The organism is Devosia sp. Root436 (assembly GCF_001426345.1).
Classification (GTDB): domain Bacteria; phylum Pseudomonadota; class Alphaproteobacteria; order Rhizobiales; family Devosiaceae; genus Devosia.
Window position 1 is genome coordinate 738,470 of the sequence record NZ_LMEM01000009.1, and the last position, 51,609, is coordinate 790,078.

The window sequence follows — 51,609 nt, forward strand, 5'->3', positions numbered from 1 at the left end:
ACCCACATTGAAGCCCTTGTTCCGCATGGCTTCGAGCACATAGCGGTCGCCGACCTGGGTGCGCTCGAGCGTGAGACCCAGCGAGGTCAGGTAGCGTTCAAGGCCCAGATTGGACATGACGGTGGCGACGATGCCGCCGCCGACCAGCATTTCACGCTCCAACCAGCTCTGGGCGATCACGGCCAGGAACTGGTCGCCATCGACCACATCGCCTTTCTCGTCGACGATGATGACGCGGTCGGCGTCCCCGTCGAGGGCGATGCCGATATCGGCGCGCACTTCCTTGACCTTGGCCGCCACGGCCTCGGGCGCGGTGGAGCCGACCTTGTCATTGATGTTGAAGCCATCGGGCCTGTCGCCGATGGTGAAGACTTCGGCGCCGAGTTCCCACAGCGCCACGGGAGCCACCTTATAGGCCGCGCCATTGGCGCAATCGAGCACCACGCGCAGGCCGGCGAGGTCGGTGCCGCGCGGCAGGGTGCGCTTGGCATATTCGATGTAGCGGGTGCGGGCTTCCTCGTCGCGGTGGGCCCGGCCGATATCGCGGCCATGCGCCAGCAGCGAAGTCATGTCGCTGTCGATCAGCCGTTCGATTTCCAGTTCGAGCTCGTCGCTGAGCTTGTAGCCGTCGGGACGGAACAGCTTGATGCCATTGTCGTCATAGGGATTGTGTGAAGCCGAGATCATCACGCCCAGATCGGCGCGCAGCGACCGCGTCAGCATGGCGACGGCGGGGGTCGGCATCGGGCCGAGGAAATACACATCCATCCCCACCGCGGTAAAGCCGGCGCCCAGCGCGCTTTCGATCATGTAGCCGGAGCGGCGCGTATCCTTGCCGATCACCACGCGATTGCGGTGATCGCCGCGAACGAAGGTGTGGCCGGCCGCCATGCCGACACGCAGCGCCAGCTCAGGCGTCAGCTTGGCGCCATTGGCGAGGCCGCGAATTCCGTCCGTACCGAAATACTTGCGAGCCATGGCGTATGCTTCCCCCGATCCGGCGATTCCGGTTGCGTCCGATAATACCACTTTGGGGCGAAATAGCCGATATTACCGCCAAGTAAAAGGGCCGCCTTGCGGCGGCCCCCCAGAAGTCGTTGTGCCCTTAGCTGTTGGGCTGCGGCTCCAGACCGGGCTCGGGCGGCGCGTCGGGGCGCTTCTTGCCCGCCTTGCCGGCCGACGGCACGCCGCTGGCCTTGGTCGTGGGGCCGCTGTCGTCGGGCCGCGTCGGCTGTACGCCATCCATCAGGGCGCGCAATTCATCGCCGGTCAGCGTCTCGTATTCGAGCAGCGCCTGGGCGATCGCCTCCCACTGGTCGTGATAGGTGGTGAGAATGTCCTTGGCCGAAGCCTCGCCATCCTCGATCAGCTTGCGCACTTCCTGGTCGATGATCCGGGCCGTATCGTCCGACATATGCTGGCTCTGCGTCACCGAATGGCCGAGGAACACCTCCTGGTCATTGCTCTTGTAGCGCACGCGGCCGAGCTTCTCGCTCATGCCCCATTCCATGACCATCGAGCGGGCGAGGCTTGTCGCCATCTGGATATCGCCCGAAGCGCCGCTGGTGACTTTTTCAGGCCCGAACTTGATGATCTCCGCCTCACGGCCGCCGAACAGCATGGTCAGGCGCGCCAGGGCCTTTTCGCGGGAGAACGAATAGGTGTCGCTCTCGGGCAGGGTCATCACCATGCCCAAAGCCCGGCCGCGCGGAATGATCGTTGCCTTGTGAATGGGGTCGATGCCCGCAACCTTGAGCGCGATGATGGCGTGGCCGGCCTCGTGATAGGCGGTCAGCTTCTTCTCGTCCTCGGACATGGCCATGGTGCGGCGCTCGGCGCCCATCATGATCTTGTCCTTGGCGTCTTCGAATTCGGCATGGGTGACGAAGCGCTTGTTGCGCCGCGCCGCCATCAGCGCCGCCTCGTTGACGAGGTTCATCAGGTCGGCGCCGGAGAAGCCGGGCGTACCGCGGGCAAGAACCTTGAGGTCCACATCGGGGGCCAGCGGCACCTTGCGGACATGGACCTTGAGCACCTTTTCGCGGCCCGAGACATCGGGATTGGGAACGACAACTTGCCGGTCGAAGCGACCGGGCCGCAGCAAAGCCGGGTCGAGCACGTCGGGACGGTTGGTGGCGGCGATGAGGATGATGCCTTCATTGGCTTCAAAGCCGTCCATCTCGACCAGCAACTGGTTGAGCGTCTGTTCGCGTTCGTCGTTACCGCCACCGAGACCGGCGCCACGCTGGCGACCGACGGCGTCGATTTCGTCGATGAAGATGATGCAAGGCGCATTCTTCTTGGCCTGCTCGAACATGTCGCGCACGCGGGACGCGCCGACACCGACGAACATTTCAACGAAGTCCGAACCCGAAATGGTGAAGAAGGGCACATTGGCTTCGCCGGCCACCGAACGGGCCAGCAAGGTCTTGCCGGTACCCGGAGGGCCGACCAGCAGCACGCCGCGCGGAATACGGCCGCCCAGGCGCTGGAACTTGCCCGGATCGCGCAGGAATTCGACGATTTCCTCGAGGTCCTGCTTGGCTTCGTCCACGCCGGCCACGTCCTCGAACGTCACCTTGCCATGGGTTTCGGTGAGCAGCTTGGCGCGCGACTTGCCGAAGCCCATCGCGCCGCCACGGCCACCGCCCTGCATCTGGCGGATAAAGAAGAACCATACCCCGATGATGACGATGAAGGGCAGCCAGGACGACAGCAGGATCGACCAGAACGGGCTCGATTCCGGCGCGCGGGCCGTGATCGACACGCCCTTGTCTTCCAGGCGGCTGATGACGTCGGCGCCGGCGGGCAACACGGTTTCGAACCGCGTGCCGTCACGCAGGCTGCCCGACACGACATCGTCGGTAATGGTGACGCTGGTGACGCTGCCGGCTTCGACATCGGTGACGAACTGGCTGTAGCTCTTGTCGGCAACCGACGTCGAGCGGGTCGAGGATTGAAAGACCTGGAACAGGCCCATCAGCATAAAGAGTATGACCAGCCAGATGGCGAAGTTGCGGAAATTTCCGTTCATCAATCCTGTCCCGGAGAAGCCGGCGCGAAGATGGCGCGGCGCGTGTGCCGAATGTATGTCCGGCATTGGGGCGTTACAAGGGCAAGACCTGCGGTCCTTTGGGTGCCCCGTCCAGTCATAATGTCGCGACTGGGTTAATACGCGGTGGGGATTGAATGGTTTCATGGACGTGCCGAAGCGCCGCCTGGATCGCGGTTGTCATGGATGGACGGACCCCGAGACGGCTGACGCCCCTGAGTAATTTAAGAGTGAGACGGAAGCCGTCTCGGGGCGCCGGTTTTTGGAGCAATAGACGGTGATCGCGCGTCCCAAACGCTCGAAGGGAGCGGCCGCTACTCGAACCTGCGCGGCAGCGAAGCCGGCCCGGCGCGATGGATAAGTCGGTGCTTGGTGAATACCCCGATCCACCGTGGGGCACGGCCTCAATCGATCAGCAACTGCACCGTGATGCGCTCGTCGAAACTCCAGCCGCCCAGCGACAGCACGCCGCCCGCCGCATTGCGGACGATGGGGGCGGTACGGATGGCCTCGGGCGGAGCGGTGATCTTGAAGCCGAGGAATTCCTCGAGGCGGTGGCGCGGCAGGTAATCGGCGACGCTGGCGGTCAGATCGGCCTCGGACGAGGCGTTGATGATGCGGAAGCGCTCGTCCCAGACCAGTTCGCCATGCGGGGCCAGCAGGGCATCGGGCGGCAGCGCTCGGCCCGGCTCGCGCGCCACAACGACAGAACCGTCCTTGACGCGGATGACGCAGCCCAGGACCGTGGCGGCCTTGGCAAGCCCGGCTGCAGCAATGGTCTGCCGCAGGCGCTCGACCTGGCCCAAGGCGCGCGGCTTCTGCCGGCCGCCGACAATATTGAGCACGCGACCCAGAAGGCGCGTGGAAATGGCTGGGCTGAGGCCGATAAACGGCATGAGCTCGATCCGCGCCGCGCCGAAGCCGTCGAGCCGCACGATTTCGGTGAAGCAACCATCGGCCATCTGGGCGATGGCGGCGTCGGCTTCGGCCATGCGACCGGCAAACAGCGCCAGCGCCCCCGCGTCGAGACCCAAAGCCGCCAGGTCAGGCATGGCCTGGCGCCAGCGCACACGCTCGTAATGCGGATCGGCATTGGACGGGTCTTGCGCGGGCGTGAGCCCTGCCCCATCGACCACGGCGCGCAGGGCGGCCGGATCGACGTCGAGCAACGGGCGATGCACGCGCACGCCTTCGATTTCGGCCATGGCGGTCATGCCCTTGAGCCCCTCGATGCCGCTGCCATGGGCCATGCGCATCAGCACCGTCTCGGCCTGGTCCTGCCGGTGATGGGCGGTGAGCAGCACGCTGGCGCCATCCGCCTGCATGGCGGCGCCCATCAGGCGATAGCGCGCCATGCGGGCGGCTTCCTGCACCCCGGTTGCAGGCTTGGACCCGGTCCAGGCCAGGCCGCGCGCCGCAAGGCCCAGCCGCTCGGCGGCCTGCAGCACCATGGCGACTTCGCCTGCCGCTTCGGTCCGCAGGCCATGATCGACTGAATAGACGAAAAGCCGTGGCGCATCCGCGAGGCCCGCAGCCCAACGCTGGGCCAGCACCATCAAGGCCAGGCTATCGGCCCCGCCCGATACGGCAAGGCCAATGGCCTTTTCGCCGGCCACCGCCGCGAACAGGGTCGTGAGCCCTGCCGCGTCGTCGATGTCGGAGGTCATGCGGGCGGGCATTCGGCCCTGGATTTCTCCTCGCCCAGCCGCGTGACGAAGGCCGGCGCCAGCGTGGTATAGCGCTTGTCGATCTCGGCAAAGGTGCGGCAGGCGGTTTCCCGCTCGCCGGCCCCCGACAGCGACATGCCCAGCTTAAGCAGCAGGTCGGGCGCGCGCGGGCTGTCCGGCGCCTTCTGGAAGGCGGCGAGCAGCACTTCGGCCGCCTCGTCATAGGCGCCGCGCTGAATCAGCACATCGCCGAGGAAATTGGCGGCATCGGTGGCCTGGGCGCTATCGGGATAGAGCGACAGGAACTGGCTGAACTGGTCTTCGGCAAAGGCATAGTCGCCCTTGGTGAAGGCGTCATAGCCGGCGGCGAACTGGGCGTCGGCATCGGCATTGCCCGACTTGGCGGCCGCCGGATCGAAATTCAGATTCATCGGCTGGCCGGTGGTGAGGTCGACGCCGCCGGCAGCGCCGGTGCCGACCAGGGGATCGGCGGAGTCTCCGAGGTCATCCATCGGCGCGCTCCCATCGTCGAATGTGGGATCGAACTCGGCCTCGCCCGGCAAGGGCTGCACGCCCTGCTCGGGAATATCGGTGAGTGGAACGCCATTGGCATCCACGGGAACACCATTGGCATCAGCAGGCACGGCATTGGGGTCCTGCGGCAGTGCCTCGGGCTGCGTCACGCCGCCCGCTTGGCCTGCCGCCTCAGGTTTTGGGCCGGCACCGCCTTCCAGCGCCTGGAAGCGGAATTCATTGTCTTCCTGCATGCGATTGAGGATTTCCTGCAGCTGCGTGAGCTGGAAGGTCAGGCCCTCGATCTGCCCGTTCTGCAGGCGCAACTGCTCTTCGAGCTGCTGGATACGCACCAGGAGCTGCGCCGTATCCTGCGACTGGGCGACATGGATGCGCGGCGGTTCGGCATTGGTGAGCGTCAGCCCGCCCAGCTCGGCCGGCGGCAGGGGCGTCACCTGCGCGGCCATGCCCGGAACAGTGATGCCGAGGGCGAGCGCCAGCGTGCAAAGCGCGGTGCGTCCCCTCTTGAGATAGACCGATAGCTTCAAACGACACCTCCAACGCGCTGGATCTGAGGCACCAACATGGTGCCGATGGCGCTGCCGATAAAGGGCAAATTTGGTCAAAAGAAAGCGCCCGGGCCAAATACATGACGCCGGGCGCTATTGCCTCCAGTTTGCACTGGATTGCCTCGGCCTTGCGGCCGGTATTCTTACTGGACGACCGTGACCGCGCGGCGGTTCTGGCTCCAGCAGGAAATGTCGTTGCAGATCGCCACCGGGCGTTCCTTGCCGAAGGACTGGCTGGTGATGCGCTGGCCGTTGACGCCGCGCGAGACCAGGTAATTCACCACCACCGAGGCGCGGCGGGCGCCCAGGGCGATATTGTATTCGCGGGTACCGCGCTCGTCGGCATGGCCTTCGATCATGATGCGGTAGTTCTGGTACTGGTTGAGCCAGGCGGCCTGCTTATCGAGGGTGGCCGAGGCCTCGGCGGTGAGGCTGCTCGAATCGGTCTCGAAGAACACGCGGTCACCGACCGAAACGAGGAATTCCTGCTGGCTGCCCGGCGCGCCGCCGCCCGGCCCCAGATTGCCGACACCGGTCGGCATGGTGTTGGGCGTCCGCGAACAGGCCGCAATGACCGCTACGAAAAGCAGCATCGCGACGGCGCGCAATGCGGTGTTGAGGGGTGCGGTGATGACCACGGGAGGCTCCTGAAAAGGCAACAATCTTAAGTACGGCATTTACCGCGCTTAATCTTAAGGCCGGGTTTTCCAGCGTGGTTAATCTTGTCCTATTCGGGCGTGAATGTGGCGGGAATCCTGGCTTTTTTGTGATGATGCAGGATTGTCACAGGGCCGGTGCGTGATCACGTTAAGGTTAAGTGGAACCTCTTCACCTCTCCCTTCGGGGGAGAGGTCGACTTGCAAAGCAAGGCGGGTGAGGGGGCCTTCCCCGAACACCGCACCCAGTAAAGGCCCCCTCACCCGGCGCTGCGCCGACCTCTCCCCCAAGGGAGAGGTGAAGAAAGAGCCCCCTACCCCCGCAACCCCGACCAGGCCGGATCGGACGCGTAGCTTTCCGTCGGGATCGTGAGAAGGTTGCGGCCCCAGATGTCGACGCTCATCAGCTTGGGGCCGTCATTGCCGCCCGGATCCTGGAAGAACATGATGACGCGGCCATTGGGTGCCCAGGTGGGGCCTTCGGCGTGGAAGCTCGAATAGAGCATGCGCTCGCCCGAGCCATCCGGGTTCATGATGCCGATATTGAACTGGCCGCCCGATTGGCGGGTGAAGGCGATCAGATCGCCCTTGGGCGACCAGACCGGGGTGGAATAGAGGCCCTGGCCGAAGCTGATGCGCTGGGCGTTACCGCCGCCCGAGCCCATCATGTAGATCTGCGGCGAGCCGCCACGATCGCTTTCAAAGACGATGCGGCTCCCATCCGGCGAATAGGACGGGCCGGTATCGATGGCCGCGCCGGAGGTGAGCTGCTGCGGCGTGCCGCCGCCGGTGCCCACCGCATAGATATTGGTGGCGCCGCCCTGTTCCACCGAGAAGACCACGGTACCGCCATCGGGCGAAAAGCGCGGGGCGAAGGTCATGGCGCCGACATTGGCCAGCCGCTGCTGGCGGCCGGTCGAGAGTTGCAGCAGGTAGACCTGCGGATTGCCGTCGGCGAAGTTCATATAGGTCACCATGTCGCCATTGGGGGCGAAGCGCGGCGTCATCGCCATGGTCGATCCATCGGTCAGATACTGCACATTGGCGCCATCCTGATCCATGATGGCGAGGCGCCGCACGCGATTGGCCTTGGGGCCGCTTTCGGCGGTGTAGATGACGCGGGTATCGAAATAGCCGGTGCTGCCGGCCAGCGATTCATAGATCGCGTCCGAGATGATGTGGCCGACGCGGCGCGCCGAATTGGGATCGGTATTGTAGCTCTTGCCGACGACCTGGGCGGCCTGCTGGGTATCCCAGACGCGTACCGAGGACGAGATTTGCCCGCCGCGCTCCACCCCGCCCATGACCAGCGCATCGACATTGGCGGTGCGCCAGGTGTTGAAATCGGGCGTGTTGTTGACATCGCCCACCTGCACCGGCAGCGAGGCCGGGTCGAGCGGCAGGAACAGGCCCGACCGGCGCAGGTTGTTGCGCACGATATCGGCGATTTCCTTGCCGAAGGCCGGGTCGGACGAGGCGAAATCGGGAATGGCGATCGGCAGCGGCTGGAAATTGGCGCCTTCCACCACGATACGCAACTGCGCCATCGCCATCGAGGAGCCGGCCAGCAGGGCCCCGCCAGCCAGGCCGAGCTTGAGCGCGTTGCGCCGGGTCAAAAGGGTCATATCAGGTCTCCATTCTCCGCCATCGGCAGGCATTCTGCCCGCCAGACGTGCCAAATCCAAAAATCACGGCCGCAGTTCCACGTCGATCTGCCGCCATTCGTCATACGCATCCGCCGAGAGGCGGTAGGGCCCGCAATTCGTCACCGCGCGCTGCGCCGCACGGGCAATGGCGCCGCCGGCCGGCGAGGCATCGGCCGAGATGATGGCCGGAATGCCATTGACCGTGCCGTCCGGGTTGAGGCTCACCATCAGCCGCACATTGAGGCCGCTGTTGATGTCGCTGGGCAAAAGGTTCCAGCATTGCTTGATCTGGCCCACCAGTCCGTCGATCTCCGACCGGCTGAGCCGCGCCGAGGTGCCGTCCGTGTCGCCCAAGGTCGGCGTGCCGCCCTGCCCGGTCGTGCCGCCGGTGGTGTTGTCGTTGTTGATGATGGCGGAAATATCGTCGGCCAGCGACGCATCGAGCTGCGGCGTCGGCTGCTGTTGCTGGGCCTGCTGGACGGCAGCCTGGCGCTTGCGCTCCTCTTCCTCGCGCTTCTTGCGCTCGGCCTCGGCCGCAGCGAACTGCTGGCGCTTCTGTTCGAGATTGGCCGGACGGCTTGCCGGCACCGGCGCCGCCACCTGCGGGGTGGGCGGCTCGGGCTCGGGTTCCGGCTCGGGCTCAGCTTCGGGGACCGGCTCCGGGATCGGCTCGGGCGTCGGGGTCGGCGCCGGAACGGGCGCCGGCGTGGGCCGCGTGGCGGGCACCGGGGGGGCGACCGGTTCGGGTGTCGGCTCGGGTTCGGGAGCGGGTTCAGGCTCCGGCGCCGGAACAGGCTCGGGTTCCGGCTCGGGCGTGGGTTCCGGGGTGGTTTCGGGGGCCGGCGCGGTATTGGTCACCGGGGCCGGCGTCGGAATATCGGCCGGCGAGGGCGTCACCTGGTCTTCTTCGGTATTGCCGGTGGGCTGGGCCAGTTCGGCTTGCCTGTCGTCTTCGACGATGGAAGGCGTATCGGTCTCGACGATTTCGCTATCGAGCTGGCCGGCGCGGATATTGGAAAATTCCTCGATCGGCACCAGGTCGACCGAGATCGACTCCACCGCCGGCGTCAGCGGCTCGGCAAACCCCAGATTGATGAGGCCGATAGTCAGCACAGCGATGTGGGCGACGATCGAAACCGCAAGGCCGGTACGCACTGGACTAGCCCGGCTCTTTCTCGGTGATGAGGCCGATCTTGGTGAAGCCGGCCGCCGAGAGAATGCCCATGACCCGCATCACCGAGCCGTAATTGGCGGTGGTGTCGCCGCGCAGGAAGATGCGGTCCTCGGTGCCATTGGTGGCGAGCGCCGATACGGCCGGGACAAGTTCGGCTTCGGCCACGACATCCTCGCCGACATAGATCGTGCCGTCCGGCGTCACCGCCACGGTGATCGGCTGGGTCTGGCTCGGCATTTCGTTGGCTGCGGTCTGCGGCAGGTCGATGGGCACGCCGGCCGTCATCATCGGCGCGGCCACCATGAAGATGATGAGCAGCACCAGCATGACGTCCACCATCGGCGTCACGTTGATCTCGCTCATGATCGCCTTCTTCTGGCGGCGCCGACGGCGCCCGCCGCCGCCACCGCCTGCCGTGGCACCCATGCCCATGTCAGCGGCTCCTTGCTTCGAGCTGGCGGCTGAGAATGGTGGAGAATTCGTCGGCAAAGCCTTCCAGCCGCCCGATCATCTTGCCGGCATCGGAGCTCAGCTTGTTATAGGCGATAACCGCCGGAATGGCGGCAACCAGGCCGATGGCCGTGGCGAACAGGGCCTCGGCGATGGGGCCCGCGACCACGGCAAGGTTGGTGCTCGAGGAAGCGGCAATGGCGGTAAAGGCATTCATGATGCCCCAGACGGTGCCGAAAAGGCCGATGAAGGGGCCGGCCGAACCGATGGTGGCGAGAAAGCCGAGGCGCTTTTCCAGATGCTCGCTTTCGCGGGCAATGGCCACATCGAGCACTTTGTCGAGCCGCTGCTGCATGCCCACGAAGCTGGCGGCGTTCTGCTCGTGGCTGCGCTTCCACTCCTTCATGGCGGCGACGAACACCGCCCCGAGCCCGCCCGAAGTCTTTTCGGACTGCTGCTGATAGAGCTCCTCCAGCGACTGGCCGGACCAGAATACGCGCTCGAAGCGGTTCATCTCCGCTTGGGTGCGGCGATAGGTGATGGTCTTGTCGATGATGATGGCCCAGCACCAGATCGAGGCCCCGAGCAGGCCGAGCATCACTGCCTTGACGATCCAGTCGGCAGCCCAGAACAGCCCCCAGATGGAGAAATCGGTGTGCGGAGCAACCGCTCCCACAGCGTCCATGGCTTCCATGTCGTGATCCCTTTTGGCCCGGTTCGCTTGACCGACCCTCAAGCATCAGGCGATGGGGTCGAAATCTGTCAAAATTAAGAGAAATGCCCGGCAAACCGGCCCTTTGCGAGCCGGCTCCCGGACACGTGTCCGCTTTGCCGCAATTATGGTCAAGAAGAAGTTAAGAAAGAGAGTCGGGGCAACAAGCTGTGAAGGAACGTCAGCCCCTGGAGCCCGTTGATCGGCAGGCGCCGATCCCGGCGCGTTCCACAGGAGGAAGCTCATGACGATTCGTATCGCGTCCCTGGCCGCCATCACGTCGGTAGCAATGCTGCTGGCTGCCCCGGCCTATGCCGAAATGCTCAACATGACGGCCGAACTCACCGGCGCCGCCGAGGTTCCTGCCAATGATTCCGCCGGCACGGGCACGCTTGAAGCCACCTATGACACCGAAACCATGATGTTCACCTGGGCGGTCAACTATGAGGGGCTGACCGGCGATGCCACCGCCGCGCATTTCCACGGCCCGGCCGCTGCCGACGCCACTGCCGGCCCCGTAGTCCCGATCGATGGCGATCTCGCCAGCCCGATCGAGGGCTCGGCCACCCTGACCGAGGAGCAGGCAACCCAGTTGCAGGACGGGCTGTGGTATTTCAACGTCCACACCGCCAAATATCCCGATGGCGAAATCCGGGGCCAGGTGACGGCTGCGGCGATGTAACGAAAAAGGGGACCGGTCAGTCGGTCCCCTTTTTAGCGGCAAGCGCCCTGATGGCGGCAGGCATTCGCGCCGGGCCGCCACTGGTCCTGATGGCCACGACGACCACGCCGGCCCGCGTCAGCACCGCGCCATCACGCAGAATGGCCTGCGCCAGCGTCAGCCGCGCGCCGCTGACTGCGGCGATTTCGGTCGTCACGGTGAGCAGGTCATCGATATGGGCGGCACCATCGAAGGCGATATCCATCGAGCGGACGGCAAAGGCCAGGCCCTGCGCGGCCAGTTCGGAATGGTGGATGCCCTCGTCGCGCAGGAATTCGGTGCGGCCGCGCTCGAAGAATTTGAGATAGGCGGCGTGATAGACATTGCCCGAAAAATCGGTGTCTTCGTAATAGATGCGGACGGGGAAACTGTGAGCCCGGCTCATACAAACAGCCCTCCCCAAGGCTTGAAATGTTGCCACCATTCTACTGGTGTCATTATCCTTACCGGGACATTCAGCAGCCGCTCACGATGCCGAACGATCGTCCTGCGGTCCGCGGTACAGAAGGTGTCGCAGCCTAGACCGACAGCGTTTCCGATAAGTTCACGGTCTGGCATGTCCTGTAGGGCTGACAGGAATGGAGCGTCCACAGAGCGGCGGCCTAGATCATTTGCGTGAGCATAACTTTCGTTGTGAGTAAGAAGCAGATCTCTGGCGTAGTCGAGTAGGTCAGCTCGCAAATTAGCATCCGGCGTATTGGCGATCTCGTCTAGCGCCCTCGGTGAGGTGGTAACGACCCAATTCGCACGGGCCCCAACTTGCATAAGATGCATTAGCGCCTCGACGTCATGTGCACGAGTCTCAGCAACATCCTCCGGGATAGCTTCACCTTCGAAGACGCAGTTGCCATACTTCACAAGAAGGTTCACCACGCTCGTATCGAGGAAGATGCGAAGTGGCACGGAATCCCACGGGTATCGCGCGCAGTCTTCCGAGTGCTCCCCCTCCGCACGGTACATCAACCATCGACCCCGCGCCGCGTCCCAGTGTTCGAGCGTACGACGTGCGATTTTATGAGCCATGGTTGCCTACCCCGCCGGCAATGGGATCGCCCGGGTCATTCCACCGCCTCGCCTTCGTGGAACACGACATGCTCGGGCGCGCCGGACAAAGCCCGCAACCGCGCCGGCAGCCAGGGCGGCAGCAGGCACGCCTCTTTCAGCGCCGGTCCCTCAAGCGGCAGCCAGGAAAATTGCAGCAGGTGCCCTTCATCCTCGCGCACGAGGAAAGGCTGCTGGCCGCCGGGCCGCACAGTTTCGGGCAGGTCGATGGCATAGATGAAACCGAGCTCGTGATAGCGGTCGCCCTCGCGGCCATAAAAGCTCTCCGAGGTAAAAAGCAGCGAGCCGACCTCGATCGGCATGACCAGTTCCTCGGCCATTTCACGCACCAGCGCGACATTGCTGGGCTCGCCCATCTCGACGCGGCCGCCCGGCAGCATGCAGTAGCTGTCATCGTCCTCGCGGCAGACCAGCACATGCCCGTCGCGGATGGCGACGCCGGCCACCCGATAGTTGAAGCAGGTGCCCCCGACCGGAAAGCTCAGCAGGATTCGCGCACTCATTCCGCCTCCGGCTCCTCGAACAGGCTCGCCTGCAGGCCGACAAAGCCCTGCGGCACGACTTTGCCCAGATGCTGGAAGGCGGTGCCGGTGAGCATGCGGCCGCGCGGGGTGCGCTGGATGAACCCCTGCTGGATCAGATAGGGCTCGACGATTTCTTCGATGGCGTCGCGCGGCTCACTCAGCGCCGCGGCAATGGTCTCGATGCCCACCGGGCCGCCATTGTAGAAATCGGCGATGGTGGTGAGATAGCGCCGGTCGAGCTGGTCGAGCCCGCGCGCATCGACATCGAGCCGCAGCAGCGCCTTGTCGGCAATGGCGCGGGTGATCTCGCCCGAGCCGTCGACCAGCGCGAAATCGGTGACCCGGCGCAAAAGCCGCCCGGCAATGCGCGGCGTGCCGCGGGAACGGCGGGCGATTTCCATCGCCCCGTCGGGTGCCATCGGCATGCCGAGCAGCCGCGCGCCGCGCTGCACGATCTGCACCAGTTCCTCGGGCGTATAGAAATTGAGCCGCACCGGAATGCCGAAGCGGTCACGCAGCGGCGTGGTGAGGAGGCCCGCACGGGTGGTCGCGCCGACCAGCGTGAACTTGGCCAGGTCGATGCGCACCGAACGGGCGGCCGGGCCCTCGCCGATGATGAGATCGAGCTGGAAATCCTCCATCGCCGGATAGAGCACTTCCTCGATCGCCGGATTGAGCCGGTGGATTTCATCGATGAACAGCACGTCGCGCTCTTCGAGATTGGTCAGCAGCGCCGCCAGATCGCCCGCCTTGGCGATGACCGGACCGGACGTGGCGCGGAAGCCGACGCCCAGCTCGCGAGAAATGATCTGCGCCAGAGTGGTCTTGCCCAGCCCCGGCGGACCCACGAACAGCACATGATCGAGCGCCGTGCCGCGCTTCTTGGCCGCCTCGATGAAGACTTCAAGATTGGCCCGCGCCGCAGCCTGGCCGACAAATTCGGAAAAGCCCGAGGGACGCAGGGACACGTCGAGCGGATCGTCACGGCCGGCGGCAGGAGAGGTAAGGTCGGTCACGCAAGCAATTCCATTCCGGGTAGGCGTTTGGCGGCATTGCGATCGAAGGTAGCCGTCTTGGACGCACCGGCATCCTCTGCCAGCGCTGCGATGATGGCATCCGAAATGTCGGCGTTGGCTTCGCGAGCAACCAGTACAGCGTTTTCTATGAGGTCACTGCGTTCGACCACGATATTTTCACTATCGAACAACCAGTCCATCGCGCCGTGAATGGCCTCGCTCGCATAGCCGTAGCTCTTGTCCAGAACCCAGGCAAACTCTGCAACAACCACCGAACTGACGAAAGCAGGATCGTCAGCGGACCGCTGTGCCATGAAGCGCGCAGCAGCATCCAGTTGAGCCGGGTTGTCGCGAACCAGCAAGCGCACCAGAACGTTGGTATCGACACCAATCATTATCCGTTGGACCGCTGCAGGCGCTCGTCCACCGCTCGGCCAATATCCTCGTTCATCTCTTCGATAGTCACGTGCCGACCGTTGGGAGGCGAACCAAGTGCGCCTGCAAAATCTTCCAGCCGCCTGGTCTTTGCCCGCACTGTCAAAACGCCATTATCGAGTCGCCACCTCAACGCCGTGCCGTCCTTGATACCCATCGCGTCCCGCACTTCCTTAGGGATGGTGGTTTGGCCCTTGCTGGTAACGGCAGACGAAGCCTCCAGGCGAAAAACCTTATTCATTGCCAAGCTCCATTTTCCTTACTTTCCAATTATAGTAAGGAATCGTTACACAAACAAGGCGCTACACGCTCAACTCCCGCAGCCCCAGCCGGATCAGTTTTTCCGTGGCAATCCCGTCGCCCTCGCGCGCCACGATGCGGGCCAGTGCCGCAGACGCCTGCGCCGAGGAATAACCCAGATTGGTCAGCGCCGAGACGGCATCGGTGATTGCCGACGGCGCCACGCCTTCGCCGAGCGCGGCCTGCAGACCCAACGTGCCGGCGTCGATGCCCGGGCCGGTGGGCGCCTTGCCCTTGAGTTCGGTGACGAGCCGCACGGCGAGCTTGGGGCCGACGCCGTTGGCGCGGCCGATCATCGCCTTGTCCTGCAAAGCCACGGCGCTGGAGAGTTCGGCGGGTGACAGCACGGAGAGAATGGACAGCGCCACGCGGGCGCCGACGCCCTGCACGGTCATCAGCAGGTTGAACCAGCCCTTTTCGCCTTCGCTGGAAAAGCCATAGAGGCGGATCATGTCCTCGCGCACGATGGTCTCGATGAAGACCACCGCCGCCTCGCCGACGCGCGGCAGGGCCTGCAAGGTGCGGCTGGAACAGAAGGCTTCGTAGCAGACGCCGCCGCAATCGATCAGCACGAAATCGTCGCCGAAGCTGTCCACCAGCCCCTTGAGCTTGCCGATCATACCAGCGCCCTCAGCCGCTGGCTCGAAACCCGGTGATGGGCATGGCAGATGGCGATGGCCAGTGCATCGGCGGCGTCTGCGCCCTTGAAATCGGCCGCGGGCAGCAATGTCTTGACCATGAGCTGGATCTGTCCCTTGTCGGCATGGCCGGTGCCGACCACCGATTTCTTGACCAGGTTGGCGGCATATTCGGCGACCGGCAGGCCACGCGCCGCCGGCGTCAACAGGGCCACGCCACGCGCCTGCCCCAGGATCAGCGCCGAGCGCGCCCCGGCATTGACGAAGGTTTCTTCCACCGCAGCCTCCTCGGGCGCGAACCGATCGAGCACCTCGCCCAGCCCTGTGAACAACAAGGCAAGACGTTCGGCCAGCGAACCATCGACATCAGGCGTCACCGTGCCCGATGCCACGAAGGTCAGCCGGTTGCCCTGTGTCTCGATGACGCCCCAGCCGCAGCGGCGCAGGCCGGGATCGATTCCGATGATTCGGGTAGCAGCACTCATGCGCTCATCCTTAATGATGCGCCGCCAGCCTACCAAGCCCAATGTGAACAAAAAGGCAACATAGCCGGTGGAAAACCGGGGATCGATAAAATCCTAGCCATCGCGCAAACACCATCTTCAAGCCGCGTCCCTAGTTTGATCAGCGGGAATGCAGGGGCAAAGCATGACGGAACTTGTTCGGAACCTTCCGAAGCGGGCGTGGCTGCGCATCTATCGCGTCACCGGGGCGATAACGCTCATCTCCGTGGCGCTGTCGGTGATCTTTACCAACATGATCATGGAAATCTTCTCGGCCGGGGTAAACGTGCAGGGGCTGGTCGTCTCCATCGTCATGCCGCTGGCGCTGGGCGGGCCGATGACCTGGTTCCTGGTGCTCAGGCATGAGCAATTGCGTCATGCCAACGATCAGCTCGAGCATATGGCGAGCACCGACTGGCTGACCGCCTGCCTCAACCGCGGGGCCTTTACCGGCGCGGTCAGCCGCCATCTCGATCGCCGCGCGCCGACGGAACGTGGCGGCGCCTTGCTGATCGTGGATGCCGACGACTTCAAGAGCGTCAACGACCGGTTCGGCCATGAAGCGGGGGACGATGCCCTGCAACTGATCGCCAGCGCCATCCGCCAGGCAGTGCGCAGCACCGATCTGGTCGGGCGGCTGGGCGGCGAAGAGTTCGGCGTTTTCCTGACCGATTCCGACACCGCCACCGCCGACCATGTGGCCGAGCGCATCCGGCGCTCGGTATCGGCCATCGCCTTCGCTCCCGGGGGCTCGCCTTGCCCGCTCTCGGTCAGCATCGGCGGCGCCACCTTTGCCACGCACGCTCCCTTCGGCGACCTCTATCGCCTTGCCGACCAGCACCTTTACGAAGCCAAGAATACCGGCCGCGACCGCGTCGCCATGATGCAGGCGGCCTGACATGGAGACGCCTGCCGCCTGACCGACCTGTCGCTACGCCACCCCCCGCCTGCCTGCCCCTGGCATGGCAGGCGGATTTGCCGTTTCAAAGCCGAGAGAACCGCTCGATGATGCCCTCCAAGACTTTGACTGCCCTGCAAAGCTGGTCCAGCGTCGGCCGTTGGACCCTGTTCGGCACAATGGCCTGCGTGGTGGTTTCTGTCGTGTTCAATGCCGTGATGTTCGGTGACCTCGGGGCAACGGCTTTGCAGCGCTCCATTGTCAGTGCCATCGTCCTGCCCATCCTGCTGGGCCTGCCGCTGTTCTTCTACATGAGCCTGCGGGTGCGGGGCCTGGCCATAACCAACCGGCGCCTGGGCCTTGTCGCCCGTACCGACAGCCTCACCGCCTGCCTCAATCGCGGCGCCTTTACCGGCAAGGTCGGCACGCTGCTGACCCAGCGTGCCCATGGCAGCAGCGGCGCGCTGCTGATGATCGACGCCGACAATTTCAAGGCGATCAACGACCTGTTCGGCCATGACGCGGGCGACGAAGCGCTGACCATCATCGCGCGTTCCATCCGCACCATATTGCGGGCCGGCGACCTGGTGGGCCGCATGGGCGGCGAGGAATTCGGCGTCTACCTGCCCGATGTCGACCAGCACAGCGCCGAAGCCGTCGCCGAGCGCATCCGCCGCTCGGTCAACCTGGCGGTCTTCGCCCCCGACGGCAAGCAGCGTTCACTGTCGGTCAGCATCGGTGGCGTGGCCTTCGAGGGACCGGCGAGCTTTTCCGACCTGTTCCGCATTGCCGACCAGCGCCTCTACGGCGCCAAGCAGACCGGCCGCAACCGCGTCGCCGTGGTGCATGTGGCCGATCATCCGTTCATCGACCTGAAACGTACGGCGTAACGCCCTATCGTTTGCGCTCCGCAGGGGTTAGTGTCGCGCCTCGGGCGAAACAGGATGAGCCATGGCAGACACGCATCGCAAGGCCAAGGCGCGCGTCGCCGCGCAGGAATACGCCCCCAGGCCGGAAGGCTCGTCGCTGACCTACGGGCTGATCGGGGTGGCGACATTCGGCCTGGCGCTGATCGGCTTCGGCATGTTCTACAACGCCAATGTCTTCGCCTATCCGGTGCTGATCGCGGCTTTGCTCGTGACGGTCTTTCTCGGCAGCGTCGTATTGCGCAAGCACCGCAAGCGGCTCCATACGGATGCCTACAAGGAAGAATATTCGCGGCAGGACAATACGCCGCCCGAATAGGCCCCTTTTGACGGAGTCATGGCTCATTCGTCCTTGAGGGGCGGAGTTTGCCTTGGGCTCCTCCCCTGAACATGGTGCGTGTGACACCCCCACCCTCATTCCCTCCCCACAAGGGGGAGGGAAGCCTGTCCCGCATGTGTGGAACGATTGGAACACAAACCGCAGCCCTATCGCCTCCCTCCCCATGATGGGGAGGGATTGAGGGTGGGGTGACGGGAGCCACAGAAGCCTGGAGGGGCACTGACGCAGTGGACGGACGATAGAGACTACGCGTCGAGCTTGGCCGCGTCTTCGTCGCTCATCTCGAAGTTGGAATAGACGTTCTGCACGTCGTCATCTTCTTCGAGCGTCGAAATCAGCTTCATCAGCGTCGCGCCTTTTTCGGCGTCGATCGGCGTATTGGTCTGCGGCTTCCAGATCGCCTTGACCGATTCGGCCTCGCCGAGCGTCTTTTCCAGCGCCGCGGCGACTTCCACCATCGCTTCGAACGTGGTGGTGATGTAGTGGCCCTCTTCGTCGCTCTCGACGTCGTCGGCGCCGGCCTCGATAGCCGCTTCCATCACCTTGTCTTCCGAGCCTGCCTTGGCCGGGTAGGTGATTTCGCCGACCTTGTCGAACATGAAGCCGACCGAATTGGTTTCACCCATCGCGCCGCCATTCTTGGAGAAATACGAGCGAATATTGGATGCGGTGCGGTTGCGATTATCGGTCAGCGCCTCGACGATGATGGCGACGCCGCCGGGGCCATAGCCCTCGTAGCGGATTTCGTCATAGTTCTCGCCGTCGGAGCCCATGGCCTTCTTGATGGCCCGCTCGATATTGTCGCGGGGCATCGACTGGGCGCGGGCATTGACCACCGCCAGCCGCAGGCGCGCATTGAAGGCCGGGTCGGGCATGCCCAGCTTGGCCGCGACGGTGATTTCGCGCGCCAGCTTGGAGAAAATCTTGGAGCGCACCGCGTCGGACTTGCCTTTGCGGTGCATGATGTTTTTGGCATGTGAATGGCCGGCCATCGGTCACTCCCCTCGAATAAGAATGCTGGATTGGTGGCGCGTTATAGGCAAGCACGCGCCAATTGTGAAGCGGGGCTAGAACTCGGGCTCCGCCTGGGCCAGCGTGCCGCCGATCCGCACGGGCAACACTTTGACCGCCAGCCCGGTGCGCGGATCGGTTTCGACGGCCACGCCGCACAGCGTCGCCTCGCCCTCGGCGGGCGTGAAGCGTCCGTTGGGAATACCGGTGAGGAAGCGGTTGAGCGGTTCGTCGCTTTCGGTGCCGATGATGGAATCGAAATCCCCGCACATGCCCGCATCGGCCATCAGCGCCGTGCCGCCGCGCAGCACACGATGATCGGCGGTGGGAATGTGAGTATGCGTGCCCACGACCAAGCTCACCCTGCCATCGAGGAACACGCCCATGGCCTGGATTTCCGAAGTCGCTTCGGTGTGGAAATCGACAATGATGGCATCGGCCTGTTCGCCCAGTGGACAGGCCGCCACTGCCGCCTCGACCGCCCGGAACGGGTCATCGACGGGCGGCATGAACACCCGCCCCAGCGCGTTAACCACCAGCACGCGATGGCCATTGCGACCCTCGACGAACATGGCGCCGCGCCCCGGCGTGCCCGGCGGCATGTTGACGGGGCGGATCAGCGTGGTCTCGCGCTCGATATAGGTCAGCGCCTCGCGCTGGTCGAAAGCGTGGTCGCCCAGCGTCACCACATCGGCGCCGGCATTGCGCAACGCATTGAAATGCGCTTCGGTCAGGCCCTTGCCGTGGCTGGCATTCTCGCCATTGACCACGACGAAATCGAAGCGATAGCGCTCAATGAGGCCGGGAAGGCGCTCGGTAACGGCCTCGCGCCCGGCGCGGCCCATGACATCGCCCAGAAACAGAAACCTCATGCCATAGCGCCGAAGTGGCGCACACCGGCTTCGGTGACCACGGCATCGAGCGGCACATCATGGGGCTCGCGCGGAATGCGGTCCAGCTCCTGGGCAGCGAAGGCCAGCCCGATCAGCTTGGGCTTCTTGGTCATCGCCGCCAGCGTCCGGTCATAGTAGCCGCCGCCATAGCCCAGGCGCGTGCCGCGGCCATCGAAGGCCAGCAGCGGCATGATGACGATATCGGGCTCGGCCTTGGGCGCCAGCTCGGACGGCGCCAGCGTGCCGAAGCCCGATTCATAGAGCGAAGCACCCTGCTCCCAGATGCGCAGGTCGAGCGGCTGTTCGGGGCCGAGCACCACCGGCAGCACCACGGTCTGGTTGCTGTCCATCAGCTTGACCAGGATAGGCTGGCAATCGAGCTCGTCGCGGATGCGCCAATAGGCGGCAACCACGTCGCTTGCCGCCAGCGTAATACCGTCGAAGAAATGCTGGGCGGCGGCCTTGGCCGCATCGGCGCGCTCGCTGTGATCGAGCAGGGCCCGGGCCGCTCGCGCCCTGATCCGCAGCGCCGCCTTGGCTTCCTCGATCATCTCGTCAACCATGGGCGCGTGCAACCTGCTTGGACAATAAGGTGCCACCCTGGCCGTGGGATATACGATCCCGGGAACCTACTTTACGCAGGTGGGCGCCGTTTGTCTGAGCCCAGGAGCCCAGTCAGGGACAGCTCCCTTAGGATCGATAAGGCCCCGGGGATATTGGTATCCATCACGCACCGGGCAGCAGCCAAGATATAGGCGCTTTGCCGCGCGGTGCAAAGGGTGAGTTAGAGGAGATCGAACCAGTCCTGCAGGCCATGCAGCACGCGAAGCACCACAGGGCATGAGACGGACCATGCCGCCAGCAGCAGGTCGTTCTGGCGCAAGATACGGCATGGCCGCCAGGCGGTCGAACATATCGAGAAGTTTCAAAGTATATCTCATGGCGTGTTGGTCGCCAAAGTTGAGAATCCCCTCCTCCGCGATATGCTGCACATCGTCGGCAGCAGTCTCAACCGTAGTCCACGCCATGGCTAAGCCGACTTGCGCGCTGCCACGGCAGCCCTGGCACGAGACATAACGCGGTCCAGCAATTGCTCACGAGTCATCTCGACCCTTCCGCTGGCCAGCGCCTCGTCCACCATTTGCTGCAGCTTCTCGCGCGCTTCCGCCCGCTCCTGATCGCGCCGCACCAGATCGCGCACATAGTCGCTGGCATTGCCGTAGCGGCCGGTCTGCACCTGGTCTTCCACCCATTGTTTCATCTTGTCGGGCAGGGAAACATTCATCGTGGCCATGGCAGGTCTCCTTCGTCTCCAATCTAGGACTTTTGGCAATCTTTGCCAAGATGACACTTGTTTCGGCCACGGGCGATTACCAATATCCTGTAGCTTGGGAGACTACCGATGTTCGCGCATATTCTCATCGTTATCATTGTCGCCATTGCCATCACCGCATTGGCGGAGCGGCGCAATGTGCAGCCGGCGCTGCTGGTGGCCATAGTGGGGCTGGCGGCCTCGTTCATTCCAGGCCTGCCGCGGCTGGAACTGGAGCCCGAGATCATCCTCGGCCTCGTGCTGCCGCCCATGCTGTTCTCGGCGGCCAGCGACTTTTCCTTTTCCAGCTTCGCCCAGCGCCTGGGCTCCATCGTCAATCTGGGCGTCTTCATGGTGTTCGGCACCACGGCGCTGGTCGGCATCGTCGCCGTTGCCGTAGTGCCCGAACTCGGCCCCGCCGCCGCCATCGTGCTCGGCGCGGTGCTGGCGCCGCCCGATGCGGTGACCGCCATCACCATCGGCCGCAAGGCCGGGCTGCCGGTGGCGCTGATGACCGTGCTCAAGGGCGAAAGCCTGATCAACGACGCTGCGGCGTTGACCCTGTTTGCCGTGGCGGTCGCTGCGGCGGCGGGCACCCAGGCCTTCATTGACAGCACGCCGCTCTATTTCCTCTACGCCGCCGTGGTCGGCATCATTCTCGGCATTCTGATCGGCAATCTGGCGCAACTGGCGCGGCGCAAGCTGGCCAATCCGTCGCTGGCAACGGTGGTCTCGATCATCGTGCCCTTCGCCGCCTACCTGCTGGCCGAGGAAGTCCACGCCTCGGGCGTGCTCGCCGTTGTCGCCGCCGGCTTTGCGCTGGGGCACCATTCGGCCGAGTCAGGCTATGAGGAGCGTATTCAGGAGCGTCAGTTCTGGCGCACCATCGATACCCTGCTCGAGACTTTCGTCTTCGCCTATATCGGCCTGCAACTGCGCTTCGTCATCACCGAGGCGGTCGAGGCCGGCTATGACCTGCTGCAACTGGCAGGCGGCGCCGTGGCCATCTTCGTGACGACGGTGGCCATCCGCTTTGCCTGGGTCTTCGGCACCGCGGCGATTGCGCGCCGCCGCCGCGCCGCAGCCGCCCGCCGCCCCGCCAGGATTCCACGGCCCGGCCGCCGCGAGCGGCCGCCGTCTCCCCCGCCCCTGACCTGGAAGGAAAACATCGTCCTCTCCTGGACCGGCATGCGCGGCGTGGTCACGCTGGCCGCCGCGGCCGGTGTGCCCCTGGTCACGGCGACCGGCGAAGACTTCCAGGGCCGCGAAGCCATCCTGGCGCTGGCCTTCCTCGTCACCATTGCCACATTGTTGATCCAGGGGCTCACCCTGCCATGGCTGATCAAGCGGCTCGACCTCAATAATCCGGACGATGCCCGTCATCTCGCCGACCAGCATGCGCGAGCCGTCGGCATCGCCGAACAGGCCACCAAGGACGCCCTCGCCGAATACCGCAAGACGCATATTTCCCCGTCGTCGCGCCGCCTGGCCGACATGATGGCAAAACGGGTCGCCCAGGAGGCCACCGCCACCCCGGCCGAGCCGCTCTTCGACCAGACCGAAGCACTGGTGCTGGGCAATATTCTGCTCGAGGCGCGACGCAGGCAGCTCATCGCCGCCCGCGATGCCCGCCAGCTCGATGATACCGTGCTGCGGGACATGCTGGAGCAGATGGACCTCGAACAGGCCTTCATGGACAGCCTGGGCAAGGGTGCCTAGGCTATAATATGAATTGACAAGTCATATTTGATGGCGATAGCTGTGCGCCAAGCCGGAGCGAGGGCTGCGGCGCCACTTTGCCTGGGGTAACTCCATGTCCATCAAATCACTTGTCGCCGCCCTTGCCGGCGCGATGCTGCTTATCGCTCCGGCGCTGGCAGTCGAAATCACCCACGATCTCGGCACTACCGAGGTTCCCGATGCACCACAGCGCATCGTCGTGCTCGAATACAGCTTCGTCGACACACTGGCTGCGGTCGGCGTCTCGCCGGTCGGCATCGCCGACGACGAGAAGCGCGATTCCATCGTGCCGATCTACACCAATATCATCGGCGATGACTGGACCTCGGTCGGCACCCGCAAGTCGCCGAGCCTGGAAGTCATCGCTTCGCTGCAGCCGGACCTGATCATCGCCGATACCAGCCGCCATGAGGCCATCTATGGCGCCCTCAGCGAAATCGCCCCCACCATCTCCTTCGACAGCCTGACCGGCACCTATGAAGTGGCCATAGAGGCCGCCCGGACCATTGCCCACGCCATCGGCAAGGATGCCGAAATGGAAGCGCGCCTCGCCGAACACACGGCGACGATGGAAGGCTTCAAGGCCCAGATCGGCGACGTGACCGGCTGGTCGGCCCAGTTCATCGTCGACAATGGCGAAGGCATCTTCCTGCATTCCCCAGTGAGCTATAATGGCTCGCTGCTCGCCTGGTTCGGCTTTACGAGCAACATGCCCAGCCCCGACGGCCACACCTATGAGGAAGCCATCGTCAACACCTCGCTGGAACAGCTCTCCGAGATCGATCCGCAGATCATCATCCGCGGCAAGTATACCGATCCGGGCCTCACCGACTCCTGGGTCGGCCAGCCGCTCTATGACAGCGTCGCGGCGGTCAAGTCCGGCAATGTCTATGACGTCAACGCCCATGAATGGTCGCGCCTGCGCGGCGTGCTGGCATCCGAAGTCAGCGGCGCCAACCTGGTCGATATCGTCAAGCAGTTGAAGCAGTAGAGCAAGGCGGCAAAAAGTGGGAACCGGTTCTTTGGGTCGCCCAAATCACGTGAGGCTCTAGCCTTGCCTCTCGCCTTTCGATACGCGCTCCTTGCGGCAGCGGTGCTCCTTGCAGCACTGCTGTCGCTGGCCATTGGGCAGCGAACCGATGTCGGCCTGAGCAATGTGCTGCAACTGCTGTTCATCGATGACGGCAGCCTCGCCCGCTCGGCAGTGGTGGACCTGCGGCTGCCGCGCACGCTGATCGCCGGCCTGATCGGCATCAATCTGGGTCTGGCGGGCCTGGCTTTGCAGGCCGTGACGCGCAATCCGCTGGCCTCCGAATCCGTCCTCGGCATCAACCAGGGCGCCGCTCTGGGTGTGGCGATCGGCCTCGTCGTGCCCTCGCTGCTGGTGGTCAATCTCGATGTCATGGCGATCATCGGCGCGGTCGTGGCCGGCATCGTCACTTTCGCCATCGCCGGAGGCCTGGGCGGGCGGCTCGATTCCATGCGGCTGATCCTGGCCGGCGTCACCGTCGGCGCCTTCAGCTTCGCCTTTGTCCGTTTCACCTTCACGCTGGAAGACAACCTCTCCCGGCTGGTCCTGAGCTGGACCTCGGCCGATATTTCCTCGTCGCGCTTCGACCAGGCCTTGCCGCTGGTCTTCTGGGCCTCGGGCGGCCTGCTCGTCAGCATGCTGATGGCGCACAGCTTCAATATTCTCGCCCTCGGCGATGGGGCCAGCCAGGGGCTGGGCGTCGACCCGCGCCGCGCCCGCTTTACCGGCGCCATGCTGGCCGCGGTGTTGACCGGCGCCAGCGTTGCCGTCGCCGGGCCGGTGATGTTTGTCGGCCTCGTCATCCCCCATCTCTGCCGGCTGTGGTTCGGCCCCAATCATCGCGTGCTGGTGCCGGCCGTGGCGCTCGGCGGCGCCGGCCTGGTGCTGTTTGCCGACGTGGTCTCCAAGCTGGTGCGCTTTCCCTATGAAACCCCGCTCGGCGTCGTCTGCGCACTGATCGGGGCGCCCTATTTCCTCTATGCGACGCTGCGCGCCAGGACCATGGCATGACCGAGATCGGCCTGCCCCGCTCCACCACCAGCCGCGCCGTCACCCTGATCGTGGCGCTGGTCGTTCTCGTCATAGCCGCCGCGCTCTGGGGCATCAGCGTCGGCGCCGTGGCCATTCCGGTCGATGTGATCGTCAACACCCTGTTCAACCTCGATGGTGAGCAGCAGACCTACATCATCATAAAATCACGGCTGCCGCGCATGGTGCTGGCTTTGCTGGCGGGCGGGGCGCTGGCTCTGTCGGGCGCCATCATCCAGGCGGTGATCCGCAATCCGCTGGCCAGCCCCAATATTATCGGCATCAATTCCGGCGCCGCCCTGTTCGCCCTGGGCATGGTGCTGGTCTTTCCGGCCATTCCGGTGGCCTGGATGCCGCTGGCCGCCTGTATCGGCGGGCTCCTTGCCGCCAGCTTCGTCATGCTGGTGGCCCATTATCGCAATCTTTCGGCCGTACATCTGGCGCTGATCGGCGTCGCCGTGGGCTTCGTCTTCCAGGCCGGCGTCGACTACCTGCTCATCACCTCCAGCGACAGCGAAAGCTCGGCGCCGATGATCTGGCTCACCGGCTCGCTGTGGGGCCGCACCTGGGGCCATGTCGCCATCAGCTGGATCCCGCTGCTGGCGCTGAGCGCCGTGGCTTTGCTGCTGTCCTATCGGCTCGACCTGATCGCGCTGGGCGAAGGCACCGCCACCGGACTCGGGCTCAATGTGCCGCGCCAACGGCTGATCCTGCTGTTTGTCGCCACCATGCTGGCCAGTGTTGCCGTCGCCGTGGTCGGCGTCATGGGTTTTATCGGGCTGATGGCGCCCCATATCGCCCGCCGGCTGGTCGGCGGCTCGCACCGGCTGATGCTGCCGGTCTCGGCCTTGGTCGGCATGCTGCTGGTGGTGCTGGCCGACAGCATCGGCCGCGCCATCGCTCCGCCGATCGAGATTTCGGCCGGCATCCTCGCCGCGCTGATCGGTGCGCCGTTCTTCGTCTACATCATGCTCACCACTGCGTCGGAGACTTAAGTCATGAGCATCACGCTCGCTGGCGTCACCGCCGGCTATGGCCGCGACCGCGCCATTGTCGCCGATATCGACCTCACCATCCGCACCGGCGAGGTGACCGTACTCATCGGCCCCAATGGCTGCGGCAAGTCCACCCTGCTCAAGACCATTGGCCGGCTGCTGAAGCCGCGCAGCGGCGCGATCCATGTCGATGACCTCGACGTGCTGCGCAACGATCCCAAGCGCGTCGCCCGCACCATCGCCTACCTGCCGCAAAGCCCGGTCGTGCCGACGGCCATCACGGTGGAACAGCTTGTCGGCTATGGCCGCGCCCCCCACCAGTCGCTGCTCGGCCTGCGCTCGCCGCGCGACATCGAGTTGGTCGACCAGGCTATAGCGACCACCGGCCTCGACGACCTGCGCGCCCGGCCGGTCGCGGAACTCTCCGGCGGCCAGCGCCAGCGCGCCTTCATCGCCATGGCCCTGGCGCAGGACACGCCCTATGTGATGCTGGACGAGCCCACCACCTTCCTCGACATCCGCCATCAGGTCGAGACGCTCGACCTCATCCGCCAGTTGCACGATGCCGGCCGCACCAGCATCGTGGTGCTGCACGACATCGCCCAGGCGGCCAGATACGGGGATCGCCTGGTGGTGATGCACGAGGGAAAGATCGTCGCCGAAGGCAGGCCGGCCGATGTGGTGACGCCGGACCTGCTGCGCGAGGTCTATGGCCTGGAATGCGCGGTCTATCCCGACCCGGTATCGGGAACGCCGGTGGTCACGCCGCGCTAAGACCCTTCCTTACCTCTCCCTTTGGGGGAGAGGTCGACCCTCTTGGGTCGGGTGAGGGGGCCTTTTCTTGATACGGTGCAAGGGGAAGGCCCCCTCACCCGGCTTGCGGCCGACCTCTCCCCCAAAGGGAGAGGTGAAAGGCCTACCCCGGCAATATCGCCGCTTCGTCCAGCACCCCGACCACGCTTTCCAGCGCCTTGGCGGCGTCGCTCAGCTTGCTGGCGAATTTGCCTTCCAGCGCCTCGATCTCGCTGGCGACTTCCTGGCCGGCGCGGGTCAGCACCAGCACTTCGGTTTCCAGCGCCTTGATCCGGCGCTCGGCTTCGGCCAGTTCGTCGACCACGGCAATGCCGGCCATGACCGTGAGCCTGTTATCGCCGATTTCGCCCACCGCCCCCTTGAGCGCTTCGACATGGCTGTTGAACCGCTCCGCCAGCCCGATCAGGTGCTCCTGCTGGCCCTCTTCGCAGGCCATGCGGTATTTGCGGCCATTGATATCGACATTGACTTCGGGCACCGGGTCTACTCCGCCTTGGCCAGCACTTGGCGCACCGTTTCCATCGCATCGACCAGCCGGCGCGACACATCATGCGCGCTGTCGTCGAGCCGCTTGGCGCGAGCCGCCGCCTTGTCGAGTTCGGTGGCGAGCCGCGCCCGCTCATGCACCAGCCGCTGCGTATCGACCTCGATGCGGTTATGCTGGCGCAACCGCGTGCCCAGGTTGCGCACCGATTGGTCCAGCCGCGCCATCGCACGGTCGAACCGCGCATTGGCCGCGGTCAACCCGTCTTCAAGTTCCGTGTCACTCATTGCTGCTACGGTCCTCTGCGTCAGGCGATTCCGGCCCGCCCAGCGTGCCCCAGCCCTCGCCGCAATGCAACCTTCCAGCCGCCAAAGCTGGTGGCGCTGTCATTGACACGATAGGCGAACCTGTTATGCCCTAGACCCGCCTTTGGGAGGAGGCTTTCGGCGCCTCTTCTCCCCAGAATTCCAGCCCTGATGAAAGCGCGAGCCCGATGACGAACACCGCCCAGCAGAACGATTTGGCCAATGCGATCCGGTCCCTCTCCATGGACGCGGTCGAGAAAGCCAATTCCGGCCATCCGGGCCTGCCCATGGGTTGCGCCGATATCGCCACGGTGCTGTTCACCAAGGTCATGAAATTCGACCCCGCTGACAGCAAATGGGCCGATCGCGACCGTTTCGTGCTGTCGGCCGGCCACGGCTCCATGCTGCTCTATTCGGCGCTCTATCTCCTCGGCTACGAGGATATGACGATCGAGCAGATCAAGAACTTCCGCCAGCTCAACTCCAAGACCGCCGGCCACCCCGAATATCACTTCGCCCAGGGCATAGAGACCACCACCGGCCCGCTGGGCCAGGGCATCGGCAATGCCGTCGGCATGGCCGTGGCCGAAGCCAAGCTGGCCGCCGAATTCGGTTCCGACCTCGTCGATCACCACACCTGGTGCCTGGCTGGTGATGGATGCCTGATGGAAGGCATTTCCCAGGAAGCCATTTCGCTGGCCGGCCACCTCAAGCTCAACAAGCTGACCATCATCTGGGACAATAATTCCATCACCATCGACGGCGCCGTCTCCAACGCCGACTCGACCGACCAGATCGCCCGCTTCAAGGCGGTGCAGTGGAACACGATCGAGATCGACGGCCACGACCAGGAGGCCGTCGAAAAGGCGCTGCTGGCCGCCAAGAAGAGCGACAAGCCGACCCTGATCGCCGCCAAGACCACCATCGGCTTCGGTGCGCCCAAGAAGGCCGGCACCGAGAAGGTGCATGGCTCCCCCCTCGGCGCCGAGGAACTGGCCGGCGCCAAGAAGGCACTCGGCATCACCTATCCCGCCTTTGAAATTCCCTCGGAAATCCTGTCGACCTGGCGTGCCGCCGGCACCCGCAGCCAGAATATCCGCGGCGAGTGGCAGTCGCGCCTCGCCGCCTCGTCCCACAAGGCCGAATTCGAGCGCCGCATGAATGGCGACCTGCCCAATGGCTTCCTCGAAGCCATGGACGCCTACAAGCGCAAGCTCAGCGAGGACAAGCCCAAGGTCGCCACCCGCAAGTCCGGCCAGATGGCGCTGGAAGTCATCAATGCCGTAGTGCCCGAGACGCAGGGGGGCTCGGCCGACCTCACCGGCTCGAACCTGACCAATACCAAGGAAACCCTGCCCTTCCAGGCCGACAATTATTCGGGCCGCTACATGATGTACGGCATCCGCGAGCATGTCATGGCCGCCGCCATGAACGGCATCGCCCTGCATGGGGGCCTCATCCCCTATGGCGGCACCTTCATGTGCTTCACCGACTATGCACGCCCCGCCATCCGCCTTTCGGCGCTGATGGGCCAGCGCGTCATCTATGTGATGACCCATGACTCGATCGGCCTCGGCGAAGACGGCCCGACCCACCAGCCGGTGGAGCATCTGGCCGCGCTCCGCGCCATCCCGAACCTTTTGGTCTTCCGCCCGGCCGATGCGGTGGAAACCGCCGAATGCTGGCAGCTGGCCATGGAAAGCACGACGGCCCCCTCGATCCTGGCGCTCAGCCGCCAGAACCTGCCCACGGTTCGCACCGAATATACGATGGAAAACAAGTCGGCCAAGGGCGCCTATACCCTGGCCGGCGATCGCGACGCCGATGCGGTGATCTTCGCCACCGGCTCGGAAGTCGCCATCGCCCTCGACGGCATGAAGGCCCTGGCGGAAAAGGGCGTCTCGGCCCGCGTGGTTTCGGTTCCGTCCATGGAACTGTTCGCCAAACAGTCCGACGCCTACCGCGCCGAGATCATCGGCAAGGCCAAGGCCCGCGTCGCGGTGGAAGCCGGCATCGAAATGAGCTGGAACAAGCTGCTGGGCGACAAGGGCCGCTTCGTCGGCATGCACGGCTTCGGCGCCTCGGGCAAGATCGAAGACCTCTATGAATACTTTGGCATTACGCCTAAGGCCATTGTTGAAGCGGTGACCGCACAGTTGTAAGAGGGCGCTGCCCTCCCTTTTCCAACTCCCTCCCTAGGAGCGTCTAACATGGCAATTCGCGTCGCCATCAATGGTTTTGGCCGCATCGGCCGCAATGTCCTGCGCGCCATCATCGAATCGGGCCGCACCGATATCGAAGTCGTGGCCATCAACGATCTCGGCCCGGTCGAGACCAATGCCCACCTGCTGCGCTATGACAGCGTGCATGGCCGCTTCCCCCATGTGGTGACGGTCAAGGGCGACACCATCGACGCCGGCCGCGGCCCCATCAAGGTAACGGCGATCCGCAATCCCGAAGAGCTGCCCCACGCGGCGCTCAAGGTCGATATCGCGCTCGAATGCACCGGCATCTTCACCTCCAAGGAAAAGGCCAGCGCCCATCTCAAGGCCGGCGCCAAGAAGGTGGTGATTTCCGCCCCCGGCGACGGCGCCGACAAGACCATCGTCTACGGCATCAACCATGCCAGCCTCACCAAGGACGACGTGGTGATCTCCAACGGCTCCTGCACCACCAATTGCCTGGCGCCGATGGCCATGATCATGAATGAGCTGGTGGGCATCGAGAAGGGGATGATGACCACCATCCATTCCTATACCGGTGACCAGCCCACGCTCGACACCATGCACAAGGATCTCTATCGCGGCCGCGCCGCTGCCCTCAGCCAGATTCCCACCTCGACCGGCGCTGCCAAGGCCATCGGCCTGGTGCTGCCCGAGCTCAAGGGCAAGCTGGATGGTATCTCGGTCCGCGTGCCGACCCCCAACGTGTCGCTGGTCGATCTCAAGTTCCTGGCCGGCCGCGAAGTCACGGCCCAGGAGGTCAACGACGCCCTGATCGCCGCCGCCGACGGCAGGCTCAAGGGCGTAATGACCTATACGCACGACCCGCTGGTTTCGAGCGACCTCAACCACGATCCCCATTCCTGCACGATCCTGCTCGACCAGACCAAGGTCATCGGCGGCAATTTCGTGAACATCATGGGCTGGTACGACAACGAGTGGGGCTTCTCCAACCGCATGGCCGACACCACCGCGGCCCTGGGCAAGACGCTCTGAAGCCACTCCGCCGGATTGAAGGCCCCCTCGCTCCGCGTCGGGGCCTTTTGCTTTCGAGGCAACGGCCTGAGCGCATGCTTGCCAGATGGCCAAAGCAGCCGTTATTTCTTCGTCCAAACACGCGGCGCGCAGGGCGTACTCGGCCATGAGTCTCGATCGGACCATCCGCTGGCGCGGGCTCGACCCCGTCAGCATCGAACATTGCCACGTCATCTCGACGCCGCGCGATACCCGCATCCGCGGCACCATCATCACGCCCGATTATGGCCTGTTCTACCGCATCAAGCTCGATGACCGCGAACATGTACGCACCGTTCGGCTCGAACGCACCGACGGCAAGGTGCTGGAACTGTTTTCCGATGGCGCCGGGGACTGGTCCGACGATCGCGCCGAGCCGCTGCCGGCCCTGCGCCATTGCCTCGATATCGACATCTGGCCGACCCCGCTCACCAATTCGCTGCCGCTCTGGCGCTGCCAATGGGTCATCGACCAGCCGCAGCGCTTCGCCATGGCCTGGATCGACGGCGACGCCATGACCGTGCGCCGCGACGAACAGATTTACACCCGGCTCGACGACACCCATTTCCGCTTCCAGAACGCCGACGGCTTCGATCGCGTGATCGAAGTCGATGCCGATCTTCTGGTGGTCGATTATCCCGGACTCTTCACCCGCCGGGGCTGAGCCGCCGTGCAGATTTTTGTCGGCTACGCTTCCCCCCTCCGCGCCGCTCTGCTACGCCACGGCGACCACCTAGACCCAGGAGACAGCGGCCATGAGCGCGACCTTCAAGACCCTCGACGAGCTTGACCTCAAGAACAAGCGCGTGCTGCTGCGGGCCGATCTCAATGTGCCGGTCGCCGATGGCAAGGTCACCGATGCCACCCGCATCGAGCGCCTGGTTCCCACCATCCGCGAAATCGTCAAGCATGACGGCAAGGCCATCCTGCTCAGCCATTTCGGCCGCCCCAAGGGCAAGGTCGATCCGCAATTCTCGCTTGAACAGGTCTGCGAGGCCGTGGCCAATGAAACCGGCCATCCCGTCGGCTTCGTCGCCACCGACTGGACCGATGTATCCGGCGCGCAGGCCGCCATCGAGTCGGCGCCGCCGGGCTCGGTGCTGGTCCTCGAAAACACCCGCTTCCATCCAGGCGAGGAAGCCAACAATCCCGAACTGGCCCAGCGCATGGCCAGCCTCGGCGATGTCTATGTCAACGACGCCTTCTCGGCCGCCCACCGCGCCCATGCCTCGACCGAGGCTTTGGCCCACCTGCTGCCCGCCGCGGCGGGCCTGGCCATGCAGGCTGAACTCGAAGCGCTCGAATCCGGGCTCGGCAAGCCGAAAAAGCCGGTTATCGCCATTGTCGGCGGCGCCAAGGTCTCGTCCAAGATCGACCTGCTGGAAAACCTCGTGACCAAGGTCGATGGCCTGGTCATCGGCGGCGGCATGGCCAATACCTTCCTCCACGCGCAGGGCTACAGCGTCGGCAAGTCGCTGGCCGAGAAGGATCTGGCGGAAACCGCTTTGCGCATCATGGACAAGGCCGTCGATAGCGGCTGCGCCATCATCCTGCCCATCGATGCCGTGGTCGCCTGGCATTTCAAGGCCGATACCCCGACCCGCCTCTATGGCGTCGACGCCATCGACAATGACGGCATGATCCTCGATATCGGCCCCTCCTCGATCGAGCGCATCACCGGCGCCATCGACGACGCCCACACCGTCGTCTGGAATGGCCCCATGGGCGCCTTCGAGATGAACCCCTTCGATGCCGGCACGGTCGCCCTCGCCAAGCACGTCGCCAGGCGCACCCATGAGGGCAAGCTGGTCTCGGTAGCCGGCGGCGGCGACACCGTCGCGGCCCTGGCCCATGCCGGCGTCAAGGACGCTTTCACCTACGTCTCCACCGCCGGCGGCGCCTTCCTCGAATGGATGGAAGGCAAGCCCTTGCCGGGCGTGGAAGCGCTGAAGAAATAGGGCAATGCTACGCTGGGGCTAGCTTGGCGAGCACGGCACATACGACCCCAATTGCGGCAGAAACCACGCCGGCCCCTACCACCGCCGTTCCCCGGACACCGGCTATAATATAGTTGTAGGCATCGCCACCAACTATCCGAGAACTATGGGAATTACCATCGAAGGCCGTATTAAGACCCGAAAAAGCACAATATCCTGCGGCGACGACGAAACCCAAAGACAGCAGTACCAGAACTAATCTCATATCTTCCCCCGAAGTATTGTTGCACACGCTATAAGCCAATGGCTTCATCTTCAACCGTGGCGGCCAAGCAAGTGGGTGAGGCCGCTATTCCACCTTTCGTCGCATAACCACAGGTCTAATCGCGGCAGCAAAAACGAAAGTCTAATATGCCGGCAATCCCAATTGCCGAGGCAAGTCCATGACGAAATCGCTTAACGCCATCGCCCAGAAGCTCATGGAACCGGGCAAGGGCATCCTGGCCGCCGACGAGTCCGAAGGCACCATCGCCAAGCGTTTCGCCAAGATCAACCTGCCCAATTCGCTCGATCTGCGCCGCGACTACCGCGAAATGCTGTTCCGCTCGACCGGTGCCATGACCAACTATGTCTCCGGCGTCATCCTCACCGAGGAAACGCTGGAGCAGCATGCTGCCGACGGCACGGCCTTCCGCGCCATCCTCGCCGATGCCGATGTCATTCCCGGTATCAAGGTCGATCGCGGCGCCTTCCCCATGCCCGGCGACAGCGGCGAGAAGATCACCGAAGGCCTTGATGGCCTGCGCCAGCGGCTGGAACGCTACGCCGCGCTCGGCGCCGGCTTTGCCAAGTGGCGCGCCGTCATCACCATCAATGACGTGGCGCCAACCCGCAACAATATCCGCGCCAACGCCCATGCTTTGGCGCGCTACGCCATCCTGTGCCAGGAAGCGGGCATCGTGCCGGTGGTGGAACCCGAAGTGGTCGGCGACGGCGATCCGGGCAATCATTCGATGGAGCGCTGTGCCGCCGTGACCGGCGACGTGCTGGAAAATACCTTCAAGGAACTGCGCCTTGCCGGCGTCGATCTCGGCGGCATGCTGCTCAAGCCCAATATGGTGCTGCCCGGCATCAACTCGCGCGATCGCCCCACCGTCGAGGAAGTGGCCCGCCGCACGGTCGCCGTCTTGCGCGAACATGTGCCGGCCGCCGTTCCCGGCATTGCCTTCCTCTCGGGCGGCCAGACCGACGAGGAGGCCACGGCCCACCTCTCGGCCATGAACCAGATATCCGGCAAGCCCTGGCCGATGACCTTCTCCTATGGCCGCGCCCTGCAGAACGTCGCCCTGCGCACCTGGGCCGGCCGCCGCGAGAACTTCCCGCAGGCCCAGGCCGCCTTCACCCATCGCGCCCACATGAATTCGCTGGCTGCCCTTGGCACCTGGACCGGCGAACTCGACCGGGCTGCCTAGCGAAAGTGTTTCGAGGTTCGGGCCAGGCCGAGCCGAGAAGTTCGGAAGCGCAGAAAACCGGCATTTGCAGGCCGGCATGGCGCGAAGATCGAGACATCTTCTACCTGACGTCCCAACGTCACCCTTGATGCGCGTCCTCCTCCCAGGGGGCGCGCATTTTCTTTGCGCCGGCCGGGGCCTTCGCCTATTGGAAAGGCGTCCTCTTTGTCGCCAAAATGGGCGGACAATAGAAGGTCTTGCGTCGAGTAAACGGAAGCCATGGCCCCCCAGCTCTATCTGATCACCCCTGCCAATGCCGATCGGGCGCGCTTTCCGGCGACGCTCATGGCCGTGCTCAATGCCGCCGAATTCTCCGCTCTGCTGGTGGCGCGCGGCGCGCTGGATGACGGCGCCTATGCCGACCTGGTGGCGACCGCGATCAATATCGGCCAGGGCGCCGGCTGCGCCGTGCTGGTCGAGGACGACATCGCACTGGCCCGCCGCCTCGGCGCCGATGGCGTGCATGTCACCGGAGGCCCATCCGCACTCAAGGCCGCCATCGCCGCGCTCAAGCCGGCGATGATCGTGGGCGCGGGGAACCTGCATTCCCGCCACGACGCCATGACGTCGGGCGAAATGGATATCGATTATGTGTTTTTTGGCCCCACCGACGGCAAGCCGGATGCCACGGCCATCGATCTCGCCGAATGGTGGTCCCAGACCTTTGAAGTGCCGGCAGTGCTGAGCCTGCCCGACGCTACGCCAGACACGTCAGATGCGCGCGGCGCCGAATTCCTGGCGCTGTCGCAAAGCCTGTGGTCGGCCCCTGATCCGGCCAAGGCCATGCAGGCCATTGCCACAGCACTTGGGGTATCGGCATGATCGCCCGTACCCTGCTCATCGCCCTCATCGCGCTGGCGCCATCCGCCGTTATCGCCCAGGACGAGGCCCCTTCCAGCCCGGCCGAAGCCATTTCCGACCAGATTTTCGGACCGCGCGTGCCGACCGACTTCGCCTTCGGCGCCTTCCAGCGCGGCTATTTTCTCACGGCGCTCGAACTGGCTTTGCCCCGCGCCGAACAGGGCGACCCCTCTGCCCAGACGCTGATTGCCGAGCTCTATGCCAAGGGGCTGGGCGTGGCGCAGAACGACCAGCGCGCCGCCGGCTGGTATCAGCTTGCCGCCGATGGCGGCGACCGTCTCGCCACCTTCGCGCTGGCACTGGCCTATGAGGATGGCATCGGCGTACCCAAGAACCGCGCCCGCGCCGCCGATCTGTTCGGCAAGGCCGCCGAAGCGGGCTATGTGCCGGCCAAATACAACATGGCCCTGCTCCATGTCGAAGGCGTCTATGCCTCGCCCAGCCTCGTCACGGCAGCGACCCTGATGAAGGAAGCCGCCGATGCCGAGCTGCCCGAGGCGCAATACGACTATGGCACCATGCTGATCGAGGGGGCCGGCGTCGCCCCCGATCCGGCTGAAGGCGCCCGCTATATCGGGCTGGCCGCCGAACAGAACCTGATCCCCGCCCAGATCGATTATGCCACCCTGCTCTATCTCGGCCAGGGCCTGGACAAGGATGTGGCGCTGGCCGCCACCTGGTATGGCCGGGCTGCCGAAGCCGGCAACGCGGTGGCACAGAACCGCTATGCCAAGCTGCTCGCCGTCGGCGAGGGTGTGACGCTCAACCTCGAAGACGCCGCCATGTGGCGGGCGCTGGCGCGCCGCCAGGGCCTTAGCGATCCCTCGCTCGATCGCCTGCTCGTCTCCATTCCCGATGAGGAGCTGGCCAGCGCCGAGGAGCGCGCCCGCTTCTGGCCCTCGACACCGCCCCAGATCGAAACCGTGCTGGAAATCCCCACCGTCACCACGACACCGGAGGCTGACGCCCTGCCCGCCCCCACCGATGCGGGCGAGGCGCCGGCGGCCGGCCCGGCGGCCGGGACCCCGGCCGAACCGCAAGACCCTTGAACCCAAGGGCGTTCTGAGGCAATAAGCCCGCCACGCCCATAAAGCCCCATCAACGTCAGGCCAGCCGCATCCGGCGCGCGTGGTCCAAGCAGACAATTCACGCCCGAAAGCAGCGCAATGGCCAAGATCAACGGCAACGAAATCCGCCCCGGCAATGTCGTCAACCACCAGGACCGCCTGTGGGTCGCGGTCAAGGTCGATCACGTCAAGCCCGGCAAGGGCGGCGCCTATGCCCAGGTCGAACTCAAGGCCATCCTCGGCGGCACCAAGCTCAACGAGCGCTTCCGCTCAGCCGAGACGGTGGAAACCGTCGAACTCGAATTCCGCGACTTCACCTATCTCTACGAGCAGGGCGACAGCCTGGTCTTCATGGACCAGAACAGCTACGAGCAGGTCGAACTGGCCAAGGACTTCGTCGGCGAACGCGCCGCATTCCTGCAGGACGGCATGAAGATCACGCTGGAAATGCACGAGGAAACGCCCTTGGGCGTCAAGTTCCCGGCCAATGTGGTGCTTGAAGTGACCGAGGTCGATCCGGTGCAGAAGGGCCAGAGCGTATCGAGCCAGTTCAAGCCCGCCATCCTCAGCAACGGCCTCAAGGTCATGGTGCCGCCCTTCATTGCCGTGGGCGAACGCATCGTGGTCGATACGGCCGAGGCCACCTACATGCGCCGGGCGGATTAAAGCCATGGCACGCTCAGCAATCCTCAATGTCATGGTCAACGCCGCCATCAAGGCCGGCAAATCGCTGACCAAGGACTTTTCCGAAGTCGAAAACCTGCAGGTCTCCCGCAAGGGCCCGGCCGATTTCGTCTCCAAGGCGGACCTGCGCGCCGAGCAGATCGTCTATGACGAATTGCTCAAGGCCCGCCCGACCTATGCTTTCCTCATGGAAGAAGGCGGCGAAGTGGCGGGCACCGACGGCCAGCATCGCTGGCTGGTCGATCCGCTCGACGGCACCACCAATTTCCTGCATTCGATCCCGCTCTTCGCCTGCGCCATTGCGCTCGAACGCGCCAACGAGATCGTCGCCTCGGTGATCTACAACCCGATCCTCGACGAACTCTATACCGCCGAAAAGGGCGGTGGCGCCTGGCTCAACGATCGCAAGCGCCTGCGCGTCGCCGGCCGCAAGTCGCTGGCCGACGCTGTGGTCTGCACTGGCATCAAGACGCAGGGCACCGCCAATGACAGCCTGCAACTGCGCCAACTGGCCCATATCAACCCCGCCGTCGCGGGCATTCGCCGGTCGGGCTCCATCTCCATGGACATGGCCTGGCTCGCCTCGGGCCGCTACGACGCCATCTGGGAAGCCGGCCTTTCCCCCTGGGACGTCGCGCCGGGCCTGCTGATGGTCAAGGAAGCCGGCGGCTTCGTCTCCGACTTCGCCGGCAGCCCCGGCTCGGTCTGGAACGGCCAGGTCGTTGCCGGCAATGAGAGCCTGCAGGCCGCCCTGCTCAAGCAGCTCAAGGGCATTCAGTAGGCGCAAAGCGACCCGCGCACGATATGCCCCTCTCCCTCAGGGGAGAGGGTTAGCTTGACCGGCCGCCCCGATCACGCCTCCATCATCCATTAACCTTTCTCATTGCCCCGTCCGCCCGCGCTGACTAGTCTGGCGCCTTGTGATTTGCGCGTAAGGGGCAAGGTTAAGGCAGATGACGCAAGGCTATGATCCCTACCACCTGGCCAGCCCGACCGTTTACCTCGTCAAGATTGTGATTTTCCTGGTGCTGGTGGCGCTGGTCGCGGCCATCCTGTTCACCAATATCGTCACCTTCTTCTGGGCCAACCCCTTCATTAATTCGCTGATCTTCTTCTCGCTGTTCATCGGCATCTTCCTCAGCTTCCGCCAGGTCATCCGCCTGTTCCCCGAGGTGAAGTGGGTCAATTCCCTGCAGGACGGCACCACCACCAATGTTCGCCCGCCCATCCTGCTGGCGCCCGTTGCCGGCATCCTGCGCGAGCGGATCGGCGAGGCGGTCATCACCCCTTCCTCGATGCGCTCCATCCTCGATTCCGTCGGCAATCGGCTCGACGAAGCCAAGGACACCTCGCGCTATCTCACCGGCCTATTGGTCTTCCTCGGCCTCATGGGCACATTCTACGGCCTGCTCGAAACCGTGGGCTCGGTGGCCGGCGTCATCAACGCGCTGGACGTGACCTCGGCCGATAGCGCCGCCCTGTTCGCCAATCTCAAGGAGGGTCTTGCCGCGCCCCTGGGCGGCATGGGCACCGCTTTCTCGTCCTCGCTGTTCGGCCTTGCCGGCTCGCTGGTGCTGGGCTTCCTCGATCTTCAGACCAGCCAGGCGCAAAACGCCTTCTATACCGATCTCGAAGACTGGATGACCTCGATGACCGAGCTCGACCATCCGGTCAGCGCCATGCAGGCCAATGCCGGCGGGCCCGAAATGCAGGCCATGTTCGACAAGCTCGGCGACAGCATGCAGAATCAGAATTCCTCCCAGAACGCCATCCGCGCCATGGCCGAGCTGGCGCGCGGCATCGACGGGCTGGTCAAGCATATCCGCACCGAGCAGGACGATCTGCGCAAGCACATCAACGAGCAGGGCGAGACCAACCGCAAGCTGCGCGAGCTGATCGATGCCGTGCTGTCGCAAGGCGACAACGAGCGGCGGAACTGACCCATGCCGGGAGCCCGTAGCCGCAGGCGGCAGGAGGCCAATTATTGGCCCGGCTTCGTCGACGCCCTGTCGAGCCTGCTGCTCGTCATCATCTTCATGCTCAGCCTGTTCATGCTGACCCAGTTCTTCCTGGGCCGGGAAATCCAGGGGCGCGACACCGCCCTGGCCCGCCTCAACAGCCAGATTGCCGAACTGACCGACCTCCTGCAGCTCGAACGCGCCAATTCCGACGACCTGACCACCCAGATCGCCACGCTCACCGCCACTTTGGGCAGCGCCCAGGCCGACAATGCCAGCCTCACCAGCCAGCTCGCCGGCATCGGCGCCGGGCTGGGCGACAAGGACAGCGCCATTGCCGGCCTCGAGGACGACCTGATGGCGGCCCAGGAACTGTCCGACGAGGCCAATGCCCAGGTGGCTTTGCTCAATCAGCAGTTGGCCGCCCTGCGCACTCAGATCGGCGCACTCGAAGCCGCGCTCGAAGCCTCGGAAACCCGCGATACGGAATCGCGCACCCAGATCGCCGATCTCGGCCGCCGCCTCAACCTGGCGCTGGCTCAGCGCGTGCAGGATCTTTCGCGCTACCGCTCCGATTTCTTCGGCCGCCTGCGCGAAATCCTCGAAGGCCGCGCCGATGTGCGCGTCGTGGGCGACCGCTTCGTATTCCAGTCCGAAGTGCTGTTCGCGGCCGGCCAGGCCGATATCTCGCCCGAGGGCACCCCCGATCTCGACGCCCTGGCCGCTGCCATCCTGCAGCTTGAAACCGAGATACCGCCCGATATCAACTGGGTCCTGCGCATCGATGGCCACACCGATATCAGGCCCATTTCCAACGAACGCTTCCCCTCCAACTGGGAACTCTCGGCCGCCCGCGCCATCTCGGTGGCGCAATATCTGGTGAGCAAGGGCGTCTCGCCCAACCGCCTGGTCGCCGCCGGCTTCGGCGAATTCACCCCCCTCGATCCCGGCAATAGCGAGGAAGCCTATCGGCGGAACCGCAGGATCGAGTTCAAGCTGACGGAGGGATGATCTCCTCACCTCTCCCTTTGGGGGAGAGGTCGACCCGCCTTCGGGTCGGGTGAGGGGGCCTTCCCTACGCACCCAGTAAAGGCCCCCTCACCCGGCGCTGCGCGCCGACCTCTCCCCCAAGGGAGAGGTGAAGGGTTATCCCGCGTCGTCCATGCGGAACTGCAACCGCGCCAGTTCCGCATAGCGTCCGCCCTTGGCGACCAATTCGTCATGCGTCCCCTGGTCGATGATCCGCCCGCCATCGAGCACCAGGATCTTGTCGGCGTCGCGGATGGTGGCCAGCCGGTGGGCGATGACCAGCGTGGTGCGGCCCTCCATCAGGTGTTCCAGCGCCACCTGCACCAGCCGCTCGCTTTGCGCGTCCAGCGCGCTGGTCGCTTCGTCCAGCAGCAGGATCGGCGCATTCTTGAGAATGGCGCGGGCGATGGCGAGGCGCTGTTTCTGCCCGCCCGACAGCATCACGCCACGCTCGCCGACCATCGTGTCGTAACCCAGCGGCAGGTCCAGCACGAAATCATGCACCAGGGCGGCGCGCGACGCGGCCTCGACCTCGGCCTCATCGGCCTCCGGCTTGCCGAAGCGGATATTCTCCGCGATCGTGCCGGCAAAGATCGTCGGCTCCTGCTCGACATAGGCGAAGCGCTGCCGCAATTCGCGCAGCCGTGCCTGGCGGATATCGACGCCGTCGACGCGGATCACGCCGCTGCTGACATCGTAGAAGCGCTGCAGCAGCGACAACGTCGTCGACTTGCCCGAGCCCGAAGCACCCACCAGCGCCACGGTCTCGCCGCGCCCCACGGAGAAATCGAGCCCCGTCAACACGGGCTCGGCACCGTCATAGGAGAAACTGACGTTTTCGAAGGCCACCGTGCCCAGCGCCGGCACCGGCAGGGCCACCGGCTGGGCCGGCTCGCGAATGGTCGGTTCGGTATCGAGGATTTCGGTCAGCCGCTCGGTGGCGCCGGCCACCGATTGCAGCGTGCCCAGCACCTCGCTGACATTGGTCAGCGCGCCCGAGGCCATCAACGCATAGACGAGGAACTGCGCCAGCTGTCCCGCCGTCACCGTGCCTTCGAAGACCGAGCGCGCGCCCCACCAGACGAGGAACACCAGCGCCGCCGTGCCCAGGAAGATCACCATGCCCACCAGCACCGAGCGCGCCAGCAGCCGCCGCACTTCGGCGCCATAGCTGGCCTCGCTGCGCTGGTCATACTGCGCGGCCTGCACTGGCTCCTGGGTAAACGACTTGACGGTGCGGGTGGCGCCCAGCATTTCGGTCGCCATGGCGGAGAGATCGGCCAGCGCGTCCTGGGTCTTGCGCGACATGCCGCGCAGCCGGCGGGCAAAGGTGATGACCGGGAACAGGATGGCCGGCGCCGCCACCACCACGGCCAGCGTCAGGATCGGGCTGGTCAGCAGCATCATCACCAGCGCGCCGATAATGGTCACGGTCGAGCGCAGCGCCAGCGAGAAGCTCGACCCTACCGCGCCACGGATCGTCGCCACGTCGCCATTGAGCCGGCTGGTGAGCTCGCCCACCCTGTTGGTATCGAAATAGCGCGCGTCGAGCCCGAGCAGATGCGCGAACACCGCCTGCCGCAGATCGGCCAGCACACGCTCGCCGATGACCGAGATGAAATAGAAGCGTGCGCCGCTTGCCACCGCCATGACGGCCGCGACGCCGATGATCAGCCAGCCATAGCGGCCGACATTTTCCAGATTCTGCGCCACGAATCCCTGGTCGATCGCGCCGCCCAGCAGCGCCGGTATGGCCAGCGAGGCGATGGTCGAGATCAGCAGGAACGCAATGGTCAGGCCCAGCCGCACCGGATAGCGCAGCATGAACGGCACCAGCTTGCGCAAAGGTTGCAGCTTCCTGGGGGGCGCGACCGGGGCCACTGCTATCTTTTCGGGGTCAGCTTCTACCGGAACGGCCTGGTCTGTCATCGCGGGATTAAGCCACTTGTCTTGGGGAACGGCCGTATTGGTGCTTGGATATAGGCGCTGGCCGCCAGTGCGGCAACCGCCTGCCCGGTGCGAAATTGCCGCGCCCTGCCGCTTTTCGACAAGCCCTTGCAGATTGGGCGCCCTTTCTGTATGAAGCCGCCAACACCCAGTTTAACTGCTCTCCGGGCGCCGCGGCGCCCGTTTGATTTGAGGCGATTGAGATGAAGGCTGACATCCATCCGGACTACCACGCGATCACTGTGGTCATGACCGACGGCACCAAGTACGAGACCCGTTCGACCTACGGCAAGGCCGGCGATACGCTGCAGCTCGATATCGACCCCAAGACCCATCCGGCCTGGACCGGCGGCACGGGCCAGCTGCTCGACCGCGGCGGCCGCGTTTCGCGCTTCAAGGAGCGCTTCAAGGGCCTCGGCATCTAAGCCGGTCCTGCACGGAATTCAAAAGCCCGGCCACCGCGCCGGGCTTTTTGTTTGTCCACGCCCACCGGGCATCACGCTAGGCTCGCCCGAATGCCGCCTTGAGCCGCGCCAGTTGGTCGGCGATGCCGTTGGCGGTGCCGGGGTCGAGTTCCGGCATGCGCCCGCGCTCCAGCGTGTCGAACTGCATCACCCGGTCGAACAGGCGGTCGCCCTTGTCGATATAGCCGCGCAGGGCCTCCGGGAGCTGGTCATAGCCCGGCCCGCCGCGTTCCGAGGGTGTTGCCGAGAATTTGACCTTCTCCTTTTCGGAGCGGGCATTTTCCCGTGTGATCTCGCCTTCATTGACGGCGCGCTGCAGCAGCAGCCAGGACGCCAGCTGCATCAGCCGCGTGGTGAGGCGCATCGATTCGGTGGCATAGAGAAACGAGGCTTCCCGCCCCAGCAGGCGGCTTTCATTGCGGCCTTCACCATCGAGATAGGAGGCGACGTCCTCGATCAGGCCCATGCCTTCGCGATAGAGCAGGTCGAAACCACCCGACGCCACGATTCGCGGGCCGATGGCGATTGCCGGTGCTGTCTCGTTCACATCCGTCAATCGCGCGCTCCTCCTGCACCTGCCATGCTAGGCGCAAAGTGCCAAGGCGTCATCCCCTCGGACCAATCAAGCTAAAAAGAGCTTTAAGATCAGGGCCATAACAAGGCCAAACCGCCCCTGGAAAAGAAAAAGAGCGGTAAGAACCGCTCTCGAAGTTAACAGGGAGGCGTCAAACAGAGGGAGAAACCACTCTGCAAAATCCAGAACAATCTGAATAATGTCAGGTTAGCGCGAACATATTAATTGTGCGTTAACAGGAGTCGATTTCTTAACCCTGCCTGTTGCTTCTCCGTTGACTGCGTTTGCTGCGGTTCAGCCGAGGTTGAACGGCCGCCGCTCCAGCAGAGTGCGGCCGGTCAGCGTGATGAGATGGATGCCGCCGACGGTTTCGAGCCATCCCTTGGCCTCGATCCGGGCCAGTTGCTGGGGCGATGCAGTGGCCGAACGCCCCTGTGCCAGCAGCTGCAACTGTTCGATATCGAGAGGCTGTGCCCCCTCCAGCACCGCATCACGTCCCATCGCCGCCTCCCAATGGACAATCTGCCGTTGAGGTTAGCCACTTGCCGAACAGCCGCAACGTCAACCCTCCGTTAAGCCTAACGGGGCGCGGCCGCTGAATGATGGATGAATACGCCGTTCCGGCCCGGTGCAGGCGCGATGGCGTTTTCTGGCCATATTGGCATTCCGCCAATGTGGAGAGACGATCATGACCACTATCTCTGCTGGAGCCGCTGCCGGTTTGCTGGTCGCGCTCATGGCAATGTCCACCGGCGACGGCCACAGCGCCGAACTGCTGCCCGCCGTCACCCTGGCCAACGGCTTCGTCCATCCCGGCGACATCCGGGGCTTCAACCCCCAGCCCGACCCGCCCTACGAGGCTCGCGGCTTCGATCCGCAGCCAGACCCGCCGGCGGCCTTCGGCGACGGCTCGGTCCGCATGGGTGACGGCTCGGTCAAGCCGGCCGGGCACTGACCGCTACAACTTGAACGCGGCGTCCGCAGCCTTGCGCGTGGCGCCGCGCGCTTCGATGGCCGCCTTGAGCCGGGCGATCTCGCCTTCAAGCATGGCGATGCGCTCGTTCAGCTCCTCCACCGACATGGTGTCGAGCTGCATGCCCACCTCGTGGCCCTTGGGCTTCCGGATTTCTTCGTCGAACATTGTCAGCCTCCTTTGCGCCGGGGTCGAACCCTCAGTCTAGCGGCAAAGGCTTGCGGAGAAAATCCGCATCGACCAGCATGGTGGCATGACACATTCCGACATGCAGACCATTGCCATCGCCCGGCCGGGCGGCCCCGAAGGCCTGGAGCTCCAGCGCCAGCCCATGCCGCAATGCGGTGACGGCGACGTACTGATTCGCGTTGCCGCGAGCGGGATCAATGGCCCCGATCTGGCCCAGCGCCGCGGTCATTACGATCCACCGCCCGGCGCCTCGCCCCTGCCGGGGCTGGAAGTGGCCGGCGAAATCGTCGCATTGGGCCACAGCGTCACCGGCTGGCAGCGGGGCGACCGCGTCATGGCGCTCACCAACGGCGGCGGCTATGCCGAATATGCCGCCGTGGCCGCCGGCCAGGTCCTGCCCGTTCCCGCCGGCTGGAGCCTCGCCGAAGCCGCAGCCCTGCCCGAAACCTGGTTCACCATCACCCAGACCCTTGTCATGCGCGCCGGGCTGGAACCGGGCATGACGGTGCTGGTGCATGGCGCGGCCGGCGGCATTGGCGGGGCGGCCATCCAGATAGCCACCATTCTGGGGGCCCGCGCCATCGGCGTCGTGTCGTCCGCCGCCAAGGCTGAGTATGCAACCCGGCTCGGCGCCTTCGCCACCATCGACTATACGCATGAAGACATCGCCGCCCGCGCCCTGGCCTTGACCGACGGCCGGGGCGTCGATCGCGTCGTCGACATCATCGGCGGCCCCATGACCGAAAAGAACATCGCCGCCTCGGCCCGCGGTGGCCACATCGTCCAGGTCTCGACCCTCGACGGCGCCAGCACCAATCTCTCCCTGCGCACCATGATGGCGAAGCAGCTGACCCTCTCCGGCTCCACCCTGCGCCCGCAGACGCCGGCGACCAAGGCCGCCATCGCGGCCCGCATCCGCACCGATCTGCTGCCCGCGCTGTCGCGGCCCGACTTTATCAGGCCTGCCATCACCACCTTCCTGCTGGCCGGGGCAGCCGATGCCCATCGCGCCATGGAAGCCCGCAGCCATGTCGGCAAGATCGTGCTGCTCACCGAGTTCGGCTCGTCACCTCTCCCTTCGGAGGCGAGACCGGCGCGCAGCGCCAGGTGAGGGGGCCTGCCTGGCTGGCGCGTGGGAATGGCGCGGTAAAGACCCACATCGCCATTGCGGATCAGCCCTTGAACCCATATATTGGAGCCTGTTCCCCCTCAGCATGAAGCAAAGAGGCGGAGCGGCCCGGAGGAAAACCGGCCGCGCCTGCAGGAGAGATTTATCATGACCCAGCCACTGTTGATGCCCAAGGCGACCGCTGTCTGGCTCGTCGATAACACTGCGCTGTCATTCGAGCAGATCGCTGCCTTCTGCACGCTGCATCCCCTCGAAGTTCAGGGCATTGCCGATGGCGACGTCGCCGGCGGCATCATGGGCGTCAACCCGATCCAGAACGGGCAGCTGACCCGCGAAGAGATCGAGAAGGCCGAGGGCGATCCCAATTACCGCATGAAGCTGAGCGAACCCAAGGTTCGCGTCGCCGCGGCCAAGCGCAAGGGCCCGCGCTACACCCCGATTTCACGCCGCAACGAGCGCCCCAATGCCATCAAGTGGCTGGTGCGCAACCACCCCGAGCTCAAGGACGCACAGATCATGCGCCTGGTCGGCACCACCAAGTCGACCATCGACTCGGTGCGTGAATCGACCCACTGGAATGCGGCCAACCTGGCCGCCATGGACCCGGTGACCTTGGGCCTGTGCAGCCAGATCGACCTCGATCTCGAGGTCAAGCGCGCCTCCAAGGGCGGTCCGGGCGTCGACGAGGTGGCCGAAGGCACCATGCTGATGACGGCGGAGGAAGCCCTGGCCCGATCGGGCGGCCGCCGTGCCGAAGGCGAAGAGAATGAATTCGCCGCCAACGACCATCGCCCCGAGCAGGCCCAGGACGATTTCGACGCCGACTCGGTGTTCGCCAAGCTCAAGTCGCTCAAGAGCGACACCGACAACTGAAGCATGTCTCCCAAAAGTGGGCACCGGTTTTGGGACAAAGACATGCGAAAAAATTAGGCTTTCAAAACGGCGCCACTGGCGCCGTTTTTCTTCCTCCGCCACGACCCGCGACTTTTTGATCATATAATTTCCCGGCTCCGCCGCCTCGACACGAGCGCGCTGTGGCCCCATGATTCGGCGTCGATCCTCCTGGGAGAAACGGTCGTTGGAAAACAACATCCTGCTGGCCATCTTCGTTCTGCTGGCGGCCAGCGTGGCGCTGGTGCCGCTTGCCAAGGCGCTGGGCCTGGGCACCGTCCTCGGCTACCTCGCCGCCGGCATCCTGATCGGTCCCTATGGGCTGGGGCTGGTCTCCGACAGTGAGATGATCCGTCATATCGCCGAATTCGGCATCGTCATGATGCTGTTTCTCATTGGCCTCGATCTGCAGCCAAGCGAAGTCTGGCGCATGCGCCACAAGGTGCTGGGGCTCGGCGTCACCCAGCTCACCGTCACCGCCCTCATCATCGCCCTGGCGCTGCTGGCAGCCGGCTTCTCTCTCAACATCGCGGTGATCGTGGCGCTGGCGCTGTCAATGTCCTCGACGGCCATCGCCATGCAGTCGACCCAGCAGCGCGACATCACCCACACCGATGCCGGGCGGGCCAGCCTGGCGGTCCTGCTGGTGCAGGATGTCTCGGTCATCCCCATTCTTGCCGCCATTCCCCTGCTGGCCATGCCCGGGGCCGCCCTCGACCAGGAAGTGTCGGGCGCTGTCGAGGCCATCGCCAATCCAATGGACTGGCTCACGCCGCTCATCATCATCGGCGCCTTTGTCGGCGCGGTTCTCGGCGGCCGCTTCCTCGTTCGCCCGGTTTTGCGCTTCGTGGCGCAGACCGGCGTGCGCGAAGCCTTCACCGCCCTGGGGCTTGCCATCGTTTTCGGCGCGGCCTTGCTGGCCCAGTTCGAGGGATTCTCGCCGGCGCTCGGCGCCTTCATCGGCGGGGTGCTGCTGGCAGACAGCGAATACCGCCACGAGCTGGAGAGCAATCTCGAGCCGTTCAAGGGCCTGCTGCTGGGCCTGTTCTTCATTTCCGTCGGCATGTCCATCGCCTTCGACATCCTGTGGTCCGAACCGCTGCGACTGCTGGCGCTGGTGTTCGGTTTTGTCGGCATCAAGATTGCCGTCCTGTTCGTGCTGGCCAGCTTTTTCCGCATGCACCTGGCCGACCGGTTGCTGGTCGCCATCCTTTTGAGCCAGGCCGGCGAGTTCGCCTTCGTCATCCTGCAATTCGCGCAGAATTCCGACGCCATCGGCGCCGACGACCATGCGCTGCTGGCCGTCGCCATCGCGCTCTCCATGGCGACGACACCCCTGCTGCTGCTGGCCTTCGATCGCCTGATCGCCCCACGCCTCGATGCCCGGCGCCAGCAAGACCACCCCAACGACCCCATCGACGAGCAACGCCGCATCGTCGTGCTGGGTTATGGTCGCTTCGGCCAGATCGTCACCCGCATGCTGCGCAGCCAGGGTTTCGAGATGACGCTGATCGACGACGATCCGGCCCAGATCGATCTGGTGCGCAAGTTCGGCGTCAAGGTCTTCTATGGCGATGGCGCGCGGCTCGACCTGCTCCATGCCGCCGGTGTCGGCCAGGCGGATCTGGTGGTGATCGCCGTTGGCGGCCGTGACCGCATCACGACCATTGCCCGCCATCTGCGCAAGCACTTCCCCTCGGTCACCGTCGCCGCCCGTGCCGTCGATCGCGGCCATGCCCACGAACTGATGGCGCTGGGCGTCGAGATTTTCGAGCGCGAAACCTTCCTTTCCGCCATCAGCCTCGGCGCCAAGGTGCTGACCCAGCTCGGCGTGGCGCCCAACGACGCCCTGCACATGGCCCAGGCTTTCGAGCGCCACGACAACGAACTGCTGCAGGACAGTTTCTCGGTGCGCCACGATGAGGATGCCTATGTCGGCATGGTGCGCCATTCCATGGGCCTGCTCGACGAAGCCATGCGCGGCGACAACCCATCTGCCATTCCAGTTGACAAGCCTGCTCCAAAGCGTACGGATTCCTGAGCCGGAGCGTCCGTTCCGGATTGCAAAATACACCCACGGCGTCATTTCCGCGAAAGCGGGAATCCCCCTGCGTCTGGCAAGGGAGATTCCCGCTTTCGCGGGAATGACGCGGGATATCGACCGGACCGCCCATGCCCCTTGATCCCTATTTCGTTACGGTCGCGGTGATCGCCGTTCTCGTTGTCGGCCTCTCCAAGGCCGGTTTGCTCGGCAGCCTGGGCATGGTCGGCGTACCTCTTTTGGCGCTGGTCATGCCGGCGCGCGAGGCTGCGGGCGTGATGCTGCCGGTCCTGCTGGCCATGGATGTCATCGCCGTCTGGACCTACCGCAGGGAAGTCGACTGGAAGATCCTGCGCATCATGCTGCCTGGCGCGGCCGTGGGAACGCTGCTGGGCTGGGCGCTCTGGTCGGTCGTGTCCGACGATGGCGTGCTGCTCTTTGTCGGCGTGGTGACGCTGCTCTTCATCCTCGATGCGCTGCTGCCCCTGCGCAGGAAGCTCGAAGGCCTGCCGCCATCCAGGCTATGGGGCAATTTCTGGGGCGGCTTTGCCGGCTTCACCAGCTTCATCAGCCATACCGGCGGCCCGCCCTTCCAGATCTACGTGCTGCCCCAGCGGCTGACGCCCGCTATCTATTCGGGCACTTCGGCTTTCTTCTTCGCCATCGTCAACTCGGCCAAGCTGATCCCCTATTTCTTCTTGGGCCAGCTCAGCACCCACAATCTGCAGCTCTCGGCGGCGCTCGTCCCCGTGGGCATAGTGGGCGTTCTGGCCGGCGTCTGGCTGGTCCGCCGCATCTCGATGAAATGGTTCTACCGCATCGCCTACTGGCTGGTTTTCCTGCTGGCGCTCAAGCTGATCTGGGATGGGGCACGCGGCGTATTCTGGGGGCTGTGAATCTGCCCGTCATTACGCGCGTGGAGCTTGGGCTCTTCCCCTTCTCCCCTTGAGGGAGAAGGTGCCCGAAGGGCGGATGAGGGGTCCTGCGCTATCCCCGCGCATTCAAGCATGGGAGAGCGCAGCACCCCTCACCCGGAAACCCGCTGAACGCGGATTTCCACCCTCTCCCTCAAGGGGAGAGGGCATCTGCGGAGTGTCCAAGGTCTCCGCAGCCACGGAGCAGGCTTCCCTCCCCCTTGTGGGGCTTGGGAGCGACCCGAAGGGGCAAATCGCGGAGCGATTTGAGCGGACAAGGCCATGAGGGCTGTGCCCGAATGGCTGGAATGAGGGTGGGGGCTCTTTCGAGCACCTTGCATCCAGAGAACAACCCAACAAAAAAGGGCCGCAGCCGCATGCTGTGACCCTTCAAACCCAGATGGGCGACTTGCTTGTCGCTCTTACTGGGAAACCACATTGAATTTGTAGAGCGCGTCCTTCACTTCGAGTTTCTTGCGCTTCAGCGCGCTGACCATCAGATCGTCGTGGCGGGTGCTTTGCAGTTCTGCCTGGATCTGGCGGTCCAACTCCTGGTGGCGCCGTTCGAGCGCCGCGATATGCCCTTCAGTCGTCATGACAACTCCTTGAAAGCCTATGTGGACGAATCGATGGTCACAAATAATTCACGACTTGTCGACTGCCTTCGGGCCCGCTCTTGAAATCTGGTGCAAAACTCCCCGTGATCGGTTAACCAGAGGTAACGGCTGAGGCGTCGGGGGTACGCGGGAATCCATGCTTTCGCTCACCAAGGAACAGGAAGCCACCCTGGGTCTGGAATTGGCCACCAAACGCCAGGAACACAGCGACCTCAATGCTGCGATCGATACCCTGACCAGTTCGCATGTGGCCGACCGCATGCTCATCCAGCGCCTCAAGAAGCGGAAGCTGGCGCTCAAGGACCGTATCGTCCAGCTCGAAAACATCCTCTTGCCCGACATCATCGCCTGATGCGGCGCGCTGCCTTGATGTGTGGCGACAATTGGGCTAGTTCCGCGCTTTGCAAAGACCGATGGGGGAATCGGCCGTGCTGACAAAACCACTCGTCGCCATCGTCATGGGCAGCCAGTCCGATTGGCCCACCATGCGCCTCGCCGCCGAAACGCTCGAAGCGCTGGAGGTGGAATACGAGGCACGCATCGTCTCCGCCCACCGCACCCCCGAACGCTTGGTCGATTTTGCCACCAATGCGCGGGCCGAAGGCTTCAAGGTCATCATTGCCGGAGCCGGTGGCGCCGCCCACCTGCCGGGCATGATCGCCGCGATGACGCCGCTGCCGGTCTTCGGCGTGCCGGTCAAGTCCAAGGCCCTGAACGGGCAGGATAGCCTCCTCTCCATCGTGCAGATGCCCGGCGGCATTCCCGTCGGCACCCTCGCCATCGGCGAGCCCGGCGCCATCAATGCCGCACTGATCGCTGCCGCCGTGCTGGCCCTTTCCGACGAGGACCTTGCCGACCGGCTTGACGCTTTCCGCGCCCGCCAGACCGCTGCCGTCCCGCTCTTTCCCGCAGATACCGAGTAGATCTTGGCAAACGACAATTCCGCGCTGCCCCCAGGCAGCATGATCGGCATTCTCGGCGGCGGGCAATTGGGCCGCATGCTGTCGCTGGCATCAAGCAAGCTGGGCATGCGCACCCATATCTTCTGCCCAGACCCCCTGAGCCCCGCCTTCGAGGTCACCCCGCACAAGACTGTCGCCGCATATGACGACGAAGCGGCCCTCGCCGCCTTCGCCGACGCCGTCGATGTCATCACCTACGAATTCGAGAACGTCCCCGCGGCTACGGCCGAATTCCTCGCCGCCAGAAAACCCTTGCGCCCCGGTGCCAATGCGCTGGCCGTGTCGCAGGATCGGCTGGCCGAAAAGCAGTTCCTCTCCTCCAAGAACATTCCCGTCGCGCCCTGGCGCGCCGTCGAGAGCCTGGCGGACCTCGAAGCCGCCATCGCCGCGCTCGGCCTGCCGGCCGTGCTCAAGACCACGCGGCTGGGCTATGACGGCAAGGGCCAGCGCGTCCTCCGCGATCGCGGCGAGGCGGCAGCCGCCTTTGCCGAGCTCAGCCCCAAGCCGCTGGTGCTCGAAGCCTTCATGCCCTTCGACAAGGAAATCTCGGTCGTCGTCGCCCGCAACGCATCAGGCGAAGTCCGCGCCTACGACGCCGCCGAAAACGTGCACCGCAACCACATCCTCTTCACCTCGACCGTGCCCGCCGACATCCCACCCGGCGTCGAAAAGCACGCCGCCATGCTGGCCAAGGTCATCGTCGTGGCGCTGGACTATGTCGGCGTGCTCGGCGTCGAATTCTTCGTCATCCCGGGCGAGCGCCCGACGCTTGTGGTCAACGAGATCGCCCCCCGCGTCCACAATTCCGGCCACTGGACCGAGGCCGTGTGCCTCACCGACCAGTTCGAGCAGCATATCCGCGCGGTCGTCGGCTGGCCATTGGGCGACCCGGCCCGCATGGCCGACGTCGTGATGGAAAACCTCGTCGGCGACGAAGTCGGCATCGTTCCCTCGGCGCTCGACGGCAACACCCAGCCCCACCTCTATGGCAAGACGGAAGTGCGAGCCGGTCGGAAGATGGGGCATGTGAACCGGATTGTGCGCAAATAGTGCCACGCCTCGTGGTTCGAGGGTCGCTTCGCTCCCGCCTCACCATGAGGCTACTTGTAGCGTGGTGTTCCAGTAGCCCTTGTATTAGCGCTTTGTGGTTAGCTCGTGCCATCCTTTTGGATGCCGCGATCTGGATGGCGACCCAGATCGCGGCTGCGGTG

56 protein-coding genes and 1 other RNA gene (1 of these 57 running past the window's edge) are annotated in these 51,609 nt (G+C 64.7%); 29 read left to right on the forward strand and 28 right to left on the reverse strand.

Annotated features, from left to right (window positions below):
- The 9 genes from glmM to tolQ all read right to left on the reverse strand — a co-directional run.
- Positions 1–978, reverse strand: the 5' portion of a protein-coding gene (gene glmM, locus ASD04_RS08525) for a phosphoglucosamine mutase (protein ID WP_056255331.1). It extends 366 nt beyond the left edge of the window; 978 of the gene's 1,344 nt are visible here — the first part of the coding sequence; it begins with the start codon at positions 976–978; its stop codon lies off the left edge, out of view.
- Between the two features lie 127 nt (positions 979–1,105).
- Positions 1,106–3,034 carry an ATP-dependent zinc metalloprotease FtsH gene (gene ftsH, locus ASD04_RS08530; RefSeq protein WP_056255332.1) on the reverse strand — a complete coding sequence of 643 codons (1,929 nt, stop codon included), beginning with the start codon at positions 3,032–3,034 and terminating at the stop codon, positions 1,106–1,108.
- A 422-nt stretch (positions 3,035–3,456) separates the two neighbouring features.
- Entirely contained in the window at positions 3,457–4,731 is a 1,275-nt protein-coding gene (gene tilS, locus ASD04_RS08535) for a tRNA lysidine(34) synthetase TilS (RefSeq protein ID WP_056255335.1), read from the reverse strand.
- Positions 4,716–5,780, reverse strand: coding sequence for a tol-pal system protein YbgF (gene ybgF / locus ASD04_RS08540; protein ID WP_056255336.1), 1,065 nt, complete (start codon positions 5,778–5,780; stop codon positions 4,716–4,718). Before ybgF ends, tilS begins: the two co-directional genes overlap by 16 nt.
- Before the next feature lie 164 nt (positions 5,781–5,944).
- Positions 5,945–6,394, reverse strand: coding sequence for a peptidoglycan-associated lipoprotein Pal (pal, locus tag ASD04_RS08545; RefSeq protein WP_056235572.1), 450 nt, complete (start codon positions 6,392–6,394; stop codon positions 5,945–5,947).
- A gap of 377 nt (positions 6,395–6,771) precedes the next feature.
- A complete protein-coding gene (tolB, locus tag ASD04_RS08550; RefSeq protein WP_056255338.1) occupies positions 6,772–8,082 on the reverse strand; it encodes a Tol-Pal system beta propeller repeat protein TolB in 1,311 nt (436 codons plus the stop codon).
- A 63-nt stretch (positions 8,083–8,145) separates the two neighbouring features.
- On the reverse strand, positions 8,146–9,258 hold the full coding sequence (locus ASD04_RS08555; protein ID WP_056255340.1) for a hypothetical protein: 1,113 nt from the start codon (positions 9,256–9,258) through the stop codon (positions 8,146–8,148).
- Positions 9,259–9,262: 4 nt separating this feature from the next.
- On the reverse strand, positions 9,263–9,709 hold the full coding sequence (tolR, locus tag ASD04_RS08560) for a protein TolR (protein WP_056255341.1): 447 nt from the start codon (positions 9,707–9,709) through the stop codon (positions 9,263–9,265).
- Position 9,710: 1 nt separating this feature from the next.
- A complete protein-coding gene (tolQ, locus tag ASD04_RS08565; protein WP_056255514.1) occupies positions 9,711–10,412 on the reverse strand; it encodes a protein TolQ in 702 nt (233 codons plus the stop codon).
- Between the two features lie 271 nt (positions 10,413–10,683).
- On the opposite strand from tolQ, the gene ASD04_RS08570 reads away from it, so the two are divergent.
- Positions 10,684–11,121 (forward strand): CHRD domain-containing protein, encoded by a 438-nt coding sequence (locus tag ASD04_RS08570; protein ID WP_056255343.1) that lies wholly within the window; start codon positions 10,684–10,686, stop codon positions 11,119–11,121.
- A 16-nt stretch (positions 11,122–11,137) separates the two neighbouring features.
- On the opposite strand, the gene ASD04_RS08575 is transcribed toward ASD04_RS08570, so the two are convergent.
- The 7 genes from ASD04_RS08575 to ruvC form a co-directional block, all read right to left on the reverse strand.
- Positions 11,138–11,545: a YbgC/FadM family acyl-CoA thioesterase gene (locus ASD04_RS08575; RefSeq protein WP_056255345.1), complete on the reverse strand. Its 408-nt coding sequence runs from the start codon at positions 11,543–11,545 to the stop codon at positions 11,138–11,140.
- Between the two features lie 673 nt (positions 11,546–12,218).
- The gene (locus ASD04_RS08585) at positions 12,219–12,725 is read right to left on the reverse strand and encodes an NUDIX domain-containing protein (RefSeq protein WP_056255348.1); all 507 of its coding nucleotides are present in this window, start codon (positions 12,723–12,725) and stop codon (positions 12,219–12,221) included.
- Positions 12,722–13,762 (reverse strand): Holliday junction branch migration DNA helicase RuvB, encoded by a 1,041-nt coding sequence (gene ruvB, locus ASD04_RS08590; protein WP_082531082.1) that lies wholly within the window; start codon positions 13,760–13,762, stop codon positions 12,722–12,724. Before ruvB ends, ASD04_RS08585 begins: the two co-directional genes overlap by 4 nt.
- Positions 13,759–14,157 carry a type II toxin-antitoxin system VapC family toxin gene (locus tag ASD04_RS08595; RefSeq protein WP_056255352.1) on the reverse strand — a complete coding sequence of 133 codons (399 nt, stop codon included), beginning with the start codon at positions 14,155–14,157 and terminating at the stop codon, positions 13,759–13,761. The genes ruvB and ASD04_RS08595 overlap by 4 nt, the downstream gene beginning before the upstream one ends.
- A complete protein-coding gene (locus ASD04_RS08600; RefSeq protein ID WP_056255353.1) occupies positions 14,157–14,438 on the reverse strand; it encodes an AbrB/MazE/SpoVT family DNA-binding domain-containing protein in 282 nt (93 codons plus the stop codon). The genes ASD04_RS08595 and ASD04_RS08600 overlap by 1 nt, the downstream gene beginning before the upstream one ends.
- Positions 14,439–14,499: 61 nt before the next feature.
- Positions 14,500–15,117: a Holliday junction branch migration protein RuvA gene (gene ruvA, locus ASD04_RS08605; protein ID WP_056255355.1), complete on the reverse strand. Its 618-nt coding sequence runs from the start codon at positions 15,115–15,117 to the stop codon at positions 14,500–14,502.
- Positions 15,114–15,620 carry a crossover junction endodeoxyribonuclease RuvC gene (ruvC, locus tag ASD04_RS08610; RefSeq protein WP_056255357.1) on the reverse strand — a complete coding sequence of 169 codons (507 nt, stop codon included), beginning with the start codon at positions 15,618–15,620 and terminating at the stop codon, positions 15,114–15,116. Before ruvC ends, ruvA begins: the two co-directional genes overlap by 4 nt.
- Before the next feature lie 163 nt (positions 15,621–15,783).
- On the opposite strand from ruvC, the gene ASD04_RS19400 reads away from it, so the two are divergent.
- From ASD04_RS19400 to ASD04_RS08625, 3 genes are all read left to right on the forward strand, one after another.
- Entirely contained in the window at positions 15,784–16,536 is a 753-nt protein-coding gene (locus ASD04_RS19400; RefSeq protein WP_056255516.1) for a GGDEF domain-containing protein, read from the forward strand.
- Between the two features lie 107 nt (positions 16,537–16,643).
- A complete protein-coding gene (locus tag ASD04_RS08620) occupies positions 16,644–17,426 on the forward strand; it encodes a GGDEF domain-containing protein (RefSeq protein WP_156461172.1) in 783 nt (260 codons plus the stop codon).
- 61 nt (positions 17,427–17,487) lie between these two features.
- A complete protein-coding gene (locus ASD04_RS08625; protein WP_056255358.1) occupies positions 17,488–17,781 on the forward strand; it encodes a hypothetical protein in 294 nt (97 codons plus the stop codon).
- Positions 17,782–18,047: 266 nt separating this feature from the next.
- Here the strand turns inward: ASD04_RS08625 and ASD04_RS08630 are convergent, their stop codons facing one another.
- The 5 genes from ASD04_RS08630 to ASD04_RS08645 all read right to left on the reverse strand — a co-directional run bounded on the left by ASD04_RS08630 (position 18,048) and on the right by ASD04_RS08645 (position 21,000).
- A complete protein-coding gene (locus tag ASD04_RS08630) occupies positions 18,048–18,794 on the reverse strand; it encodes a YebC/PmpR family DNA-binding transcriptional regulator (RefSeq protein ID WP_056255360.1) in 747 nt (248 codons plus the stop codon).
- Between the two features lie 75 nt (positions 18,795–18,869).
- Positions 18,870–19,685, reverse strand: coding sequence for a TIGR00282 family metallophosphoesterase (locus ASD04_RS08635; protein WP_056255362.1), 816 nt, complete (start codon positions 19,683–19,685; stop codon positions 18,870–18,872).
- Positions 19,682–20,269, reverse strand: a complete 588-nt coding sequence (locus ASD04_RS08640) for a 5-formyltetrahydrofolate cyclo-ligase (RefSeq protein ID WP_056255364.1) — start codon at positions 20,267–20,269, stop codon at positions 19,682–19,684. The genes ASD04_RS08635 and ASD04_RS08640 overlap by 4 nt, the downstream gene beginning before the upstream one ends.
- A gap of 25 nt (positions 20,270–20,294) precedes the next feature.
- Positions 20,295–20,453: non-coding RNA, 6S RNA (gene ssrS, locus ASD04_RS19125), on the reverse strand.
- Positions 20,454–20,736: 283 nt separating this feature from the next.
- Positions 20,737–21,000, reverse strand: a complete 264-nt coding sequence (locus ASD04_RS08645; RefSeq protein ID WP_056255366.1) for a type II toxin-antitoxin system ParD family antitoxin — start codon at positions 20,998–21,000, stop codon at positions 20,737–20,739.
- A gap of 108 nt (positions 21,001–21,108) precedes the next feature.
- Between ASD04_RS08645 and ASD04_RS08650 the strand changes: the two genes are divergently transcribed.
- From ASD04_RS08650 to ASD04_RS08670, 5 genes are all read left to right on the forward strand, one after another.
- Positions 21,109–22,737, forward strand: a complete 1,629-nt coding sequence (locus ASD04_RS08650; protein ID WP_056255367.1) for a sodium:proton antiporter — start codon at positions 21,109–21,111, stop codon at positions 22,735–22,737.
- A 94-nt stretch (positions 22,738–22,831) separates the two neighbouring features.
- Complete coding sequence (locus ASD04_RS08655; protein WP_056255369.1) at positions 22,832–23,749, forward strand: Fe(3+) dicitrate ABC transporter substrate-binding protein; 918 nt, start codon at positions 22,832–22,834, stop codon at positions 23,747–23,749.
- Positions 23,750–23,851: 102 nt separating this feature from the next.
- Entirely contained in the window at positions 23,852–24,799 is a 948-nt protein-coding gene (locus ASD04_RS08660) for an iron ABC transporter permease (protein WP_200940245.1), read from the forward strand.
- Positions 24,796–25,812 carry an iron ABC transporter permease gene (locus ASD04_RS08665; RefSeq protein ID WP_056255373.1) on the forward strand — a complete coding sequence of 339 codons (1,017 nt, stop codon included), beginning with the start codon at positions 24,796–24,798 and terminating at the stop codon, positions 25,810–25,812. The genes ASD04_RS08660 and ASD04_RS08665 overlap by 4 nt, the downstream gene beginning before the upstream one ends.
- A gap of 3 nt (positions 25,813–25,815) precedes the next feature.
- The gene (locus tag ASD04_RS08670; RefSeq protein ID WP_056255375.1) at positions 25,816–26,586 is read left to right on the forward strand and encodes an ABC transporter ATP-binding protein; all 771 of its coding nucleotides are present in this window, start codon (positions 25,816–25,818) and stop codon (positions 26,584–26,586) included.
- Positions 26,587–26,728: 142 nt separating this feature from the next.
- Here ASD04_RS08670 and ASD04_RS08675 read toward each other — a convergent pair whose 3' ends face one another.
- Together ASD04_RS08675 and ASD04_RS08680 are read right to left on the reverse strand one after the other, a co-directional pair.
- Positions 26,729–27,103: a cell division protein ZapA gene (locus tag ASD04_RS08675; protein ID WP_082531083.1), complete on the reverse strand. Its 375-nt coding sequence runs from the start codon at positions 27,101–27,103 to the stop codon at positions 26,729–26,731.
- A 5-nt stretch (positions 27,104–27,108) separates the two neighbouring features.
- Positions 27,109–27,396 (reverse strand): DUF4164 family protein, encoded by a 288-nt coding sequence (locus ASD04_RS08680; RefSeq protein WP_082531084.1) that lies wholly within the window; start codon positions 27,394–27,396, stop codon positions 27,109–27,111.
- A gap of 206 nt (positions 27,397–27,602) precedes the next feature.
- On the opposite strand from ASD04_RS08680, the gene tkt reads away from it, so the two are divergent.
- The 11 genes from tkt (at position 27,603) to ASD04_RS08735 (ending at position 39,679) form a co-directional block, all read left to right on the forward strand.
- Positions 27,603–29,576, forward strand: a complete 1,974-nt coding sequence (gene tkt / locus ASD04_RS08685) for a transketolase (RefSeq protein WP_056255378.1) — start codon at positions 27,603–27,605, stop codon at positions 29,574–29,576.
- Positions 29,577–29,624: 48 nt separating this feature from the next.
- Positions 29,625–30,632, forward strand: coding sequence for a type I glyceraldehyde-3-phosphate dehydrogenase (gene gap, locus ASD04_RS08690; RefSeq protein WP_056255380.1), 1,008 nt, complete (start codon positions 29,625–29,627; stop codon positions 30,630–30,632).
- Between the two features lie 145 nt (positions 30,633–30,777).
- A complete protein-coding gene (locus tag ASD04_RS08695; RefSeq protein WP_056255382.1) occupies positions 30,778–31,314 on the forward strand; it encodes a putative glycolipid-binding domain-containing protein in 537 nt (178 codons plus the stop codon).
- 91 nt (positions 31,315–31,405) lie between these two features.
- Positions 31,406–32,608 carry a phosphoglycerate kinase gene (locus ASD04_RS08700; RefSeq protein ID WP_056255383.1) on the forward strand — a complete coding sequence of 401 codons (1,203 nt, stop codon included), beginning with the start codon at positions 31,406–31,408 and terminating at the stop codon, positions 32,606–32,608.
- Positions 32,609–33,030: 422 nt separating this feature from the next.
- Positions 33,031–34,059: a class I fructose-bisphosphate aldolase gene (locus ASD04_RS08705; RefSeq protein WP_056255385.1), complete on the forward strand. Its 1,029-nt coding sequence runs from the start codon at positions 33,031–33,033 to the stop codon at positions 34,057–34,059.
- A 258-nt stretch (positions 34,060–34,317) separates the two neighbouring features.
- Complete coding sequence (locus tag ASD04_RS08710) at positions 34,318–34,920, forward strand: thiamine phosphate synthase (protein ID WP_056255386.1); 603 nt, start codon at positions 34,318–34,320, stop codon at positions 34,918–34,920.
- A complete protein-coding gene (locus ASD04_RS08715) occupies positions 34,917–36,008 on the forward strand; it encodes a tetratricopeptide repeat protein (RefSeq protein ID WP_056255388.1) in 1,092 nt (363 codons plus the stop codon). Before ASD04_RS08710 ends, ASD04_RS08715 begins: the two co-directional genes overlap by 4 nt.
- Positions 36,009–36,125: 117 nt before the next feature.
- On the forward strand, positions 36,126–36,692 hold the full coding sequence (gene efp, locus ASD04_RS08720; protein WP_056255389.1) for an elongation factor P: 567 nt from the start codon (positions 36,126–36,128) through the stop codon (positions 36,690–36,692).
- Between the two features lie 4 nt (positions 36,693–36,696).
- Positions 36,697–37,491, forward strand: a complete 795-nt coding sequence (locus tag ASD04_RS08725) for an inositol monophosphatase family protein (protein ID WP_056255391.1) — start codon at positions 36,697–36,699, stop codon at positions 37,489–37,491.
- Positions 37,492–37,663: 172 nt separating this feature from the next.
- Positions 37,664–38,650 (forward strand): hypothetical protein, encoded by a 987-nt coding sequence (locus ASD04_RS08730; RefSeq protein ID WP_056255393.1) that lies wholly within the window; start codon positions 37,664–37,666, stop codon positions 38,648–38,650.
- 3 nt (positions 38,651–38,653) lie between these two features.
- Positions 38,654–39,679, forward strand: coding sequence for a peptidoglycan -binding protein (locus tag ASD04_RS08735; protein ID WP_056255395.1), 1,026 nt, complete (start codon positions 38,654–38,656; stop codon positions 39,677–39,679).
- A 135-nt stretch (positions 39,680–39,814) separates the two neighbouring features.
- Here ASD04_RS08735 and ASD04_RS08740 read toward each other — a convergent pair whose 3' ends face one another.
- Complete coding sequence (locus ASD04_RS08740; RefSeq protein WP_348271016.1) at positions 39,815–41,542, reverse strand: ABC transporter transmembrane domain-containing protein; 1,728 nt, start codon at positions 41,540–41,542, stop codon at positions 39,815–39,817.
- Positions 41,543–41,847: 305 nt separating this feature from the next.
- Between ASD04_RS08740 and rpmE the strand changes: the two genes are divergently transcribed.
- Positions 41,848–42,069: a 50S ribosomal protein L31 gene (rpmE, locus tag ASD04_RS08745; RefSeq protein WP_056255398.1), complete on the forward strand. Its 222-nt coding sequence runs from the start codon at positions 41,848–41,850 to the stop codon at positions 42,067–42,069.
- A 76-nt stretch (positions 42,070–42,145) separates the two neighbouring features.
- Here rpmE and ASD04_RS08750 read toward each other — a convergent pair whose 3' ends face one another.
- Together ASD04_RS08750 and ASD04_RS08755 are read right to left on the reverse strand one after the other, a co-directional pair.
- A complete protein-coding gene (locus ASD04_RS08750) occupies positions 42,146–42,655 on the reverse strand; it encodes a DUF1465 family protein (protein ID WP_056255523.1) in 510 nt (169 codons plus the stop codon).
- Positions 42,656–42,976: 321 nt separating this feature from the next.
- The gene (locus ASD04_RS08755) at positions 42,977–43,183 is read right to left on the reverse strand and encodes a hypothetical protein (protein ID WP_056255399.1); all 207 of its coding nucleotides are present in this window, start codon (positions 43,181–43,183) and stop codon (positions 42,977–42,979) included.
- A 187-nt stretch (positions 43,184–43,370) separates the two neighbouring features.
- On the opposite strand from ASD04_RS08755, the gene ASD04_RS08760 reads away from it, so the two are divergent.
- Positions 43,371–43,637, forward strand: a complete 267-nt coding sequence (locus ASD04_RS08760) for a hypothetical protein (RefSeq protein ID WP_056255401.1) — start codon at positions 43,371–43,373, stop codon at positions 43,635–43,637.
- 3 nt (positions 43,638–43,640) lie between these two features.
- On the opposite strand, the gene ASD04_RS08765 is transcribed toward ASD04_RS08760, so the two are convergent.
- Complete coding sequence (locus ASD04_RS08765; RefSeq protein WP_056235692.1) at positions 43,641–43,823, reverse strand: DUF1192 domain-containing protein; 183 nt, start codon at positions 43,821–43,823, stop codon at positions 43,641–43,643.
- An 85-nt stretch (positions 43,824–43,908) separates the two neighbouring features.
- On the opposite strand from ASD04_RS08765, the gene ASD04_RS08770 reads away from it, so the two are divergent.
- The 4 genes from ASD04_RS08770 to ASD04_RS08785 all read left to right on the forward strand — a co-directional run bounded on the left by ASD04_RS08770 (position 43,909) and on the right by ASD04_RS08785 (position 48,801).
- Positions 43,909–44,955 (forward strand): NAD(P)H-quinone oxidoreductase, encoded by a 1,047-nt coding sequence (locus tag ASD04_RS08770; RefSeq protein WP_200940246.1) that lies wholly within the window; start codon positions 43,909–43,911, stop codon positions 44,953–44,955.
- A gap of 165 nt (positions 44,956–45,120) precedes the next feature.
- Positions 45,121–45,846: a cell cycle transcriptional regulator TrcR gene (locus ASD04_RS08775; protein WP_056255403.1), complete on the forward strand. Its 726-nt coding sequence runs from the start codon at positions 45,121–45,123 to the stop codon at positions 45,844–45,846.
- Between the two features lie 205 nt (positions 45,847–46,051).
- Complete coding sequence (locus tag ASD04_RS08780) at positions 46,052–47,905, forward strand: monovalent cation:proton antiporter-2 (CPA2) family protein (protein ID WP_056255405.1); 1,854 nt, start codon at positions 46,052–46,054, stop codon at positions 47,903–47,905.
- 131 nt (positions 47,906–48,036) lie between these two features.
- Positions 48,037–48,801: a sulfite exporter TauE/SafE family protein gene (locus ASD04_RS08785; RefSeq protein ID WP_056255406.1), complete on the forward strand. Its 765-nt coding sequence runs from the start codon at positions 48,037–48,039 to the stop codon at positions 48,799–48,801.
- 440 nt (positions 48,802–49,241) lie between these two features.
- On the opposite strand, the gene ASD04_RS19130 is transcribed toward ASD04_RS08785, so the two are convergent.
- Positions 49,242–49,415, reverse strand: a complete 174-nt coding sequence (locus ASD04_RS19130; protein ID WP_082531089.1) for a DUF465 domain-containing protein — start codon at positions 49,413–49,415, stop codon at positions 49,242–49,244.
- Positions 49,416–49,572: 157 nt separating this feature from the next.
- Between ASD04_RS19130 and ASD04_RS08790 the strand changes: the two genes are divergently transcribed.
- The 3 genes from ASD04_RS08790 (at position 49,573) to ASD04_RS08800 (ending at position 51,448) form a co-directional block, all read left to right on the forward strand.
- A complete protein-coding gene (locus tag ASD04_RS08790; protein WP_056255408.1) occupies positions 49,573–49,788 on the forward strand; it encodes a DUF465 domain-containing protein in 216 nt (71 codons plus the stop codon).
- Positions 49,789–49,864: 76 nt separating this feature from the next.
- Entirely contained in the window at positions 49,865–50,359 is a 495-nt protein-coding gene (gene purE / locus ASD04_RS08795; RefSeq protein ID WP_162245116.1) for a 5-(carboxyamino)imidazole ribonucleotide mutase, read from the forward strand.
- 3 nt (positions 50,360–50,362) lie between these two features.
- The gene (locus ASD04_RS08800) at positions 50,363–51,448 is read left to right on the forward strand and encodes a 5-(carboxyamino)imidazole ribonucleotide synthase (protein ID WP_280137669.1); all 1,086 of its coding nucleotides are present in this window, start codon (positions 50,363–50,365) and stop codon (positions 51,446–51,448) included.
- Positions 51,449–51,609 lie beyond the last annotated feature (161 nt).

Excerpts from the sequence above, each read along its gene's own strand:
- ftsH (WP_056255332.1), bottom strand. The coding sequence starts at position 3,034 with ATGAACGGAAATTTCCGCAACTTCGCCATCTGGCTGGTCATACTCTTT.
- tilS (WP_056255335.1), bottom strand. The coding sequence starts at position 4,731 with ATGCCCGCCCGCATGACCTCCGACATCGACGACGCGGCAGGGCTCACG.
- pal (WP_056235572.1), bottom strand. The coding sequence starts at position 6,394 with ATGCTGCTTTTCGTAGCGGTCATTGCGGCCTGTTCGCGGACGCCCAAC.
- tolB (WP_056255338.1), bottom strand. The coding sequence starts at position 8,082 with ATGACCCTTTTGACCCGGCGCAACGCGCTCAAGCTCGGCCTGGCTGGC.
- tolR (WP_056255341.1), bottom strand. The coding sequence starts at position 9,709 with ATGGGCATGGGTGCCACGGCAGGCGGTGGCGGCGGCGGGCGCCGTCGG.
- tolQ (WP_056255514.1), bottom strand. The coding sequence starts at position 10,412 with ATGGACGCTGTGGGAGCGGTTGCTCCGCACACCGATTTCTCCATCTGG.
- ASD04_RS08570 (WP_056255343.1), top strand. The coding sequence starts at position 10,684 with ATGACGATTCGTATCGCGTCCCTGGCCGCCATCACGTCGGTAGCAATG.
- ASD04_RS08575 (WP_056255345.1), bottom strand. The coding sequence starts at position 11,545 with ATGAGCCGGGCTCACAGTTTCCCCGTCCGCATCTATTACGAAGACACC.
- ASD04_RS08585 (WP_056255348.1), bottom strand. The coding sequence starts at position 12,725 with ATGAGTGCGCGAATCCTGCTGAGCTTTCCGGTCGGGGGCACCTGCTTC.
- ASD04_RS08595 (WP_056255352.1), bottom strand. The coding sequence starts at position 14,157 with ATGATTGGTGTCGATACCAACGTTCTGGTGCGCTTGCTGGTTCGCGAC.
- ASD04_RS08600 (WP_056255353.1), bottom strand. The coding sequence starts at position 14,438 with ATGAATAAGGTTTTTCGCCTGGAGGCTTCGTCTGCCGTTACCAGCAAG.
- ruvA (WP_056255355.1), bottom strand. The coding sequence starts at position 15,117 with ATGATCGGCAAGCTCAAGGGGCTGGTGGACAGCTTCGGCGACGATTTC.
- ruvC (WP_056255357.1), bottom strand. The coding sequence starts at position 15,620 with ATGAGTGCTGCTACCCGAATCATCGGAATCGATCCCGGCCTGCGCCGC.
- ASD04_RS19400 (WP_056255516.1), top strand. The coding sequence starts at position 15,784 with ATGACGGAACTTGTTCGGAACCTTCCGAAGCGGGCGTGGCTGCGCATC.
- ASD04_RS08620 (WP_156461172.1), top strand. The coding sequence starts at position 16,644 with ATGATGCCCTCCAAGACTTTGACTGCCCTGCAAAGCTGGTCCAGCGTC.
- ASD04_RS08625 (WP_056255358.1), top strand. The coding sequence starts at position 17,488 with ATGGCAGACACGCATCGCAAGGCCAAGGCGCGCGTCGCCGCGCAGGAA.
- ASD04_RS08630 (WP_056255360.1), bottom strand. The coding sequence starts at position 18,794 with ATGGCCGGCCATTCACATGCCAAAAACATCATGCACCGCAAAGGCAAG.
- ASD04_RS08635 (WP_056255362.1), bottom strand. The coding sequence starts at position 19,685 with ATGAGGTTTCTGTTTCTGGGCGATGTCATGGGCCGCGCCGGGCGCGAG.
- ASD04_RS08640 (WP_056255364.1), bottom strand. The coding sequence starts at position 20,269 with ATGGTTGACGAGATGATCGAGGAAGCCAAGGCGGCGCTGCGGATCAGG.
- ASD04_RS08645 (WP_056255366.1), bottom strand. The coding sequence starts at position 21,000 with ATGGCCACGATGAATGTTTCCCTGCCCGACAAGATGAAACAATGGGTG.
- ASD04_RS08650 (WP_056255367.1), top strand. The coding sequence starts at position 21,109 with ATGTTCGCGCATATTCTCATCGTTATCATTGTCGCCATTGCCATCACC.
- ASD04_RS08655 (WP_056255369.1), top strand. The coding sequence starts at position 22,832 with ATGTCCATCAAATCACTTGTCGCCGCCCTTGCCGGCGCGATGCTGCTT.
- ASD04_RS08665 (WP_056255373.1), top strand. The coding sequence starts at position 24,796 with ATGACCGAGATCGGCCTGCCCCGCTCCACCACCAGCCGCGCCGTCACC.
- ASD04_RS08670 (WP_056255375.1), top strand. The coding sequence starts at position 25,816 with ATGAGCATCACGCTCGCTGGCGTCACCGCCGGCTATGGCCGCGACCGC.
- ASD04_RS08680 (WP_082531084.1), bottom strand. The coding sequence starts at position 27,396 with ATGAGTGACACGGAACTTGAAGACGGGTTGACCGCGGCCAATGCGCGG.
- tkt (WP_056255378.1), top strand. The coding sequence starts at position 27,603 with ATGACGAACACCGCCCAGCAGAACGATTTGGCCAATGCGATCCGGTCC.
- gap (WP_056255380.1), top strand. The coding sequence starts at position 29,625 with ATGGCAATTCGCGTCGCCATCAATGGTTTTGGCCGCATCGGCCGCAAT.
- ASD04_RS08695 (WP_056255382.1), top strand. The coding sequence starts at position 30,778 with ATGAGTCTCGATCGGACCATCCGCTGGCGCGGGCTCGACCCCGTCAGC.
- ASD04_RS08700 (WP_056255383.1), top strand. The coding sequence starts at position 31,406 with ATGAGCGCGACCTTCAAGACCCTCGACGAGCTTGACCTCAAGAACAAG.
- ASD04_RS08705 (WP_056255385.1), top strand. The coding sequence starts at position 33,031 with ATGACGAAATCGCTTAACGCCATCGCCCAGAAGCTCATGGAACCGGGC.
- ASD04_RS08710 (WP_056255386.1), top strand. The coding sequence starts at position 34,318 with ATGGCCCCCCAGCTCTATCTGATCACCCCTGCCAATGCCGATCGGGCG.
- ASD04_RS08715 (WP_056255388.1), top strand. The coding sequence starts at position 34,917 with ATGATCGCCCGTACCCTGCTCATCGCCCTCATCGCGCTGGCGCCATCC.
- efp (WP_056255389.1), top strand. The coding sequence starts at position 36,126 with ATGGCCAAGATCAACGGCAACGAAATCCGCCCCGGCAATGTCGTCAAC.
- ASD04_RS08725 (WP_056255391.1), top strand. The coding sequence starts at position 36,697 with ATGGCACGCTCAGCAATCCTCAATGTCATGGTCAACGCCGCCATCAAG.
- ASD04_RS08730 (WP_056255393.1), top strand. The coding sequence starts at position 37,664 with ATGACGCAAGGCTATGATCCCTACCACCTGGCCAGCCCGACCGTTTAC.
- ASD04_RS08735 (WP_056255395.1), top strand. The coding sequence starts at position 38,654 with ATGCCGGGAGCCCGTAGCCGCAGGCGGCAGGAGGCCAATTATTGGCCC.
- rpmE (WP_056255398.1), top strand. The coding sequence starts at position 41,848 with ATGAAGGCTGACATCCATCCGGACTACCACGCGATCACTGTGGTCATG.
- ASD04_RS08755 (WP_056255399.1), bottom strand. The coding sequence starts at position 43,183 with ATGGGACGTGATGCGGTGCTGGAGGGGGCACAGCCTCTCGATATCGAA.
- ASD04_RS08760 (WP_056255401.1), top strand. The coding sequence starts at position 43,371 with ATGACCACTATCTCTGCTGGAGCCGCTGCCGGTTTGCTGGTCGCGCTC.
- ASD04_RS08765 (WP_056235692.1), bottom strand. The coding sequence starts at position 43,823 with ATGTTCGACGAAGAAATCCGGAAGCCCAAGGGCCACGAGGTGGGCATG.
- ASD04_RS08770 (WP_200940246.1), top strand. The coding sequence starts at position 43,909 with ATGACACATTCCGACATGCAGACCATTGCCATCGCCCGGCCGGGCGGC.
- ASD04_RS08775 (WP_056255403.1), top strand. The coding sequence starts at position 45,121 with ATGACCCAGCCACTGTTGATGCCCAAGGCGACCGCTGTCTGGCTCGTC.
- ASD04_RS08785 (WP_056255406.1), top strand. The coding sequence starts at position 48,037 with ATGCCCCTTGATCCCTATTTCGTTACGGTCGCGGTGATCGCCGTTCTC.
- ASD04_RS19130 (WP_082531089.1), bottom strand. The coding sequence starts at position 49,415 with ATGACGACTGAAGGGCATATCGCGGCGCTCGAACGGCGCCACCAGGAG.
- ASD04_RS08790 (WP_056255408.1), top strand. The coding sequence starts at position 49,573 with ATGCTTTCGCTCACCAAGGAACAGGAAGCCACCCTGGGTCTGGAATTG.